This is a genomic window from Nonomuraea sp. ZG12 (genome assembly GCF_052068115.1).
Lineage (GTDB): Bacteria > Actinomycetota > Actinomycetes > Streptosporangiales > Streptosporangiaceae > Nonomuraea.
Genome location: NZ_JBQHCW010000005.1, coordinates 1 through 56,775 on the forward strand (window position 1 = coordinate 1; position 56,775 = coordinate 56,775).

48 protein-coding genes (1 of these 48 only partly in view) are annotated in these 56,775 nt (G+C 69.8%); 18 read left to right on the forward strand and 30 right to left on the reverse strand.

What is annotated here, in order from left to right; genetic code table 11:
• Positions 1–1,144 precede the first annotated feature (1,144 nt).
• Together ACTMTF_RS16690 and ACTMTF_RS16695 are read left to right on the forward strand one after the other, a co-directional pair.
• Complete coding sequence (locus tag ACTMTF_RS16690; protein ID WP_441111470.1) at positions 1,145–1,279, forward strand: hypothetical protein; 135 nt, start codon at positions 1,145–1,147, stop codon at positions 1,277–1,279.
• A 5-nt stretch (positions 1,280–1,284) separates the two neighbouring features.
• On the forward strand, positions 1,285–1,494 hold the full coding sequence (locus ACTMTF_RS16695; protein ID WP_441111471.1) for a hypothetical protein: 210 nt from the start codon (positions 1,285–1,287) through the stop codon (positions 1,492–1,494).
• Between the two features lie 28 nt (positions 1,495–1,522).
• On the opposite strand, the gene ACTMTF_RS16700 is transcribed toward ACTMTF_RS16695, so the two are convergent.
• The 5 genes from ACTMTF_RS16700 to ACTMTF_RS16720 form a co-directional block, all read right to left on the reverse strand.
• On the reverse strand, positions 1,523–4,951 hold the full coding sequence (locus ACTMTF_RS16700) for an alginate lyase family protein (RefSeq protein ID WP_441111472.1): 3,429 nt from the start codon (positions 4,949–4,951) through the stop codon (positions 1,523–1,525).
• Between the two features lie 90 nt (positions 4,952–5,041).
• Complete coding sequence (locus ACTMTF_RS16705) at positions 5,042–6,664, reverse strand: extracellular solute-binding protein (protein ID WP_441111473.1); 1,623 nt, start codon at positions 6,662–6,664, stop codon at positions 5,042–5,044.
• A 33-nt stretch (positions 6,665–6,697) separates the two neighbouring features.
• Complete coding sequence (locus ACTMTF_RS16710) at positions 6,698–7,567, reverse strand: carbohydrate ABC transporter permease (RefSeq protein ID WP_441111474.1); 870 nt, start codon at positions 7,565–7,567, stop codon at positions 6,698–6,700.
• Between the two features lie 98 nt (positions 7,568–7,665).
• On the reverse strand, positions 7,666–8,577 hold the full coding sequence (locus ACTMTF_RS16715; protein WP_441111475.1) for an ABC transporter permease: 912 nt from the start codon (positions 8,575–8,577) through the stop codon (positions 7,666–7,668).
• A complete protein-coding gene (locus tag ACTMTF_RS16720) occupies positions 8,570–9,859 on the reverse strand; it encodes a polysaccharide pyruvyl transferase family protein (RefSeq protein WP_441111476.1) in 1,290 nt (429 codons plus the stop codon). The genes ACTMTF_RS16715 and ACTMTF_RS16720 overlap by 8 nt, the downstream gene beginning before the upstream one ends.
• Positions 9,860–9,938: 79 nt before the next feature.
• On the opposite strand from ACTMTF_RS16720, the gene ACTMTF_RS16725 reads away from it, so the two are divergent.
• From ACTMTF_RS16725 to ACTMTF_RS16735, 3 genes are all read left to right on the forward strand, one after another.
• Positions 9,939–10,943, forward strand: coding sequence for a LacI family DNA-binding transcriptional regulator (locus ACTMTF_RS16725; RefSeq protein WP_441111477.1), 1,005 nt, complete (start codon positions 9,939–9,941; stop codon positions 10,941–10,943).
• Positions 10,944–11,201: 258 nt separating this feature from the next.
• Complete coding sequence (locus tag ACTMTF_RS16730; RefSeq protein WP_441111478.1) at positions 11,202–12,605, forward strand: polymorphic toxin-type HINT domain-containing protein; 1,404 nt, start codon at positions 11,202–11,204, stop codon at positions 12,603–12,605.
• Positions 12,602–12,865: a hypothetical protein gene (locus tag ACTMTF_RS16735; RefSeq protein ID WP_441111479.1), complete on the forward strand. Its 264-nt coding sequence runs from the start codon at positions 12,602–12,604 to the stop codon at positions 12,863–12,865. Before ACTMTF_RS16730 ends, ACTMTF_RS16735 begins: the two co-directional genes overlap by 4 nt.
• A gap of 255 nt (positions 12,866–13,120) precedes the next feature.
• On the opposite strand, the gene ACTMTF_RS16740 is transcribed toward ACTMTF_RS16735, so the two are convergent.
• Both ACTMTF_RS16740 and ACTMTF_RS16745 read right to left on the reverse strand, forming a co-directional pair.
• Positions 13,121–13,462 carry a hypothetical protein gene (locus tag ACTMTF_RS16740; protein ID WP_441111480.1) on the reverse strand — a complete coding sequence of 114 codons (342 nt, stop codon included), beginning with the start codon at positions 13,460–13,462 and terminating at the stop codon, positions 13,121–13,123.
• Positions 13,463–13,467: 5 nt separating this feature from the next.
• Complete coding sequence (locus tag ACTMTF_RS16745) at positions 13,468–14,652, reverse strand: cytochrome P450 (protein ID WP_441111481.1); 1,185 nt, start codon at positions 14,650–14,652, stop codon at positions 13,468–13,470.
• Positions 14,653–14,740: 88 nt separating this feature from the next.
• Between ACTMTF_RS16745 and ACTMTF_RS16750 the strand changes: the two genes are divergently transcribed.
• Complete coding sequence (locus ACTMTF_RS16750) at positions 14,741–15,361, forward strand: TetR/AcrR family transcriptional regulator (RefSeq protein ID WP_441111482.1); 621 nt, start codon at positions 14,741–14,743, stop codon at positions 15,359–15,361.
• A gap of 311 nt (positions 15,362–15,672) precedes the next feature.
• Here ACTMTF_RS16750 and ACTMTF_RS16755 read toward each other — a convergent pair whose 3' ends face one another.
• Entirely contained in the window at positions 15,673–16,317 is a 645-nt protein-coding gene (locus ACTMTF_RS16755; RefSeq protein WP_441111483.1) for a hypothetical protein, read from the reverse strand.
• Positions 16,318–16,669: 352 nt separating this feature from the next.
• Complete coding sequence (locus ACTMTF_RS16760) at positions 16,670–17,242, reverse strand: TetR/AcrR family transcriptional regulator (protein ID WP_441111484.1); 573 nt, start codon at positions 17,240–17,242, stop codon at positions 16,670–16,672.
• An 84-nt stretch (positions 17,243–17,326) separates the two neighbouring features.
• Here ACTMTF_RS16760 and ACTMTF_RS16765 point away from each other — a divergent pair, with 84 nt between their 5' ends.
• Positions 17,327–18,280, forward strand: coding sequence for an NADP-dependent oxidoreductase (locus ACTMTF_RS16765; RefSeq protein WP_441111485.1), 954 nt, complete (start codon positions 17,327–17,329; stop codon positions 18,278–18,280).
• A gap of 73 nt (positions 18,281–18,353) precedes the next feature.
• Here the strand turns inward: ACTMTF_RS16765 and ACTMTF_RS16770 are convergent, their stop codons facing one another.
• Positions 18,354–19,298, reverse strand: coding sequence for a hypothetical protein (locus ACTMTF_RS16770; RefSeq protein WP_441111486.1), 945 nt, complete (start codon positions 19,296–19,298; stop codon positions 18,354–18,356).
• Between the two features lie 46 nt (positions 19,299–19,344).
• Positions 19,345–20,019 (reverse strand): NADPH-dependent F420 reductase, encoded by a 675-nt coding sequence (locus tag ACTMTF_RS16775; RefSeq protein WP_441111487.1) that lies wholly within the window; start codon positions 20,017–20,019, stop codon positions 19,345–19,347.
• A 164-nt stretch (positions 20,020–20,183) separates the two neighbouring features.
• On the opposite strand from ACTMTF_RS16775, the gene ACTMTF_RS16780 reads away from it, so the two are divergent.
• Positions 20,184–20,768, forward strand: coding sequence for a TetR/AcrR family transcriptional regulator (locus ACTMTF_RS16780; protein WP_441111488.1), 585 nt, complete (start codon positions 20,184–20,186; stop codon positions 20,766–20,768).
• Positions 20,769–20,824: 56 nt separating this feature from the next.
• Here ACTMTF_RS16780 and ACTMTF_RS16785 read toward each other — a convergent pair whose 3' ends face one another.
• From ACTMTF_RS16785 to ACTMTF_RS16810, 6 genes are all read right to left on the reverse strand, one after another.
• Entirely contained in the window at positions 20,825–21,706 is an 882-nt protein-coding gene (locus ACTMTF_RS16785) for an SMP-30/gluconolactonase/LRE family protein (RefSeq protein ID WP_441111489.1), read from the reverse strand.
• 72 nt (positions 21,707–21,778) lie between these two features.
• Positions 21,779–22,765 carry an ABC transporter permease gene (locus ACTMTF_RS16790; protein ID WP_441111490.1) on the reverse strand — a complete coding sequence of 329 codons (987 nt, stop codon included), beginning with the start codon at positions 22,763–22,765 and terminating at the stop codon, positions 21,779–21,781.
• Positions 22,762–23,793, reverse strand: coding sequence for an ABC transporter permease (locus tag ACTMTF_RS16795; RefSeq protein ID WP_441111491.1), 1,032 nt, complete (start codon positions 23,791–23,793; stop codon positions 22,762–22,764). The genes ACTMTF_RS16790 and ACTMTF_RS16795 overlap by 4 nt, the downstream gene beginning before the upstream one ends.
• Positions 23,790–25,304, reverse strand: coding sequence for a sugar ABC transporter ATP-binding protein (locus ACTMTF_RS16800; RefSeq protein WP_441111492.1), 1,515 nt, complete (start codon positions 25,302–25,304; stop codon positions 23,790–23,792). The genes ACTMTF_RS16795 and ACTMTF_RS16800 overlap by 4 nt, the downstream gene beginning before the upstream one ends.
• Complete coding sequence (locus ACTMTF_RS16805) at positions 25,301–26,320, reverse strand: sugar ABC transporter substrate-binding protein (protein ID WP_441111493.1); 1,020 nt, start codon at positions 26,318–26,320, stop codon at positions 25,301–25,303. The genes ACTMTF_RS16800 and ACTMTF_RS16805 overlap by 4 nt, the downstream gene beginning before the upstream one ends.
• Before the next feature lie 52 nt (positions 26,321–26,372).
• On the reverse strand, positions 26,373–27,416 hold the full coding sequence (locus ACTMTF_RS16810) for an LLM class flavin-dependent oxidoreductase (RefSeq protein WP_441111494.1): 1,044 nt from the start codon (positions 27,414–27,416) through the stop codon (positions 26,373–26,375).
• 143 nt (positions 27,417–27,559) lie between these two features.
• Here ACTMTF_RS16810 and ACTMTF_RS16815 point away from each other — a divergent pair, with 143 nt between their 5' ends.
• From ACTMTF_RS16815 to ACTMTF_RS16830, 4 genes are all read left to right on the forward strand, one after another.
• A complete protein-coding gene (locus ACTMTF_RS16815) occupies positions 27,560–28,243 on the forward strand; it encodes a TetR/AcrR family transcriptional regulator (protein ID WP_441111495.1) in 684 nt (227 codons plus the stop codon).
• A gap of 116 nt (positions 28,244–28,359) precedes the next feature.
• On the forward strand, positions 28,360–29,985 hold the full coding sequence (locus tag ACTMTF_RS16820; RefSeq protein WP_441111496.1) for a long-chain fatty acid--CoA ligase: 1,626 nt from the start codon (positions 28,360–28,362) through the stop codon (positions 29,983–29,985).
• A gap of 6 nt (positions 29,986–29,991) precedes the next feature.
• The gene (locus ACTMTF_RS16825; RefSeq protein WP_441111497.1) at positions 29,992–30,534 is read left to right on the forward strand and encodes a cupin domain-containing protein; all 543 of its coding nucleotides are present in this window, start codon (positions 29,992–29,994) and stop codon (positions 30,532–30,534) included.
• Positions 30,535–30,601: 67 nt separating this feature from the next.
• Complete coding sequence (locus tag ACTMTF_RS16830; protein WP_441111498.1) at positions 30,602–30,787, forward strand: acyl-CoA dehydrogenase family protein; 186 nt, start codon at positions 30,602–30,604, stop codon at positions 30,785–30,787.
• A 67-nt stretch (positions 30,788–30,854) separates the two neighbouring features.
• On the opposite strand, the gene ACTMTF_RS16835 is transcribed toward ACTMTF_RS16830, so the two are convergent.
• Together ACTMTF_RS16835 and ACTMTF_RS16840 are read right to left on the reverse strand one after the other, a co-directional pair.
• A complete protein-coding gene (locus ACTMTF_RS16835; RefSeq protein WP_441111499.1) occupies positions 30,855–32,132 on the reverse strand; it encodes a hypothetical protein in 1,278 nt (425 codons plus the stop codon).
• Entirely contained in the window at positions 32,125–33,252 is a 1,128-nt protein-coding gene (locus ACTMTF_RS16840; RefSeq protein ID WP_441111500.1) for a sensor histidine kinase, read from the reverse strand. The genes ACTMTF_RS16835 and ACTMTF_RS16840 overlap by 8 nt, the downstream gene beginning before the upstream one ends.
• Positions 33,253–33,372: 120 nt before the next feature.
• Here ACTMTF_RS16840 and ACTMTF_RS16845 point away from each other — a divergent pair, with 120 nt between their 5' ends.
• The gene (locus ACTMTF_RS16845) at positions 33,373–33,507 is read left to right on the forward strand and encodes a hypothetical protein (RefSeq protein WP_441111501.1); all 135 of its coding nucleotides are present in this window, start codon (positions 33,373–33,375) and stop codon (positions 33,505–33,507) included.
• A 2-nt stretch (positions 33,508–33,509) separates the two neighbouring features.
• The gene (locus ACTMTF_RS16850) at positions 33,510–34,205 is read left to right on the forward strand and encodes a hypothetical protein (protein WP_441111502.1); all 696 of its coding nucleotides are present in this window, start codon (positions 33,510–33,512) and stop codon (positions 34,203–34,205) included.
• Here the strand turns inward: ACTMTF_RS16850 and ACTMTF_RS16855 are convergent.
• Together ACTMTF_RS16855 and ACTMTF_RS16860 are read right to left on the reverse strand one after the other, a co-directional pair.
• Positions 34,153–35,448, reverse strand: a complete 1,296-nt coding sequence (locus tag ACTMTF_RS16855; protein ID WP_441111503.1) for a hypothetical protein — start codon at positions 35,446–35,448, stop codon at positions 34,153–34,155. The two genes, ACTMTF_RS16850 and ACTMTF_RS16855, sit on opposite strands and share 53 nt — an antisense overlap.
• Before the next feature lie 13 nt (positions 35,449–35,461).
• Complete coding sequence (locus tag ACTMTF_RS16860; protein WP_441111504.1) at positions 35,462–36,268, reverse strand: SAM-dependent methyltransferase; 807 nt, start codon at positions 36,266–36,268, stop codon at positions 35,462–35,464.
• A 281-nt stretch (positions 36,269–36,549) separates the two neighbouring features.
• On the opposite strand from ACTMTF_RS16860, the gene ACTMTF_RS16865 reads away from it, so the two are divergent.
• Positions 36,550–37,476, forward strand: a complete 927-nt coding sequence (locus tag ACTMTF_RS16865; protein ID WP_441111505.1) for an alpha/beta fold hydrolase — start codon at positions 36,550–36,552, stop codon at positions 37,474–37,476.
• 200 nt (positions 37,477–37,676) lie between these two features.
• Here the strand turns inward: ACTMTF_RS16865 and ACTMTF_RS16870 are convergent, their stop codons facing one another.
• Genes ACTMTF_RS16870 through ACTMTF_RS16885 form a run of 4 tightly spaced genes read right to left on the reverse strand, consistent with a single transcriptional unit; the run spans position 37,677 to position 43,747 of the window.
• Positions 37,677–40,700, reverse strand: a complete 3,024-nt coding sequence (locus ACTMTF_RS16870; RefSeq protein ID WP_441111506.1) for an alpha-mannosidase — start codon at positions 40,698–40,700, stop codon at positions 37,677–37,679.
• A 26-nt stretch (positions 40,701–40,726) separates the two neighbouring features.
• On the reverse strand, positions 40,727–41,590 hold the full coding sequence (locus ACTMTF_RS16875) for a carbohydrate ABC transporter permease (protein WP_441111507.1): 864 nt from the start codon (positions 41,588–41,590) through the stop codon (positions 40,727–40,729).
• Between the two features lies 1 nt (position 41,591).
• On the reverse strand, positions 41,592–42,464 hold the full coding sequence (locus ACTMTF_RS16880) for a carbohydrate ABC transporter permease (RefSeq protein WP_397006978.1): 873 nt from the start codon (positions 42,462–42,464) through the stop codon (positions 41,592–41,594).
• Positions 42,464–43,747 (reverse strand): ABC transporter substrate-binding protein, encoded by a 1,284-nt coding sequence (locus ACTMTF_RS16885; RefSeq protein ID WP_441111508.1) that lies wholly within the window; start codon positions 43,745–43,747, stop codon positions 42,464–42,466. Before ACTMTF_RS16885 ends, ACTMTF_RS16880 begins: the two co-directional genes overlap by 1 nt.
• A 131-nt stretch (positions 43,748–43,878) precedes the next feature.
• Between ACTMTF_RS16885 and ACTMTF_RS16890 the strand changes: the two genes are divergently transcribed.
• From ACTMTF_RS16890 to ACTMTF_RS16900, 3 genes are read left to right on the forward strand one after another with little or no spacing between them, the layout of a single operon-like run.
• Complete coding sequence (locus ACTMTF_RS16890; protein ID WP_441111509.1) at positions 43,879–44,910, forward strand: LacI family DNA-binding transcriptional regulator; 1,032 nt, start codon at positions 43,879–43,881, stop codon at positions 44,908–44,910.
• 46 nt (positions 44,911–44,956) lie between these two features.
• Positions 44,957–46,180 carry a glycoside hydrolase 5 family protein gene (locus ACTMTF_RS16895; protein ID WP_441111510.1) on the forward strand — a complete coding sequence of 408 codons (1,224 nt, stop codon included), beginning with the start codon at positions 44,957–44,959 and terminating at the stop codon, positions 46,178–46,180.
• Between the two features lie 21 nt (positions 46,181–46,201).
• The gene (locus tag ACTMTF_RS16900; protein ID WP_441111511.1) at positions 46,202–48,217 is read left to right on the forward strand and encodes an endo-beta-N-acetylglucosaminidase; all 2,016 of its coding nucleotides are present in this window, start codon (positions 46,202–46,204) and stop codon (positions 48,215–48,217) included.
• Positions 48,218–48,261: 44 nt separating this feature from the next.
• Here the strand turns inward: ACTMTF_RS16900 and ACTMTF_RS16905 are convergent, their stop codons facing one another.
• The 5 genes in view from ACTMTF_RS16905 to ACTMTF_RS16925 are tightly spaced (at most 51 nt apart) and all read right to left on the reverse strand, a layout consistent with a single transcriptional unit that may run on beyond the window.
• Positions 48,262–52,860 (reverse strand): ThuA domain-containing protein, encoded by a 4,599-nt coding sequence (locus tag ACTMTF_RS16905; RefSeq protein WP_441111512.1) that lies wholly within the window; start codon positions 52,858–52,860, stop codon positions 48,262–48,264.
• A gap of 51 nt (positions 52,861–52,911) precedes the next feature.
• Positions 52,912–53,745, reverse strand: a complete 834-nt coding sequence (locus tag ACTMTF_RS16910; protein ID WP_441111513.1) for a sugar phosphate isomerase/epimerase family protein — start codon at positions 53,743–53,745, stop codon at positions 52,912–52,914.
• Between the two features lie 4 nt (positions 53,746–53,749).
• Complete coding sequence (locus ACTMTF_RS16915) at positions 53,750–54,970, reverse strand: substrate-binding domain-containing protein (RefSeq protein WP_441111514.1); 1,221 nt, start codon at positions 54,968–54,970, stop codon at positions 53,750–53,752.
• A complete protein-coding gene (locus ACTMTF_RS16920) occupies positions 54,957–55,892 on the reverse strand; it encodes an ABC transporter permease (protein WP_441111515.1) in 936 nt (311 codons plus the stop codon). The genes ACTMTF_RS16915 and ACTMTF_RS16920 overlap by 14 nt, the downstream gene beginning before the upstream one ends.
• Positions 55,889–56,775 carry the 3' portion of an ABC transporter permease gene (locus ACTMTF_RS16925; RefSeq protein ID WP_441111516.1) on the reverse strand. It continues 106 nt past the right edge of the window, so only the last 887 of its 993 coding nucleotides appear in the window; its start codon lies off the right edge, out of view; its stop codon occupies positions 55,889–55,891. Before ACTMTF_RS16925 ends, ACTMTF_RS16920 begins: the two co-directional genes overlap by 4 nt.

Below are 56,775 nucleotides of genomic sequence, written 5' to 3' on the forward strand. Positions count from 1 at the left end.
CATCAAGAAGCTCTACCTACATCAAGCCCCCTCCACGTTCGGGACACACGTACCGCTTCAAAACTCGTACACGTGGTCTGAGCTGGCGATTTGTCCGGCCTGCTATGCGGCTCGGTGGTACTCGTTGACGACTCCGCCAAGCACCCTTCGGCGCTGGATTCGGCCTTCCAACGGCACCACGACGCGCTCGTCTTGATCGGGTGGGCGTTGGTGGCGGGACTGGTGCGGGCGATGATTGTTGTAGTGCTCGGCGTACTCGTTCAGGACCGATCGAAGGTGTCGTTCGTCGTAGATCAGCATCTGGTCGGTTCATTCAGCTCGGACGGTGCGGATCCAGCGTTCGACGTAGCAGTTAGCGCGGGGTGTCCGCGGCGGAGTCTTCATCACCGTGACACCTGCCCCGGCAGAAATCTCATCGAAGACGGCAGTGAACTTGGTATCCCGGTCCCGAAAAGGAACCTGAACGAGGTGGCCCGCGCCCGAGGTCCATGAGCAGGTTGCGGGCCTGCTGAGCCGTCCAGGCGCCGGTGGGATGGGCGGTGACGCCCGTGATGTGAACGCGTCGTGCTTCTACCTCAATGACGAACAACACGTACAGGCGCTTCAAGAAGATCGTGTCAACGTGGAAGAAGTCGCAGGCGAGCAGCCCTTTTGCCTGCAGCCGTAGAAACGTCCGCCAAGAAGTGTCGAGGCTTCGTGGCGCCGGACGGTGCCGGCGCGAACGCAGGATCCGTCGCACGGTCGCTTCGCTAACCTGAACGCCGAGGCGAACGAGTTCACCATGTACCCGCCGGTACCCCCACCTGGGGTTCTCGCGGGCCATGCCAGGCCAATAGAGTGCTTGGGGTGACCAGTCGGTGAGCGCGCAGGGCCATCGGCAGGAAACCGGCCAACGCCGCCAGGACCGCTCGATCGGCCCAGTCCAGCTTCGGCCGGGCGACCTGGCGCCTTAATAAGGCCACCTCGTGGCGGAGCACCATGATCTCGACGTCTTTGGCCGCCTGACCACGCCCCAGCAACACCAGCCAGCCAGCCAAACACCCGAATCAAGGACAGGTACAGCAGCCGAACCGACACGGATTGCGATCTTGCCCGCTTGGTCGCCGGAGGTCAAAACCGCAGATCAAGCCCCACGCGATGAGTTATGAAGCGGTACAGGGTGTTCTGGATCGTGGACAACGGCTCCTCCCACTGTGGCCGGGCCGCCGCCGACCGGCTGGTCGACCGCTTCCCCAACGCGGTGATGATCCACACACACCCGTGCACGCCTCCTGGCTGAACCAAGTGGAGATCTTCTTCTCCATCGTGCAGCGCAAGGTCGTCACACCCAACGACTTCACCAGCCTTGACCAGGTCGAAGACCGGCTCATTGCCTTCGAGCGCCGCTGCAACGAGACCGCCCGGCCCTTCCGATGGAAGTACACTCCAGCGTCGAACTCCCGGCAACCCGCCGGCTGCGACCATCAGCCTGCCGTACTCGCCTCAGCCGCGTAACCCCCGAAGGATTCACGAGCGAGACCACTTAGTCGTGGTGGTCCCAGCGGTGGCCGGCGCCGGGGGCACTTGGCCGCAGGCGCTCCCGCCCCCCGCAGGACCGAGCGACAGTGACGTTCTCGAACGAGCTCTCCGTGGATGCGTAAAGCCCGACGCCGCCGCTGCGCACAACGGTGTCGCGACCCTTCAGGATCTGAACGCCGTTCAACGTCACGGTGATGCGGTCGCCGTGAATCGCCGCACCCAGTCGCACGGGACCTGTCAACGGGTTGCTGATGGATGCCTTGGCCACTGTGACGGGACCCGACGCGTGAGCCTCGCGGATGATGCTCGCGTACTGGGTTCCGTTGCTCGTCTTGCCGACGTGGATCCGATACCCGTACGCGTCCGTGGTGTCTCGCAGCGAGATTCCTGCGTCACCGACGGATCCGTCGATCGTGACCGTGGTCTCCACGACATAGTCGCACGCCTCGGAGAAGCGCTTCGGCAGTGTCGAGTCGGCCAGTACGTGCGCCCGGCCACCGGCAGGCGGCGTGAGGCGCAATTTGCCCGAGGCGACGGACACGGACCCTGTTATTCCTCGCCAACTGGCCTGATCGAGCCCTTCCCTGATCACGATGTTGTCGAAGGTCGCGGCCCGCCGATGCGTGAAGGCGGCGGCACCACCCGTCGGCAACTGTCCGTCGTCCGCGGAGATCGACGTATCGCCGACTTTGGCGCTCAGATGCCTCCCGATCGCGGACACGACCAGCTTGTGCGGGACGTTGGCGCTGCTCGGCAGTGCGGTCTGCGCGAGAACCTCGGTCTTCGAGTCGTATATCTTCACGAGCCGCAGCGTCGCTCCCGACGTGGAGTTGAGCACTTCGGCCCGATAGTAGTTGCGGGAATCGTGGTAGCGGAACGCGAGACCGGTACGGGCCGTCGTCTGGCCGCGTACCCCGGGAACGATGTCCGCGGCCATGACCACGTCATCGGGTACGTCCTGCAGCGCCGCGAACGACACCATGTCCGCAGTCGAGGTCTGTGCCAGCTGCGTGTCCGGCTGTGCGCCGGTCAGCGCCCAGGTCCCCTGGACCGGCGTCCAGCCGCCGAAGGATCCGTTGAAGTCATGGACGGTGCGGTCCAGGCCGGCATCGTCGAACTCGTCGTTGAGCACGGGTGCCGGGGCAAAGTGTTCCTCGAGTGACACTTCAATGAGGTTGCCCGTGCGGGTGAACGCGATCGGGGTGTCGTTCACCGTCACCGCGTTCGCGTTCGGCGCGTTGATGGAGAGCGTGCCGGTGAACGGGTCCCCAAGCGAGATCCGGGCGGTCGAGCCGCGCAGTTCCACACTGATATCGGACACCGGTGCGGATGCGCTGATAACGGTTTTGTCTTGGTCGATCAGCGACGACCCTCTGGTCAGAGCGTACCTGGTAAGCCCGCCGCCCGAAGCACGCTCGAGGTACGCGGTCTCGGCGTTGGTCGTGGCGGCCCCGAACGCCCTCGACGAGGGAGTCGCCTCGCGCGAAAGGTAGAAGCGTCCGGTCGCGTCCGGCAGGGCGATCTCCATCGCCGTCGCCACGGAGTGACTCACCCCGGGCATGGCGATGCGCTTCGCCGTCACCGAGGGCGCCGCGCCGGGCTCACCGGGAACCACGACCGTGTCCAGTCCCGTCGGCCCGGTGGAGGACCAGTCGTACGACAGGTAGTCGACGTTGGTGAGTACCTGCTCGCCGACGCGTACGGCGCCATTTTCGTGGACCCTGGGGGTTACCGCGGCGCCGGCCGTTGCCACCGGGATGAGCTGCACGCCGGCAACGGGTGCGGCTCCGGGCACGGTGTCGAACCCGACTGTGGCGACCTTCGTCGTCGGATTGACGGTCACCGGATCGCCGGGGAAGTGCCAGAGCTGCCGGTAGTCGTGCGCGGCGGTGTCACCGGTGAGGTCGTCGGAGACCACCCAGAAGCCGGGCTTGACGAAGTAGACCGCGCGATCGTGCTCGACCGGCCGGTAGCCCATCGCCGCACCGCGGTAGATGTCGAGGCCCGCGTTCGAGCGCCACAGCGACGTTGTGCGGGGGACGCCGGCGGTCTGCGGACGTCCGTCGACCTCGATGGTGTTGTGCGCCTCGGTGGTACGGCGCATCCAGTCGTTCGTCGGAGTCGCGCTGTAGTCCCCCACCCCGGAGTCGACGATCAGCGGACGCCCGTACGCCGCCATCACCAGGCTGAGGTCGTCCGGATGCCGATGCGAGGCGGTGTAACTGGAATTCTGGTTGTTGATCAGCATGTACCGGGCATCGGCGTCCCACCCGGAACGCTGAACCGCGAAGCTGATCGGAAACACCGTGGATGACAGCGTCGGGACGGTCCCCTGCGTTCGGCCGGAGGCGACCCAGGTGAAATCGGGCCAGGAGTTGCGTACACCGCTCCTGCGAATGGCCGACGTACCCGCGTAGTTGTTCGGCGTGTCGCCGATCGCCGCGGGTTCGAGATTCGGCTGACGGGTCGCGAACAGCGAATCCGCGATCCAGTCCGCCCCCTGGACGAGCGCATCAGGAACGGTTCGCCCGTTGGCATCCGCGACTGCTATGACGGAGTTGAGCATGTCCGCCACGTATGCCTGATAGTTGAACGCCGGCTCGCGATACACACCGTCGCCCTTCAAGTGCGCGCGCAGGAACCGCTCGGCCGAGCGCACCGCGAACCACTCCCAGCCAGACGATGACGAGAACTCGGGCAGGAACACGGCTGCCGCGTGGACGGAGCGGGCCATCGACACGTACCAGTTGTTTCCGACATGTATCTGCATCACGCCGACGAGGAAGTCCGTCGTGGCGTGCATGCCGGACAGGTACGCCACGAGATCGCTCGCGTCGATGCCAGGATCGGTCCGGAACACGGAAAACGCGCTGACCAACTGGGCGAGCCGCTTGGCCGCCGACAGGTTGCGGCCCTGCGGCCAGCTCTGATTGTCGGCGAAGAAGTCCAGCGAGATGTCCATCCACGCCGCCGCGTACGCCGTACGCTTTGTCGGGTCACTCTCGGACACGTAGGCGTATGTCAGTTTGGGCATGAACGTGAAGTCGCTCATCAGAGTCTGCGCGCCGCCCGGGGTGGTCTGCGTCCCACCCCAAAGGTCCTGCCAGTCGATGTCGATCCGCTGCTCGGCGCTGTTGTAGAAGTTGCGGGTCTCGGCGCCGAACCGGAAGATCCCCGCCGCGAGCTCGTCGGGGCCCGAGTCGCCACCGCCCAGGCCCTCGGCCGGAACCGGGTAGTGGACGTCGGCGCGGCCCGCGTAATACACCTTGAGCTCGCTCGCGGCGCCCGCTTCATCACCGGCGGCCAGCTTGGCCGCCACCGCGCCGAGCCCCGGGCGCGTCAGGTCGAGCAGCCTGCCGAGATCCGACATGTCGGCGACGGCGGCACTGCCCGGCGACAGAACCGCCACCACCAGAGCCAGCACGACCGCCACACGGGCCCGACCACGCGTGTACCAACGAAACGTGCTCCGTCTCACCACTGTCTTCTCCCTAACCCCGTGAGAGTGTTAGCTGAGTCCACGTCAACCACCCGCCTGCTCCTCGTACTCGGCCTTGATCTTGTTGCCCACCCGGTCCATGAACTTCTTGATGGCCGGCTGCCACGCCGAGACGGGCTTGTTCCCCAGCTGGATCTCCAGCAGCACCGAGTCCAGTTCCTGCTGCTCGCTGGCAGCCTTGCTGGCGGCGGTCTCCGAGTACAGCCCGAGGGTCGGGTCCGCGACGGCAAGCGGGACGCCGGCGACCTGGTGGTCGTGCTGGTCCTGTACGGCCTGGCGGTTGCCCGGCTCGTAGATGACGGGCGATGCTTCGGCGAGGTACCGCACCGGCAGGAATACCTGGCTGCGCCCGCTCTCGGTGAGGGTCGGGTCGGAGCCGTTGCGGGTGAACGTCTGGCCCTCGACGCCGTACCGGAGGGCCAGGTACTCGCTGCTGCCGAAGGGTGAGCACAACCAGTCGAGGACCTTGAGGATCTGCTTGATCCGGTCGGCGTTGTCGGTCTTGGCTATAGCGGTGAAACTGGACAGGGTCGGGCCGGGCGTGCGTACCTGCGTCCCTGTGCCGTCGCGGGTGGGCGAGAGCATGCCGGTCAGGCGGAAGCCGGGCACGTCTTTCGCCTGGCCGTAAAACTTGCCCCACCCGGCGTACCCGCCGATGGTGAACGAGGTCGTGCCGGCCAGCATCCACCCGTTGCGCTTCGTGTTGGGCGCGCCCGCGTGGTCGGGATGTATCACCCCCGACTTCACCAGCTCGACGGTGTCCTCGAGGGCCTGCATGAACTGCGGTGTCGTCCCGGAGTGGGTGAAGACGCCACCTTCGGCCTGCCAGACGCCGGCGCCGCCGGGCCAGTTGCCGGTGATCCCGTTCATCTCAAGGATCGTGTTGAACGGGATCTGTCCGAACGCCCACCGACCGGCCCGCTCGTCGGTCAGCGCGACAGCCATCTCCTTGAACTCGGCCCACGAATGGGGCTGGAGGCTGAGTCCTGCCTTGGCCAGCAGGTCGGCCCGGGTGTACAGCACGGTGCCGATCCGTGCCCGCGGCACGGGGATGCCCCAGATCCGCTGGTCGTAGACGGTGCTGCGCCAGGCATCGGTGGGCAGGGCGGCGAGGTTCGGGTAGGCGAGGACCGCGTCCCCGGACAGGTACTCCGTGAGGTCGGTGAATGTTGCCTTCAGCATGGCCGGCATCTGCTGGACAACGCCCTGGATAGCCACAATGTCGGGCATATCGCCACCGGCAATGGTCGTGGCGACCTTGCTCTTGTAGTCAGTCGAGGAGACGTACGTGATCTTCAGTTCGGTGCCGAGTTTGCTGTTGAGGTTCTGCCAGTAGGGGTTCGAGCCGAGCGCGGGGGCGATCGGGTCGTAGGTGTACGTCAGTGCCGTGATGGCTTCGCCCTGCACCGGTTGTGATGCGGCGCTGGAGGCGGTCGGGTAGGTGAAGTATCCCGGCGACACCCCGGCCGGCTCGGCGGCCAGGTCGGGCATGGCCGCGGTGACGGGCTTGTAGGTGGGCAGCTTGACCGACCCGGTCGAGCTGTTCGGCGAACTCGGGCTGCCGTCGCCGCAGGCCCCGAGCAGCGGGGCCAGCCCCGTTGCCGCGCCGAGGGCCAGGACGTGGCGGCGGCTGAAGGTGGGTGCCATGACGTCTCCTTGCCACATTGCGTGGACGACCGGTCAGCCCTTGACGGCGCCGACCATGAGTCCCTTGGCGAAGTGCTTTTGGATGAAGGGGTAGATGAACAGGATGGGCAGGACGGAGATGACAAGAATCGCCATCTGGACGGAGATTTGTGGTGGCAGGTTCTCCAGGTTCGAGCTGAGCTGGTCGGACCCGATCGGGGTGTTGTTGACGACGTAGGTGCGCAGCACCAGTTGCAGCGGCCACTTTTCCGACGACTGGAGGTACAACATCGCGGAGAAGAAGGCGTTCCAGTACGCCACCGCGTAGAACAGCCCGATCACGGAGACGACCGCCTTCGACAGTGGCAGGACGATCCGCAGCAGGATGCGCATCTCCCCGGCACCGTCCACATAGGCGCTTTCCCGCAGCTCGCGTGGGATTTCCTGGAAGAACGCGCGCATGACGATGACGTTGAACGCGTTCACCAGCACCGGCAGGATCAGTGCCAGGTAGCTGTCCAGCAGGCCAAGCTGTTTGACCGCCAGGTACATCGGGATGATGCCCGGGTTGAACAGCAGGGTGAACACCGTCATCAGCAGGATCGGCTTTTGCAGCAACGAACCTGGCCGCGACAGCGCGTACGCCAGAGCGATCGTGGTGACGAGGCTGAGTGCCGTGCCGACCACGGTGATGCCGGCGCTCACCAGCAGCGCACGGGTGACGATTCCTCCGGACAGGACGGCCCGGTAGGAGTCCAGCGTCGGTTCGTTCGTCCACAGCACGAAGCCGCCCGCCCTGTTGATCTCCTCCGGGGAGGCGATGCTGGTCATGAGCACCGCCCAGAACGGCACCAAAACCGCCAGGCAGCCCAGGCCGAGCACGAGTCCCCGCGCGCCGACCCCCAGCTTGCTGGGCTCGCCCATCCAGACCGGACGCTGGCTGCGGCCCGAGCGTGGCCGCCGCGGCCCTGTGCCCGCGGCGGGGCGCGCCACGGACACCGCAGTCGGCACAGGTCGGCTCGTCACTTGGCGTACACCCCCTGCTCGCCCAGGGCGTGGGCCAACCGGTTGGCGCCGAGCACGAGCGCGACACCGACAATGCCTTTGATCAGCCCCACCGCGGCCGCGGTGCCCCAGTCGCCGCCGACGATCCCGTGGTTGTAGACGTATGTGTCGAGTACTTCGCTGGCACCGGCACCGACCTGTGCCTGCTGCAGGATGATCTGCTCGAACCCGACGGACAGCGAGTCACCGAGCCGCAGAATCAGCAGCAGGACGATCACCGGGCGGATGTAGGGCAGGGTCACGTGCCACAGGCGGCGAGCTGCCGAGGCGCCGTCCACCACCGCGGCTTCCATCTGCGCCGGATCCACTCTGGACAGTGCGGCGAGGAAGATGATTGTCGACCAGCCGGTGTCCTTCCAGATCACCTGTGATGTGATCATGAGTTTGAACAACTCGGGTACGCCGACGATGTGGAACGTGGACAGGTCGGCCGAGCGCAGCCAGGCGTTGAGCATTCCGCCGTTGCCGAACATCTGCTGGAACAGGGCAACCACGATGACCCAGGACAGGAAGTGCGGCATGTAGAGGATCGACTGGGTGAGGCGTTTGAGCCGTTCGCTGATGGTCGCGTTCAGGATCAACGCGAGGCAGATCGGCAGCGGGAACACGAAGACCACCTGGATCAGCGTGATGATCAGTGTGTTGACGAGTGCGCTGACGAACACCGGGTCGCCGGTGAGCACCGGCTCGAAGTTGTCCAACCCGACGTACGGGCTGTGCCAGATTCCGAGGAACGGCTGGAAGTCCTGGAACGCGATGATGTTCCCGCCGAGCGGCAGATAGTGGAACAGCAGCAGCGCCGTGACCCCGGGAAGCGCCAGCAGCAGCAGGACCCGGTCGCGCCGCCAGCGATCGCGCAGGCTATGCATCGCCGGTCTCCACCGGTGCAGGCAGGCCGATGGGCTGGCCCGCGACGCAGGCTTGCACCGCCGCCCGCAGCCGGTCGTCGGCATTGGCCGCGACCCTCCTGCTCCGGGCGACCGCGGGCGCCGGGTCGGTGGCGATGTCGGTGACCGCCGCGACGACCGTCGCCGCGGCACGATGGTCGAGCTCGATCACCAGGTCTGGGGCGCCGAGGTCGGCGAACATCTGAGATTTCGTGGTCTCGGTCGGCTGCCGAAGGTAGACGGTCGGGATCGCATGTCGTGCGGCCAGGATCGGCGAATGACACTCCATGCTGACCACCAGCGACGAGGCGGCGTAGACCCCGGTCGCCTCCTCCAGCGGCCAGTACCGGTCCAGGAGCCGGACCTGACCGAGCGTCTGTGGACTGAGCAGGCTGGGAAGCTGCTCGTGAGCGAGCTCGACGGCATAGCTCATCTCGGGCACCACGACGGCCGGCAGGCCGCTGACGCGTACCCAGGTCTCGATCGCCGCCGCCAGCACCGCCAGGTCGTGCGTCACGGTGGCCCGGTTGACCGCGTCGCGCCGCATCTGCTCGCGGGTCGGTTCCGTGCCGTAGATCTTCGCATAGGGGGCGTAGCGCAGCCGCGGAACGAAGCAGGCGAACCGACCGGGCTGCAGGCCGAAACCCTCCAGCAGGCGAGCGGCGGCGACGGGGTCAGTGTGGTCGAACGCGAACGTGCCATCCGGGCCGAAGGCGAGGTCGGGCCCGGTTATCTTCTGGCCGCGCAGGGTGGCCAGGGTCAGCGTTTCGCGGCAGTACACGAAGTCGGCGCTGTCGAAACGGTCCTTGACGTCGTCCTCGAGATAGGACGGTGGGAGCAGATCGACCATCTGTGCCAGCTCCGGCAGCGTCGCCATGGTCGGTGGGCACAGCGGATCCACGGTGACCCCGAAGTACCCATACGGGCGACCCACGTGCTCGCGCCACCAATCGATCTCGGTGCTCTGGAAGGCGTCGGCGCCCGATCCGTGCATCAGGACGTCCGCGCCGTCGATGGCGGCGGCCAACTCCGGGGTGCTCGGCCCGTCTCCGCCGAGAGTGCCATCGACGACGCGCACGTCGGGAAACGCGTGCCGCAGCATGGATCGTTCGCGCTCCTCCAGCCGCACCGGCCAGAGGATGACCTCGACCTCGGGGGCGAACCGCTGAAACGCCCGCACCACGCCAGGGGAGTGAGCCACGTCGCCGATGTTCACCGTCGCCCAGGAGGACCGCAGGAGGACGGTGCGACGTGTTGATGTCATGTATGCTCCTTGTTGACGTAACGTTAATTCAAAATAGGGATGGTGAGACGTTACGTCAAGAACCGAGTAGGCTCTCACCATGGCAACGCAACGTGACGTCGCACGGACGGCTGGGGTGTCGCTCGCCGTGGTGTCGGCGGTGGTCAACGGCACGAGCCACACCCGGATGAAGGAATCCACCCGCACCCGGGTGCTCCAGGCGATGCAGGAATTGGGCTACCAGCCGAACCAAACGGCGCGCTCGCTGCGGCTCAACCAAACCGACATGATCGCGATGATCCTCAACAAGATCGACAACCCGGTCTACGGACCGCTGCGGCATGGGGTCTACGAGGCGGCGGCGGAGCACGGCGCGACGGTCCTGCTGGGCGATGCCGAGACGATGCGCTCCGGCAGCCAGTTCCTGACCCGGCTGCTCAGCCAGGGCACGGTCGACGGTATCTTGATCCGCGGCGAAGGGCTGCTGGACGACGACGTGATGGCTGAACTCCGCTCCCACCCCAAGCCGATCCTCATCCTGGAACATGCACTGGACCATCCCTGGATCGACGTAGACGATCGCCGCGCGGGCGAGATCGCGACGCGGTTCCTGGTCAACCTCAGCCACCGCCACATCGTCTTCGTCGGGGGTTCGGGATACCTTTCCCAGCAGCGCTACCTGGGCTACCAGCAGGCGATGGACGCCGCCGGCCTGACACCGGCTCCGCACCTGACCACCGGGTTCGGTGAGCAGGCCGGCGCCGACGGGCTCCGGCAGGCCATGCAGGCGGCAACCGCGCCGACCGCCATCGTCGTCAACAACATCATGAGCGCGGTCGGGGTCCTGGCCGCCGCACGCGACCTCGGCATCGCCATCCCCGACCAGCTGTCAGTGGTCGGCATCCACGACGTCGACCTGATGCAACACCTGCGCCCGGCCGTCACCGCGGTCCGGATGCCCATGTACCAACTCGGCCGGGCCGGCGTCGAGGCGCTATACGACCTGATCGCGGGGCGGCCAAGCGCAGGCGGTGTCATCACCGACCCCGAACCCGAACTGGTGATCCGTGACTCAGCGACTGCTCTGACCCGGATCCGCGATTAGCGTTCGCATGATCGCCCGCGGCTCATATCGATTGTCGTCAGCCTATGTGATGGGGCCCGGGTGGCTATGATCGGTGGCGCTGTAACTGCGGGCATGCTGGGCAGTGCCGGCCCGCGTCGGCGAGCGTGGAGAGTTACCTCCCTGGCGGACGCTCTGCCAACCAACGCAAACCAGGGCGGCCAAGGGATATCACCCCGCCCATGATTGCTCGGCGGGTGCTCATCGGCATCCGATACGGCATGACACTGGACGTCATTCTTGACCCGGGATGCCCAGTGGCAGGTGCCGTACGTGGGCAACGAGCCCGGCGAGCCGTGCTACGAGAAGTACTACAACGACGACATCCCGCCGACCTGCAACGGGGTGTGGCGGTGGAACCTGGATCAGGAAGTCGACCGCAACGAGAACGTGACCGACTACTCCTACAACCGGGAGACCAACTACTTCTGCCTGCCGTCGTGCACGCACGAGGTCTACGAGATGTTGCCGTACGACAGAGGCGGCGTGCTGGCCAGTGTCAACTGGGGGCACAACTCGCAGATCGCGGGGAGCACGCCGACCGCGCGCACCACGTTCACGACCGCCGCGCGTAACGGCGAGGACGTCCCCACCGACCTGCAGTGCGAGCAGGCCGCAGGATGTGAGAACGACGCCATCGCGTTCTTCTCCGGGCGTAAGCTCGTCTCGGTGCTGGCCGAGTCGAAGAACCCGACGTCGGGGGCGTGGGATCCGGTCGAGCGGATGAACCTGGCGCAGACGTGGATCTACCAGCGCACCGACTTCGGGCTGCCGTACGACCCGGTGATGTGGCTCGACACCGTACGGACCACCGGGCTGGCCAAGACGCCCGCGATCACGCTGCCCTCGCTCGACTTCGACGCGGTGATGCCGGCCGGTCGCATGGACTACAACACCATGTCCGACTGGACGGACCTGCTGTCGTGGCGGATGGTGCCGCGCATCGCGGGGATCGGCAACGGCATGGGCGGCCGGATCGAGGTCATCTACGGCCAGGCCGACCCCTGCGGCGGCGGCAAGGGCCGGGACGGCACCAACTATCTCCCGGACCAGACGAACACCCACCCGTTCTGGATACCGGAACTCAAGCGATGGGTGCCGGCCGGGGAGCTGAAAGCCGGTCAATGGCTGCAAGCCGGCGCGGGAACCTACGTCGAGGTCGGCGCGCTCACGAAATGGAGCGCGACGCAGCGCGTGCACAACCTCACGGTGGCGGACCTGCACACCTACCAGGTGATCGCGGGCGGCACTCCCGTCCTGGTCCACAACTGTGACAGCGAGATCTACTGGGACGACGAGAACGCGGCCATGAGCCCAGCCGCCCAGGCCTACGACGCCGGGGCACTGGGGTCACGGGCCGGAAAGGCGCCCGCGCTCCAGTTCTACAAGGTAGGCGGCAGCAAGCTGGCCCGGGTCAAGTTCGACGGACATGACTCGGCCAACGGTGTCATGATCGACCGGAAGCTGAACGTCACCGGATATCCGAAGACCAAGCGGCAGGCACAGAATCAGTCGCTCGCGTTGGAGCAGGATGGGCTCACCGGTGTCTGGGAAGTTCCGAATGCCGCCGTCGCGAAACAGGCGCGTAGAATTCTCGCGCAGCGGAAGATCACAAACATCACCGTGAGGATCGTGCCCCCGTGACCGATGTGGACCGTGTGCTCGCCAAGGCTGTGATGGACCTCGTCATCTCGATCGAGCTCACCGATGACGAGGACATCGATCCGGATGTCGCCACCACGCTGACCGAGCCCGTCGGCTATCTGCTCAACAGCCTTCCCGAAGAGGACCGCCAGACCTTGGCCGCCCTCTTCAGGGAAGTCGCGGAAGAGGAACAGGGAGCGGAAAGGCGAGCCCTGGCCATGGACTTCCCCGAAGCCATGGGACTGGTCGCCCCCGAATAGGAAGAACCGGAAGGCGCATGTGGGTGACGGGAGAATCACGTACCGTCACCTCCATGATTTCCCCCATGCCCTCCCCCCGGACCGCCCCGGACCGGCGGCGCCTGCTCACCGCGGCCGCGTCCCTGGCGGCGGCCGGCCTCGCCGGCTGCGCGTCGGCCGAGGTGCGGAACGAGACAGGCGCTGGGTGGCCAACGGGCTACGGCACCCGGATCGCGATCCCACCCGCCGGGAACTGCTGGCAGTCAGCCAGCAGCCCTACGGCGCGGTGCTGTCCTGCATCGGTTCCCGGGTGCATCCTGAGCGGCGCGCCCGCCTGACACGCGCGAGCTGCGATGATTCACCGGCGCTGGCCTGCGCCCGCGCGCGCAGGCGCGACTCCGGTTCCACCGCCACCACCTGCACCACTTCGGCCGGGTAGTGCGGGAAGTTGACGCCGTGCCCGGCGCCGACCTCGATCGCCTCGCCGCTCGGACCGGCCAGCAGCTCGCGGCGGCGCTCGGTCATGCCACCTTCGTCCATGGCGGCGGCCATCTTGGGATACATCCGGCCGAACAGCGGCCGCCTGCTCACCTTCCCGCTCGTCTTCGCCGCGCTCATGCCGCTCACCAGGTCACCGGCAGAGCGGTCAGCCCGCCGGTCAGCGTGCGCGTGTCGAAGGTCAGCTCCTCCACCGGGCAGCCCAGGCCGAGAGTGGGGAAACGGGCGGCCAGCTGGGAGAAGACGGCCTGCAGCTCGATGCGGGCCAGGGGTGCGCCGACGCAGTAGCGGGCACCGTGCCCGAACGACAGGTGCGCCGTGGCGGACCGGTGAACGTCGAACCGGTCAGGGTCGGCGAAGGTGGCCGGGTCGTGGTTGGCCGCGCCGGTGTCCAGCAGCACCAGATCCCCGGCCCGTACCCGCACGCCGGAGATTTCCAGGTCGGTACGGGCGTAGCGGGGGATGCCGCCGCCGCCCAGGCGCGGGGCGCGCAGGATCTCCTCCACCGCGGCGTCGATCCGGGCCGGGTCGTCGACCAGGACCTGCCACTGGCCGGGGGTGGCCAGCAGCCACAGCACGCCCAGGCCGATCGCGGTGACCGTGGTCTCGTGCCCGGCGAACAGCAGGAACATGCCCATCGCCGCCGCCTCGTCGTCGCTGACCCCCTCGGTGGCGGCCAGCCGCGAGATCACATCGGCATCCGCATCACCGGCGGCGCGCTTTCCGGCCACCAGCTGCTGTCCGTAGCTGAACAGCGCGCTCAGGCCTTGTGCGGAGCGGGCCCGGTCGGTGACGTCCGCGGTGTCCCTCGTCCAGGCGCGGAACTGCTCGCGGTCGTCGAACGGGACGCCGAGCAGCTCGCAGATGACGGCGATCGGCAGCGGCACGGCGAGCGCGGCGTGCAGATCGGCGGGCGGCCCGGCGGCGGCCAGCTCATCGAGCAGGTGGGTGGTGAGCGTCTCGACACGGCCGCGCAGCGCGCGCATCCGCTTGGGCGAGAAGTGCGGCTGCAGCAGCGTACGCATCCGCCGGTGGTCGGCCTGCTCGGTGTCGAATCCGCCGAGCGGGCCGCCGAACAACTCCGACTCGCCGGTACGGGAGGCGCGTTCGGGCTCGGGGTGCGCGCGGCCGAGCCGGTCGTCGTCCAGCAGGGCGCGCACCTCCTGGTACCCGGTGACCTGCCAGGCGGGGTCGCCGGTCGCGGTGCGGATGGCGTGGATGGGGCCCTGTGCCTGCAGCCGGCGCAGCAGCGGCGGCGGCTGCAACGGGCCGGGCTGTTCGTACGGAAGCTGGGCGGGGGCGGACGGCATGGCTCCTCCGATGAGGTAGACACAGGTTTATATACTTCGATGTCTATTAAGCTATATGTACACTTTGACTTCTACAAGCGGAGGTGGGATGAGCAAGCCCGAAGCAGGCGAGAGCCACCACGGGGCCGTCGAGGCCATGCCGGCCCAGCCGGTGCGCAGAATGCGGCGCGCGGAGCGGCGCGAGCAGATCCTGGACTCCGCTACCCGCGCCTTCGCCCGCGCCGGCTACGCCGCCACCGGCCTCGACGACATCGCCACCGAGGCCGAGCTCACCCGCGCGATGCTGTACCGGCACTTCGAGTCCAAGGCCGACCTGTACCGGGCCGTACTGGACCGCGCCTGCACCCGCCTGGCCGAGGCCACCGGCGCCGACGATTTCGACGAGAGCGCCATCTCCGCCCTGCTGCGCGCCGCCACTGCCGACCCCGACGGGTTCAGGTTGCTGTTCCGCTACGCCGCCCGCGAGCCCGACTTCCGCGACCTCATCGACTCGATCACCGCGGCCTCCCGCGAAGTCGGCCGCCGCAACCTGGCCCGCGTCATCCCCGAGGGGCCCTGGCTGGACTGGGCCGCCAACCTGATCCCCGGCTTCACCCTGGAGGCCGTCATCGCCTGGCTGGACGCCGGCCGCCCCGACCCCGACCAGGCCGCCGACCGCATCGCGGCGGCCGTGCACGGCGTCATGGCCGCCGCCCAGCCCGCACCCTGACGTACCGGAAAGTGTCAGCCGGTGCTGCCGGGCTGTCCTGCATGACGACGCTCATGTCGGATTCGATCTTCTGATGAACCGGACGGTCACGGACATGGCCGACCTGCTCCCAGGTCCGGCCTGCGGCCGCTACCGGCTCGCATGCGCCTCGATCTACATGGACAGGCTGCGGCGGCCGAGCAGCCCCACCCGGCCTCGGCCTGCACCGCATTCCAGGTACCGCCCAGCGCGGCGGCAGCCTCCACTGGTGGGCTACTGGCCTAGATCCCTGCAATTCCGAGCCGACAGCAGCAAGGCCCTATCGCCCCCGTTCAAAACTTCTGTAGCTGGTTTCGGATCCGTTCGAGAAGAGCCGGCAGAGGAACATGCGCAGGTCGGGTGGCGTAGCCGGGGAATCCTCCCCAGGCATGGGATCGGCGCAGGTATTCGACGAGCGAAATGGGCCCCGATACCGGTATGCCGATGAACGGCGGGTCGGGGTTCGCGCTCGGGAGATGGATGTAGTGATCTCCCCCGCTGAAGTTCGCCTTGGCCGCTCCATCAGGCGCGATGCTGAAGAAGAAACCGTTCGCATGGAACCCGCACAGTTCATCTTCTTCGGGATCCGTACAGGCGCACCCCAGGTTGACGTCTCCCACGGTCGAACTGAGCATGTCCCAGAGCATCCGGCCGGAGTGGAGGACCAGAGGGTCTGGGTCAAGTTCCCATGGCTCGCGTGGGGGTGTGTGGTAGCGGACGTGAGGCAGCATCGAGCCCCCATCCCCGCACAGATCGACGGCACCCACGATCTCCAGGCAAGCGCGAAGCGCTACAGGGAGGGGGCCGATGACGGCTTCGGCCTTCGCCATCGCTTCGGAATCAACCTCCGTGGGGGCTTGGCGGACCGCGTCAGGGCAAGCGAACGCGTACCCAGCGGAAGAGAGCTGGTCGACCAGCACATCCACGTTGAACGCCACCCGCCGCATGGTCTCGCGTGCGACGTCCTCGGCGTCTTCCCGGAGACTCTCAGGCACGCCTGAAGACCCGAAGGCTCGTAGGTCGTTCCACACCGCGACGTGATCGCCCGACCGATATCTGCTCGCCCACGATGTCACGGTCGATGATCCTAGATCATGGGGCAGCCGTGCACTGGCCACCAGGCCCTCCAAGGGGCTTCCCCATCCTTTGCGAGGCGAAGGCGGCGGAGTCCATGCTCTTCGGCGCGCGTCCGGCACATCGTCGGCCGGACACGAGAGCGAAATGTGCCGGTTTGCGCTGCCGGAGTTCGGTCACAGCATTGGGTGGGCGCCGCTCCTCTTCGCGGCGGACTCAGCGGGCCGTCGGGGCCAACGGCGCGACTGCCTGGTACAGCTCGGCGGCGGTCTGGGCGACGAGTTCGGAGAGGGTCGCGTCCGGGTCGGCCAGCCAGCGGGACGTGGCGCGCCGGGAGATCGCTATCGCCACGTCGATGATGAAGCGTGCCTCGCCGGGCTCGACGCCGCGGCGCTCGAGCGCCCGCGCCAGCGCGTCGGCGATGTCGGCGAGCTTGATCAGATCGCGTTCGGCCAGTGCCGGGCTGGCGGCGATCACCTTGACGCGGCGCAGGAGAAGCTCGCGCGGGCGGAAGATCTCGTCGGCGGTCCCCAGCGCGGTCAGCAGCGCCTCGATCGCTGTGAGAGCCGGGTCGGCCGCCTCGACCTGGGCGACGAGGTGGGCCTCAAGTTCGTTGCCGGCGAAGAGGACTTCCCGCTTGTCGGGGAAGTAGCGGTAGAAGGAGCGCTCGGTCAGCCCGGCGGTGCGCGCGATCTGCGCGACCGAGGTGCGCTCGAACCCCTGCGTCTCGAACAGCTCGAGCGCCGCGCGCTCAAGCCGGCCCTGTGCGTCGGACTCCCATCTCGGCATGCCGACCAGGATATGACAGCAGAGGCTGTCGTCGCGGTGCTACAGTCCACGACAACAGATGCTGTCATCATGTAGGAGATCGTCATGAAGGCTCTCCAGTTCGACCGGTTCGGATCCCCGGACGTGATCGTGCTCCGCGACGTTCCGAAGCCGGACCCGGGACCCGGCCAGATCCGGATCGCCGTACGGGCGTGCGGCCTGAACCCGGCCGACTGGGCGACGGTCGACGGCCTCCTCGCCGACCAGCTGCCGCCGCTGCCGCGTGGGCTCGGCCTCGAGGTCGCGGGCACCGTGGACGCGCTCGGTGAGGGTGTCACCGGCGTCGAGATCGGCGATCGTGTGTTCGGCCCGGCGACGTTCGACGGCCCGACGGCCGGGGGTGCCGAGTATGCGCTGATGGCGGCCTGGGCAGGCATTCCCGAGGGCGTCACCGCCGAGCAGGCCGCCGCGCTGCCGATGGCGGCCGAGACGGCGTGGCACGCGCTCGACGACCTCGGCGTTCAGCCGGGTGAGCTGCTGCTCGTCCACGGCGCGGGCGGCACCGTGGGCGAGGCGGCGGTGCGCCTCGCGCTGCACCGGGGTGTCCGGGTGATCGCCACCGCCGGGCCGGCGCGGGCCGCCGCCTTGGAAGAGATCGGCGCCCAGGTGACCGGCTACGGCGACGGCATGACCCAACGCGTCACCGCACTGGCCGGAGGCCGCGTCGACCGCGCCCTGGACACGGCCCCGACCGGCGGCCGGGTCGACCGCGCCGACCAGCCCAGCCCGGCCGGCGGCTCACTGCCGGCCCTGATCGGGCTGACCGGGGACCCGGACCGCGTCCTCACCGTCTCCGACTTTGCCGCCGCCGCCGACCTCGGCGCCCGCGTCACTCATATCGACATGCGCTACGACCTGATGGACGAGTTCGCCCGGCTCGCCGGGGAAGGCGTCCTCGTCGTATCGATCGCCCGCACCTACACGCTCGACCAGATCCAGGAGGCGGCCGGACTCAGCCAGTCCCGCCGGCCCGGCGGCAAACTCATCCTCGTCCTGTGAACGCCTTGCCCACGGCCGGCAGGCGGGCCCTGTCCATCGCGGCGTGCAGGTCCTCGGCGGTGCCCGGCCGGCCTCACGCGCCGGGCGTGAACACGATGCGCGTGCTGCTGTCCGCCGGGCGTGTCCAGGTCTGCTCGACGTGCTGCAACGCCACCTCGGTGGCGTCCACCGCGAAAGTGCCGCGGACGATCTCGGCGGCCACGGCGGGCACCTCGGCAGCCATGTCGGCGGTGGTCAGTGAGCCCTGACCGCTGCCGATGATCTGAAGCCGCGACGACCGCAGGGCCGCGGACGGGATCGACGCCTGCGGCCCGGCCATCGAGCCGAGCTCCACCCAGGTGAGCGGCCTGGTCGGATCGCTACGCCCGGTGACGAGAGCGGTCATCGCGGCGGCGGCGGGGGCTCCCCAGACGAAGTCGAGGACAACATCCACCTCGGCTCCTGCCCGCCCGATCGACTCCGGGTCGCTGAGCAGGGCGGTGGCGTCGGCGCCCGGGATCGCGTCGAGGCGCTCGGCGTCCCGGCCGACGGCGATCACCTGGTCGGCCCCGAACAGCCGGGCCACCTGCACCGCCATCCGCCCGGTGCCGCCGGTGGCACCGATGACCATGACGTTCTGTCCCTTCTCGAACGTGATCCGCCGGTTCAGCGCCAGCCATGACGCGATCGCGCAGTTCAGCGTCGCGGCCACCGTCACCGGGTCGGCGTGCCGGGGCAGGACGACGCTGCGGCGGGTGTCGATCAGCGTGCGCTCGGCCATCGAGCCGAGTGTGGCGCCGAGGGAGAGGAAGTACCACAGCCTGCCGTCGGGGCCACGCCCCACCCCGTCGATCCCGGGCACCAGGGGGAGTTCGTCGGTGCTGCTGTAGTGCGAGCCTTCGGCCTGCATCCGGACCCGTGGGTGCAGGCCGGCGGCCAGCACGTCGACCACCAGCTCGTGCTCGCCGGTCGCCTGCGGCTCGGGATGATCCTGGTAGTGCGGCGGATCGCTGAACGTGGTGACGACTGCTGCCTTCATTCGAGCCTCCTGAAGTCTGGGCGACACATCTGGGACAGGTCCTGGATCATTGAGAGGCGGCCCCGAGGAGGTCGGCGAGGTCGGCGGCGGAGACGGGGCGGCCGGGGGCGGCGAACATGCCGACCGGGTCGAGGTAGGCGCGGTGGGCGGGCGTGCCCGCCGCGAACCGGCGGCTCTCGGCGAGCGCGCCCGCGTCGTAGGCGTCGTATCCGAGAGCGTCGATCAGGGCGGCGACCGTCGTCTTGGCCGCGGCGTCGTCGCCGGCGATGGCCAGCGCGCTGCGGTCGGGGGCGCCGGCCGGGCGGCCGAGGGTGGCCAGGTGTTTGAAGAAGATGTTGTTGAACGCCTTGACGACGTACGACTCCTTCAGGTGGGCCTGCAGCAGTCCGCCGGCCGTGGTGTGGCCGGCGTCGATCTCATGGATGCAGCCGTCGCGGTCGGGGTTGTAGTTGATGGTGTCGATGACGACCTTGCCGCGCAGGGGCCCGGCGGGGACCTGCGTGTAGGCCTTCAGCGGGATCGTCACCACGGCGATGTCCGCCTCCTGCGCGGCCTCGCTCACCGCCGCCGCGCGAGCACGCGGTCCCAGCCGCGTGACCAGGCCCTGCAGGGTCCGCGGACCCCGGCTGTTGCTCAGGACGACGTCGTGGCCGGTGTCGACCGCGAGGCGGGCGAGCGTGCTGCCGACTTTTCCGCTGCCGATGAATCCGATGGTGGTCATGTCTTCCTTACGAGGCATGCAGGGTCCTTGGAAGATGAGGCGAAGGACGCGGCGCCACACCCGTTAAAGTGAAGGGGTAACCCGCACTTAATCGAAGGGGTGCCTTCACTTTAGCGAAGGGGTGCCTTCGTTTGTCAAGTTCCGCGTCCTGGAAGGGAGATCTGATGGCCGTGACCGAGGGCGAGAGCCCGGCCGAACCGCGCGTCACCGTGCGCCGGCCGCAGCGCGCCGATGCCCGCCGCAACTTCGACGCTCTCCTCGACGCCGCCCGCGAGCTGTTCGCCACCGACGGCGCCAACGCTTCCCTGGAAGGGGTCGCCCGCCGCGCCGGCGTCAACATCGCCACGCTCTACCGCAACTTCCCCACCCGAGCGCACCTGTTCGAGGCCGTCTACCTCGATGAGGTCGAGGCGCTGGCCCGGATCGCCGCGGAACTGGACGACCACAGCCCCTGGGACGCCCTGGTGACCTGGCTACGCCGGTTCGTCGGCTACGCGACCACCAAGAAGGCCGTCTACGACGCCATCGCCCACAACGAGGCGATGTTCGTCACCTGCCGCGACATCATCCACGCCGCCGGCAGACCGCTGCTCGAACGCGCCCAGCATGCCGGCGAAGCCCGCGGCGACGTGAGCTTCGACGACGTTCTCTTCCTGGTCAACGGCGTCAGCGGCGCGAATTTCGTGCAGGACGCCCAGCGTGATCGGGTGCTCACCATGGCCTTGGACGGCATCAAAGCCCAGACGTGACGCCCCGGCACGTAGCCAAAACCGACGCGGCCACCCGCCGGGACGCCTGAAGACCTTCAGATCCCTGGTACGGCCACCCCCATGGCGAGCATGCGGCCCTCGCGCGCCGACTTACGGGCTTCCTCGTGGAAGTCGGGTGCGGCGCACGCGAACAGCGTCGTGCCCGCGGCGCCGCCGAGGGCGCAGGCGTACACCGGTGAGCCGGGCTTGATCTCATCGGTGATCGTGCCGCCCTCGATCACCCGCACGAGCCGGCCGCCGATCGCGTCGGCGATCCACAGACCGCCCCGCGAGTCGAGGCAGGCTCCGTCGCCGGCGACCTGCAGCTGGGCGAGCGCCCCCGCGACTGCGCGGTCGGTGGGCAGCGGCCCGAACTCCGCCCACGTCCGCCGGTTGGCCAGCTCGCCGTCCGTGGTGATGTCGAACGCGGTGACGCGGTTACCGAACGTCTCCACGACCACGAGCACGTCGTCCGGGGTGATGACGATGCCGTTGGGGAACCACAGGTCGCCGGCGACCTCCGTGACGCGGCCGTCGGGGTCCACCCGGTGCAGCGAGGCCGGCTCCAGCGGAGCGCCACCCATCAGGTCGAACCCGAAGTTGCCCACATAGGCCCGGCCCTGGCCGTCCACGACCATGTCGTTGGCGTGCCCGGTGGCGTGCCCGCCGAGGTCTGCGTGAACCGAGAGCGTGCCGTCCGGCTCCCGGCGCAGGACCTTGCGGTCACGCATGGAGACGATCAGCAGCCGTCCGTCGGGAAGCCAGCCCAGGCCCGAGGGCTGCTCGGGGACGTGGGCCTCCTCGCGCAGGTCGGAGCCGTCCTCGTGGATGGACCGTACTCGGTGGGTGTAGAAGTCGGAGAACCAGAGGCGCCCCTCGCGCCAGCGTGGCGCCTCCAGGAAGCAGAAGCCCTCGGCCACCGTGATCGGTTCCGTCATGGTCGTCCTCCTTGCGGCGACGCCCTGTCATGGGCGTGCGCTCTTCTCTTCTCGGTCATGGCAGGGCACATGTCAACGCCGTGCCGCGCTCGCACGGCGGGCCCGGAGCCGTTCCACCGCCTGACGCAGCCCGGGGCTCTCGATGGCGACGATCACCGCGAGGAGCGCCGCGTACAACAGCTGGGTGGAGAAGTCGGGCAGGGCGGTGACCGCCACGATCTGCGCGAGCAGCGCCACCGAGAGGGTTCCGGCCAGCAGTCCCAGCGGGGAGCCGCGACCGCCGGCCAGCGACACGCCGCCGAGCAGCGCGGCCACGACGGCGAGGATCAGCGGCTGCAATCCCGGATCCGGGTTCGCCGAGGCGTAGCTGTAGCCGAGCAGGGCGCCGCCCAGTGCCGCCAGTGTCCCTGACAACGTGAAGATCCCGACGATCCGCCGGTCCACGCCGACGCCGGCGACCCGGCTGGCCCGGCGGTCGCCGCCGATGGCGCGCAGCTCACGTCCCAGCTTGGTGCAGCCCAGCACGGTCGCGGCGATGAGGAACGCCGCGAGCGTCAACAGGCTCCGGGGCGAGAAGACACCGGCGATCGTCTGGTCGACCCACAAGGTCGCGTCGCCATTGGTGTAGGTCTTGCTCAGCCCTCCGGACATCGCGTACGTCAACCCCAGAAGGGCGATGTACGTCGCGAGTGTGACGGGCATGGACGGGATGCGCAGCCGGGCGATCAGCCCGCCCTGCACCGCGCCGATGGCGGCGCCGGCGGCCACGGCGGCCAGGACGCCCATGATCGGGGACGATGTACCGGTCTGGACGGCGAGCATGCCGCCGAGCGCGTACGTCCCGGCGACCGACAGGTCGAACTCGCCGGCGATCATCGTGATCCCGATCGCGAGGGCCAGGAGACCGAGCTGGGCGAAGCCCTGCAGCGCGTTGTAGCCGTCGAACGGCTCAAGGGGCCTGCCGCTCAGCAGCGGCGAGCACGCGAACGCGGCCAGCACGACCAGCAGGGAGACCGTCGGCATCAGCTGCTCCGGCCTGGCCGGCCACCGGCGGGTCATCGCCGGCCCCTGGTGGCGCGCACGTGCACGATGATGACGACCGCGAGCACGAGGACTCCCTTCACGAGGATCTGCACGCCGGTCGAGTAGCCGCGCAGCAGCAGCACGTCGGAGATGACGGCGATGAGCACCGCGCCGCCCAGGGTCCGCACGGCCGAGCCGTGACCGCCGGAGATCGCCGTACCTCCCACGAGGACCGCCGCGATGGCATCGAGGGTGAGCGTGCCGCCGAGCGTCACCGTGGCGGAGGTGTGGAACGAGGCGAGGAAGATCCCGGTCAGCGCGACGCACGCGCCGGAGACGGCCCACGCGATCACGGTCACCCGGCCGACGGGCAGACCGGCCGCGCGCGCCGCGGCCCGGTTCTCGCCCACCAGGTACATCTGCCGGCCGGCCGTCGTGCGGCGCAGCGTCCATTCGACGAGCACCGTGACCGCGAGCAGGACGTACACGGCCAGTGGCAGGCCCAGCGGGGTGGAGTTGAGCACCTCGAACTGCCGCGTGGCGGGGTAGACCGTGGTCCCGCCGCTGAACCAGGTGGCCGCGCCGCCGATCGCGAACCCGCCGGCGATGGTGAGCACGATCGGGTCGGCGTTCCAGAAGCCGATGACCGCGCCCTGCGCCGCGCTGAGCGCGACGCCGGCCGCGAGCGCGATCAGCAGCGCGACCCACAGCCCCAAGTGCTGCGTGCCCAGGAAGACCATCGCCACGACGGTCGCGATCTGGGAGGTGGCCAGCGACACCCCGGACCCGGCGATCATCACCATGGTGGCGCCGACCGAGGTGATGCCCACGAAGGCGGCCGAGGCGAGGATCGCGCGCGCGTTGTCGAGGGTGAGGAACCGGGGCGTCGTCACGGCCGGGACCAGGAGCAGCACCAGGAGGAGGAGGGCGAGGCCGGCCGTGACGGCGCTCGCCGGCCACCTCCGAGGCGGGCCATCCGTCGACGCGGCCCCGCCGGCGCCGGATGGCGACGGGTCCGGCGTGGTGCTCACCGCGCCGCTGGTGGAGTCGTCGGCCGTGGTCATGCCTGTCCCGCTCCGTGGGTCATGTCGCGCAACAGCAGCGCGCCGTCGGTGTCGCCTTCGTATCGGTTCACCAGCCGGCCGTCCCGCATCGTGACGATCACGTCACCCAGTTCGAGCAGTTCCTCAAGCTCGGTGGAGGCGAACATCACGACCAGCCCGGCATCGGCGGCCTGGCGGAGGAGCCGGTGGATCGCCGCGCGACCCCCGACGTCCACACCGCGGGTCGGCTCGTCCAGCAGGAGGGCGAAGACGTTCTCGTGTTCCAGGCAGCGACCGACGAAGACCTTCTGCTGGTTGCCTCCGCTCAACGTCATCACCGGCTCATCGAGCCGCCGCTCCGGCAGGCCCGACCGCTCCGCGAGCGATCGGGCGGTGCTGCGCTCGCGACGGGACCGTACGACACCGGCGCGCCCCAGCGCGGGCAGGCGCGTCGCGACGAGGTTCCACGCGGTCGGCTTGCCGAGGAACAGACCCTCGGACTTGCGGTCGTTGGACACGAAGGCGACGCCGCCGCGCGCGGCCCCGACCGGGTCGCGGATCGCAACGGGCCGCCCGCGCAGCTCCGCGGTTCCCGTCGTCCCGGGGTGCAGTCCGGCCAAGGCGCGCAGGACGTCGGAGGCGCCGCTGCCGAGCTGACCGGCCAGCGCGTAGATGCGGCCCGCCTGGGCGGTGAGGGTGAAGTCGTCGAGCCGTCCGGGCACGCGCAGGCGCTCGATCCGCAACGCGGGTGCGAGGTCCCGGTCCGGCCCGGGTGCGGCGGACGGCTGCCGGCGCGTCTCCCCGAGCATCCACCTGATCAGCTCGTCCACCGTCAGGTCCTCAGCGGGGTGCGTGGCGACGTCGCGGCCGTCGCGCAGCACGGTCACGACGTCGCACAGCTCCAGGACCTCCGGCAGCCGGTGGGAGACGAAGATGATCGAGCAGCCCGTGGCCGCGACCCGGCGGATCGCGGCGAACACATGCCGGCTCTCGGCCTCGCCGAGGGTCGCGGTGGGCTCGTCGAGGATCACCAGCCGGGCGTTCTGGCTGAGCGCCTTGGCGATCTCGACCAGTTGCCGCTCTCCGATGCCGAGCGTCGACAACGGCCGGTCCGGGCCGATGTGCTCCAGGCCCATGTCGTCCAAGATCTGCCGGCACCGGGCCGTGGCCTTGCGCCGGCGGTTGACGAACGGCACGTCGATGTCCCCGAGCAGCATGTTGTCGAGCACGGTCAAGGCCGGTACGACGCTCAGCTCCTGGTCCACGAGCGCCACGCCCGCGCGCTGAGCGGCCTGGCGACTGCGCAGCTCGACCGTCTCACCGCCGATCACGATGCGGCCGCGGTCGGGCGCGAGCTGCCCGGACAGCATCTTCACCACCGTGCTCTTGCCTGCGCCGTTGTGGCCGCACAGGCCGTGGATCTCGCCGACGCCCACGGCGAAGGAGACCTCCCTGACCGCGGGGACGCCGTTGAAGGCGCGGGCCAGTCCCTCGACGCGGACCGGGGGGCCGCCGGTGGCCGATGGGCTCATGCGTGGCTGCACTGCTCGGCGAACCGGCTCACGTTCGCGGCGGTGACCCGCTCCTCCTGGACGGTCTCGCTACGCGGCGGGTTCTTGCCCGTCAGATACCGTACGACGTAGTCGGCGGTCTGCTCGGCGATGGTGCCCGGGTCCTCGGTGGCCGTCCCGTACAACTCGCCTGCCTTGATGGAGTCGATGCCGGCCTTGAAGCAGTTGCTGCTGGTGACGATCAGGCCGTCCTTGCCGCCGATGGCGAAGCCGGCCTGCTTGGCCGCCTGGATGATCGGCAGGGCCATGTAGTCCGCCATGCCGTACGCGGCCTGCACCCCGTCCTTGCCGTGCTTGGCCAGGAGTTGCTGGGCGATGGAGCCGGAGAGCTGGGGATCCCAGTTGGCGTCCTGCTCCTCGACGACCTTGTACTGCGGCGCGGTGGCCAGGACCTTGGCGAAGCCTTTCATGCGGTGCTGGGTCACGAGCATGGACTTGGTGCCGGTGAGGACGATGATGTTGCCGGAGTCGCGGCCCTGAGCCTTGAGGCCCTCGATGATGTTCTGCGCGGCGTACTCGCCGAGCTTCTCGTTGTCCGAGAGCACCGACATGACCTCGTCCGCCACCGCCGGGTCTGGCGGGCCGTCGAAGGCGAGCACCGGGACGCCGGCGGCTTTGGCCTTCTTGATCGGCACCGCCATCGCCGTGGTGTCGATGATCGCGACCACGATCAGGTCCGGCTTCTGCGCCACGGCCTGGTTGAACTTCTGGACCTGGGTGCCCGGGTCCATCGTCGTCATGTCGCCGACCTGCACGCCGGTGGGTGCCAGACGCTCGGTGAAGACCTTGTTGAAGTAGGCGCCCCACGGGTTGCTGTTCCCGTAGCCGACCAGGGCGATCGTCTTGCCCGAGAGCGACGTCGCGGAGGCGCCGCCGGACGGCGGTGCGGCGGTCTGGCCGCCGCAGGCCGTCGTCAGGAGGGTGAGTGCGAGCGTGCCGGCGGCGAGAGCGGGGCCTCGGGATCTGGTGCGGAACATGGCTTTCCGACCCTTCGACGTGGTGGGTTTTGCGGCGGCGTGGAACGGCCGGTCACAGGAGTCGTGCGAAGTCGGCCATCTCCTGCGCCGGGTCGAGGACGGGTTGGAGGACCAGCTCGTCGATGCCGGAGGCTTCGAGGGTGGCGATGCGTTTGACCAGGTCGTCGCCGGTGCCGACCAGGCCGAGCTTGTCGACCAGGGAGGGGACGATCAGGTCGCGGTCCTCGGGATGGATCCGGCCGAGGTAGTTCTCGTACAGCCGGAAGTGGCGGTCGTCGGCGGTGGCGGTCGTGCCGCGCCGGTCGAGGAGCCGCTGCACCGCGTCGAGTTCCTCGGGTTCGAGCCCTTCCCTGAAGGCGGGGTTGTCCGCGGCGAAGGTGAGCAGCGCCATGGCGATGTGGCCCATGGAGTCACGGGCGAGGTCGCCGTAGGGGTTCTCGCCTTCGGCGAGGATGTGCATCGAGGTCATCACGTACGAGGTGGTCGGCGTCCGCGCGCCGGCCTCGGCGGCGGCGGCGTCGTGCGCCTCGACGAACGCCTGCCAGGTCGCCGGGTCGAGCAGACCGAACGAGATGGTCCCGGCGCCGCGGCGGCCCGCGATGCGAGCGGCCTTGAGCCCGAAGGCGGCCACGACGAACTCGATCGGGTCCTCGGTGTTGACGTGGTCGCCGACGTGCAGGAAGCGCACATCGCGGGTGCGGTCACCCTCGCTGTACTCGGTGGGGCGGCCGGCGGTGAGGTCCTGGAGTTGCCGGGTGAAGCGCTCCAGGGTGGCCATCGTGGTGGGCTTCATGCCCAGGGTGCGCCGGGCGGTGTTGCCGGTGCCGACGCCGCAGATGATCCGGCCGGGTGCGAGGGCGTTGAGGCTGCTGAGGGCCGCCGCGCTCGCGGGGGCCGAACGCAGGGCCGGCGAGGTGACGCCGACCCCGAGCCGGATGCGGCTGGTCGCCTTGGCGCACAGGGCCAGACCGACGAACGGGTCTCCGTTGACCATCGGCGTGTCGTAGACCCAGAAGCTGTCGTACCCGAGTTCCTCGGCCTTGGCCGCCAGATCCTCTACCCCTGGTTTCGCCGTGACCACGATGCCCTTGCGCATACCGCATCTCCTCGATTGCGAGCCAGGACTTACTTACTGAGCGCATAGTTACTGAGCAGCCGAGGAGGTGTCAAGATGTGCGCGTGGACGTTCAGCGGGACGGTAATGTCGGCGCGTCAAGGTGAGCACGGGGAGGATCGGGGATGGTCGCGAAGCGTCGCGGCCCACGGCGGGGTGGCAATCCCCCGCTCGTGCGGCTGGACGAACCGTCCGACAAGCTCTGGGACGCGGACCTCTCGGACGTGGCCAAGGCCCTGCTGGGCTCCGCCGTGCTCTGTTTCGCCGAGAAGGGGTTCCAGGCCACGACGACACGCGACATCACGGCCAAGGTCGGACTGACCCCCGGCGCCTTGTACGTGCACTTCGCCACCAAGGAGGAGGTGCTGTTCGAGATCGTGCGCAGCGGTCACCTCCGGGCTCTGGAGACTCTGCGGGCGGCGCTGCCCGCCGACGGCGACCCGGAGACCTGCCTGCGCCGGGCGGTCGCGGCGTTCGTGGAGTGGCACGCCGAGCACCACACCGCGGCGCGCGTGTGCCAGAACGAGCTGACGCCGCTGTCCCCCGAGCACTATGCGGAGATTCGCGAGCTGCGCGCCCAGTTCAACACCATCTTCCGGGACGCGGTGCGCCGGATCGTCGACGGCGCGACGGCGGACCCGGACGATGTCAGCCGCCTGGCGCGGTCGATCCTGTCGCTGGGAGTGGATCTGGTCCGCTGGTATCGGCTGGGCGGCACCGACACTCCGGCCTCGCTCGGCGCCTTCTATGCCGACCTGGCCGTCCACATGACCGCCGCTGTCCGCAACCGGCGCCCCACCGGCGCGTAAGGCTTCTGTCGTCGCCGCACGCTTGACAAGAGTCGTGCTCATTACTAACTATGCGCTCAGTAAGTGATGAGCTTTCTCCGTCCAGAAAGTCGGGCTCCAGAAAGGCTGTCGACGCGATGTACGGCTTGATGCAGGAGCACGCCCTGGCCCTCCCCCTCGTCTTCCGCCGGGTGGAGCAGTATTTCGGGCACAAGCGGGTGGTGACCGGTCGCGTCGACGGCGAAAGCGCTGTGACGTGGGCCGACGTCTGCGCGCGTACGCGGCGGCTGGCGGCCGCCCTGGACCGGCTCGGCGTCCCCAGCGGCGCCCGAGTCGGCACGTTCGGCTGGAACAGCCAGCGGCACGTCGAGTTGTACCTCGCGGTGCCGTGCACCGGCCGGGTCCTGCACACGATCAACCATCGGCTGTTCCACGAGCAGATCCGCTACATCGTCGACGATGCCGCAGATGACGTGCTCTTCGTCGACCGGTCGCTGCTGCCCACGGTGTGGCCGCTGGCCGAGTCCTTCAGGAGCCCGCGACACGTGGTGGTCATGGACGACGGCGCCGACGTGCCGCTGCCCGACGATCCCCGGATCGTCGGCTACGAGACGCTGCTCGCCGAGGTCAGCCTCTTCGACGGGGAGTTCTCGATCGCGGACGAGAACACCGCGGCGGCGCTCTGTTACACCTCCGGCACCACGGGCAACCCGAAAGGGGTCCTCTACAGCCACCGGTCGATGGTCCTGCACGCCCTGCTGCTGCTCATGACCGACACCTTCGGGATCAGCGAGCGCGACGTGGTGATGCCGGTCGTGCCGATGTTCCACGTCAACGCCTGGGGGTTCCCGTACGCCGCGATGTTGTGCGGGGCGGATCTCGTCCTGCCCGGACCGGCGATGCGGCCCGCGGAGCTGATCACGCAGATGGAGCGGCACCGCGTCACCTTCACCGGCGCGGTGCCCACGGTGTGGCGCGGCCTGGAGCCGCTGCTGGCCGACCACGACCTGTCCAGCCTGCGGATGATCGTCTGCGGGGGCGGCGCCGTCGACGACGCACTGTCGCGCTCGTACCAGCAGGCCATCGGGATTCCCCTCACCAATGCGTGGGGGATGACGGAGACCAGCCCGGTGGTGACGGTGCCGCGGCTGGCGACCGTACACGACGATCTGGACCCGGACGCGCAGCGCGCGGTCATCGGCTCGCCCGGGCTCGCGGTGCCGCTCACCGAGCTCCGGGTGATCGGCGAGGACGGTACGGAGGTCGCCTGGGACGGCAGCACGCCGGGTGAGTTGCAGGCGGCCGGCCCCACCATCGCCGCCCGCTACGTGGGCGAGGAGCGGCCAGGCCCGGCGTTCACCGACGACGGCTGGCTCAGGACCGGGGACGTCGCCACCATCGACGGTCACGGTTACGTGCGCATCGTCGACCGGACCAAGGACCTGGTGAAGTCCGGCGGTGAATGGATCCCCTCGGTCGAGCTGGAGGGCGCCATCATGGCCGATCCCCGGGTCGCCGAGGCCGCGGTGATCGGCGTGGAACACCCCCGCTGGGGCGAACGCCCCGTCGCCTACGTGGTCCCCAAGCCCGGCACCGGCCTCACCGCCGACGACGTGCGCGAGCACCTGACCTCACACGTCGCCCGCTGGTGGATCCCCGAGCAGGTGATCTTCATCTCCGAGATCCCGAAGACGGCGACCGGGAAGTTCGCCAAGCGACAGTTACGCCTTCAGCACCGGCAGGACATCCCCCCTGAGGAGTGAGCGAACATGCCCATTCAGCCTCGACTCATCGTCACCGGCCGGGAGCCCGACGGGACCTCGGTGTTCGTCACCGACCGACCCGCCGAGCCGATCTCCGTCGGAGCCATCCCCGGCTCGGACTTCTTCCTGATGTGGGGCACCGAGGACGGCGGGGCCACGGTCGGCACCGGGCCACAGCAGCCGCGACTCTTCCCCTTCTTCCCCGGCACCGGCGGCACCCGCGTCCTGTTCCTGCGCTGGGCCCCCGAATCCGCCGCCCCTGAGCGGCTCGGCGATCCCGACCGGCTCGCCGCCGAGGCGGCCGAGAAGCTGCCCGGACTGATGGACGTGTTCGAGCCCGACGACCCCGGCATGCACACCACCGACACCGTCGACTACGGCATCTGCCTGGAAGGCGAGTTGCACCTGGAGCTGGACGACGGCAAGGAGGTCAAGCTGACCCCCGGCGCCTGCGTGGTCCAGCAGGGCACCCGCCACGCCTGGCACAACCGCGGCGACCGGCCCGCGCTGATGTGTTACGTGCTCGTCGGGGCCGACCGCGCATCCTGACCTCCGAGCGCCGGCGGCGGCAGGCGTCCCCTGTCGCTCCCGCGTTCCCGCTCCCGGAAGGCCGCCTGTGGACCGACTGTTGTTCGACGACGACCACGATCTGTTCAGAGCCGCCGTGACCGCGTTCGCCTCCCGCGAACTGCTGCCCCACCAGGAGCGTTTCGCCGCCGAGCGACGCATCGACCGGGCCGCCTGGCGCGCGGCCGGCATCGGAGCGCCGTACCCCATGGCAGTCGTGGGCCGCGGCAACTGACGGCCTGGAGTGGGCGACCGATGAGCCTGTTTCCTTCTTGGGGAATCGAATGACACCATCGCGGTGCTCACCCCGTCGGCTGCCATTCGGCCTCCATCCAGGCCGTGTCGTCGTTGGTCAACGCTTCGACGCGCACGCCCGGCGTGGCCGGCGCCGGCACGTCGATCTCGCCGCAGTCGGCGACCACGCTGACCGACACCAGGGCGGCGCTGCCCACGACGGTGACGCGTGCCCGGGTGGCCGCGGTGGCGAGGACGACGAGGACCGCTTCGGTGAGGTCCCGCCTGACCGCCACCGGCGGCGTCGGCCACTGGCCGCGTGAGTCCAGCTCCACCACGACGCCCTTACGGTCCGCCACGTCGATGCAGTGACGTAACTCGTGCAGCAGGGGGTTGGCGGCCGTGTCGGACTCGGCGAACAGCCGGCGCATACGGGCCGCCTCGATGGCGCAGCTCCGTTGGACCAGCGGGTTCTCCGGGCGAAGTGAGCCGTCGGCGAGCCCCTCCAGCAGCGGCACCGTGGTCGCCGACAGCTCGGCGAAGCGCTGCTGCCTGCGGCGGTGCGATTCGGCGACGACGGCTTCCGCGACGCGTACCTGCTCGATCTCCCTGCGCGCGGCCACCGCCGCCGCGCCGAGGCTGCGCAGCACGGTCGCCACCACCGCCAGGCACAGCGGGAAGCCGATCACCGTGACCGACCCGGTCGCGAACCGGGCCAGCGCAGCCCGGGTGGGCTCCTCGAACAGGAGCAGGTTGAGCAGCGCGGTGAGCTCGTGGGCCAGCAGGAACATCGCCGCGGCACGCAGCGGGCGGTCCAGCATCACGACGAGGCCCGCCCAGTTGGCCGCGCCGAAGATCCAATCCTCACTGGTCGACGTGCGTCCGTCCGGCAGGGTCGCGTACGACAGCATGGACGCGGCGAGCACGAGCGCGATGGCCGGGCCGCGCAAGCGGCCCCACGAACGCCCGCGGACGAGCAGCGCGGCCTCGGTGAGCAGCACGGCGCCGAGCGCCGCGAAGGCGCCGAACTGCGCGAGCGGCATGTCATAGGAGTCGAGGTGGCGCACCAGGTTGGTGAGCCCGAGCCCGCACGCGACCGCCATGGCGACGACCAGCGTCGCGACCCGCAGGCCGCGCCGCAACTGCGCCCGCGTCGACTCCTCGACGGCGTCGCTCGCAACGGCCCAGCTCGCACCCGCCACGCCGCTCGACCCGGCGACGTGCATCACGGCGTCACCCACAACGACCTCACGAGCAGCAGCCTCACGAGCAGTCGCCTCGCTCGCGGCTCTGTCACCCGCAGTGGTGTCACTCTCGGTGGTGTCACTCTCGGTGGTGTCACTCATCGGCGGCGCGCCATTCGAGCCGGACCTGAGTCCCCTCGCCGACGGCGGAGGCGATCGTAGCCGTGCCGCCGACGCTCTCCATCCTGCCGCGGATGGACTCGCGTACGCCGCGCCGGGTCCCCGGCACGTCGTGCGGTGAGAACCCCCGCCCCTGGTCGGCGATGTCGAGGCGGAGCGCCCGCGCGTCGCCTCGGAGCCGGACGGTCGCGCGGGTGGTGCCCGAGTGGCGGCGCACGTTGGTGAGAGCCTCGCCCGCCGCGTCGGTGATCGTCCTGGCGACGCCGAACGGGAGGGGAAGCCGCTCAGGGCCGTCGAAGTCCACGGTCAGGTGTGTGACGGCGAGATCAGCACGCAGCAGGTCGACGAGGTCGGCCTCCTCGGGCGCCCGCCCGCCGACGGAGCGAAGTCTGCCCAGGTCGCGCCGCGCCTGCGGGGCCAGCCAACCGGCGTCCGAGCTCACCTGTCCCGTGCCGACCATCAGCAGGGTCGTCGCCGCCGTGTCGTGCAGCGAGTTGACCTGCTCGCGCTCCTCGGCGCGGACGGCCGCGGCCACCAGGGCCTCCCCGCGTGCTCGCAGGGCCTCGGCCGCCATCAGGTCGGCCCGTTTCGCCGCATGGCGGACGAGGGTCCAGGCCGCTCTGGAGAGCGCGGCGGCCGGTACCGCCCACATCGTGCCCGTGACCAGGCTCGCGTCGACCTCCCATGCCCCCGCCGCCATGAGGAGCGCCACCGCCCCGCCGCCGGCGGCGATCGCGGCCGCGCCGCCCAGCGCCGTCGAGGTGTGCCACTGGTAGGTCACGCAGGCGAAGGTGACCAGCAGCCGCAGCCACCCCGTGTTCCTGTCCGCCACGGCGTCGGTCCAGAAGCTGCTGCTGAACAGTCCCAACAGGACGACCACGTCGAAGGGGACGAGCGCGCTGCCCCGCCCCGCCCGCAGCCACCACGCGAACCCACATGTCCAGACCGCCGCGACGCCGACCACGACCGCGGTGCTCGCCAGGTGCTCGGCCGGGGCCCGGAACAGGGCGATGGCGCAGATCGGCACCAGCGTCGCCAGGCGCACCGCGGAGGCGTACCCGCGGCCGAAGCGCAGCAGCAGCCCCACGGCTTCCCCTGCCAACCGACACCTCTCGAACCACCCACGCCTCTGCCCGGCACGCAGCCTAACGTCTCCGTCATCCGGAAATGTCGTGACTTGTGAAATTCAACGCGGGAGGGCGACGCCGCCCACGACGAGGACATGAGCGCCGCCATCCTCAGGCTCTACCGGTCCGCCGGGCCCAACTTCCACGCCGACTGGGGGGCCGCCTTCACCGGCCCTGCCAAGCGTGAGCAGGAGATCTTGATGAGGACCGCCGCCGGGCGTACTTTTTGACCATGGTCGAGGACGAGCCCGGACAGCGTCTACTCGGGCACCCGGCGGTGACCGAGTGCGTCGTGGTCGAGGGCGAGCAGATGATCGCCTACGTGGTCGCCGGCGACGGCGAGCAGCCCAGGGAGTTCCTGGCCGAGCTGGTGCCGCTGCGCCGACTGCCCGACGTGGTGGCGGTGATACCCGTGTTGCCGCGCACGGCTGAGGGCGCGGTCGACGTCGCGGCGCTGCCCCTTCCGGTCGTGGAGGGGCAGCGGCCTACGGGCGGCAAGGGCGGCTTCGCACCAGCGGGGAGCGGCTCGCTGATGATCGGCGGCACGCTCCTGTTCGGCTTCCTCGCCTCTGCTACCACCAACGTATTCTGGCCCTTCTCCACTGATCTGTCCGGTGTGCCACTGCCCTGGGCGGCGCTGTTCTTCGGGCTCTACCTGTTCGAGTGGGCCTCGTTCGGGCTGGGCGTGATGGTTCTGCTGCGGGGCCGCCCGGCGCTGGCCCGGCTGGGCCGCTCCGCACCACTGACCACATCGGCCTGGCTGGCGCTCACCTGGCTGCTGGTGGCGTGGTGGCCGCAGGACAATTTGTACCGGCTGGCCGCCAAGACCGACTGGCCGCGACAGGCGGCCCTCGTCTACGGCTTCAACATCACCCTCATGATCGCCACAGCGGTGCTCGTCGCCTTCGTCGCCGGTCGACGGCGGTGACCACGTGTTCGGAGCCGTGCCGGGTGAACATCGTGCCGAGCGCCTCGTTGGCGGTCCGCACGGCCCGCTCTGCCTCGTCCAACTCCCGAAGCGTCCGGGAGGCGAGCGCGATCCCCAGGTAGGGGAAGGGGTCGAGCGCGGCGGTCGGAATGGTGACCAGGAGAATCGTGCCGAGTTCCGCGCATCGTTCGGCCAGCCGCGTGACGTGCTCACGCAGCGCGGTCGACGGCAGGCGGGCGCCCAAGGGCAGACAATCCAGGGTACGCACCACATGCCCGGCGCCATGCAGGCGATCCAGCGCCACCTGGAGGGTGAAGGCCACGGCGGGACCGGTGAGCCGCAGGTTGATCTCGGTGGGCACCAATGGTCCCGCCCGGTCGGCCACGAAGTCCACGTCGTACCAGCCGCGGTAACCGTAGGAGGCCAGTGCCGTGCCCACGGCGGCGCCGAAGCCGGCTGCGGTCCGCACCTGCTCGGCGGGGAGTGCGCCGGGGCCGAGAGTGACGCCCTGGTAGCGGGTGCCGTCGATCGTCATCGCACCCGTACCGACCGGGTGCACCCGCCCGTCCGCTGCGACGACGGCGTCGTACGTGGGGTTGGCGACGCCCGCGATGTACTCCTCCAGCAGAAGACCGCGTACCCTCCGGGGCGGCGGGGTCGTGGTCACGATCTGGGTGCCCACGCCGCCCACCCCGTACTCCTTCTTGAGCACATAGGGCAAGGCCGCCCCTCGCAGCTCGCGGCGTGATCCGACCCGGCGCTGTGCCGCGATCCGGATTCCCCGCCGGCCTGGAGCCAGCTCGCGGAAGAGCTCGTGGGAGCCGCGCTTGGACTCGAAGCGGCGGATGCAGTCCAGCACCCCGGCGGGAGCGGGCCGGATCCGGTCGAATGCGGGCGTGTGACCCCAGGCCAGCACCGTCGCTTCGGAGGAGATGAGCTCTGGCCGGCCGGCGAGGGCCGCCGACACCTGCCCGTCCGCCGCCAGACCCCCGCACACTCTCAGCTCGCCCCAGCCCAGCGTTTCGGACAGGTGCCGGATCCACCACTCCGGTACGGGCAGCGGCAGCACGACGAGGTCGGGCCGGGGACTGGCGAAGGCCGCCAGGCAGGAGTAGTGATCGCGCCCCGCCGAGATGCCGCCGAAGACGGAGTTGTACTCGGCGACATTACCGACATGGATGGCAGGCAAGCCCCCCGTCCAGGCGCTCACCCACGACGGCTCGGCGCTCGCCAGGCTCGTCACCGGGCCGCGACCTCTACGGCTTGCGTACGATCCCGCACCACTGGTCGACCTCGACCGGCAGGCCGCCGTCCCATTCGGGCTCGGGACGCCACCGTGAGCACGAGACCCACCCCGGCTCCACCACCTCCAGGCCGGTGAAGAACTCGGCGATCCGCTCGGGGGTGCGCAGCTTCAGCTTGGGCTGGGCGTCGATGTTCCACACGCGCACCGCCTCGGCGGTGGTCTCGCCGTTGACCGCCGTGGTGGTGTTGGCCACCGCGATGTAGCTCCCGGACGGCACCGCCGCCAGCAACCGGTCGATGATCCGCTGGAGCTCGTCGTCGTCACTGATGAAATGCATGACGCCCAGCAGCATGATCGCCATCGGCTGGGAGAAGTCCAGCGTCTTGGCCGCCTGCCGCAGGATGTTGTCCGGGTCGTGCAGATCGGCGTCGATGTAGTCGGTGGCGCCCTCTTCGGAGCTGGTCAGCAGGGCTCGCGCGTGCACCAGCACCAGTGGATCGTTGTCGACGTACACGATCCGCGACTCGGGGGCCGCCTGCTGCGCGACCTCATGGGTGTTGTCCTGGGTGGGCAGTCCGGTGCCGATATCAAGGAATTGCCGGATCCCCACCTCGGTGGTCAGGTACCGCACAGCCCGGCCCAGGAACAGCCGGTCGGCCCGGGCCAGCTCGATCACCACAGGGAAGATCTCGCGAACCCGTTCCCCAACCTCCCGATCCACCGGAAAATGGTCTTTACCGCCCAGCCAGTAGTTCCAGATCCGTGCCGTGTGCGGCACGTGCGACTGGAGCTTGTCCTCGGGCTCGTCGGCCATCATCAACCCTTCCAGAACGGCAGAAGCCCCCAGAATGGGAGATTCCGAGTCTATGACTAGGGTGACGTCGGCCAGTGGGGGCCCGCAAGCGACTGCCGCAGATTCTTGGATCTTGGACAAGAAAGATCGTTTCCGTCCGTTGTCCCCCGTGCGAGCTACCCGAAAGTGTCCTCTATGTGGTGACGATTACGGCATGGTTGATTCCGTAGCGTTTCCGGTGTGGCTGCGGCGCTTTGGTCGCTTCGGACCACACCGCCGTGCGAATCAGCTCACTGGAGGACCTAATGCGAGGCAAGATCAAGGCATCTGTTGTGGCCGCGCTGTGCTGCACCATGGTCGGTGCGGGAGTCGCCGGCGGCGGGGCCGCCTCTGCGGAGGAGTGGGACCCGTTCGCCACCACCACCTTGGCAGAGTGGGACCCCTTCGCCCCCACGGATCGCAAGGACCCGATCTCCGGCACCAAGAAGATCAAGATTGCCGGCAAGTCGGTGAACGTGTCCTGCTCGGGTGTCCCGAAGAGGGGCAAGCCGGTCGTCGTGCTGCTGCACGGAGCGGGTGACGGGGTGGACAAGCTGGCCGCCCTGCAGAAGACACTGAGCAAGAAGAACCAGGTTTGCTCCTACGACCGGCTCGGCGCGGGAGCGAGCGACCAGCCGGACGGCCTGCAGAGCTTCGCCAGCACCGGGAAGATCCTGACCGGGGTGCTCGACCAGGTCGCGGGTGACCGTCCGGTCGTGCTGGCCGGGCACTCGCTGGGCGGGCTGATCGCCGCCAGGTACGCCCCCGAGCACCGGGACAGGGTCAAGGGGCTGGTCCTGATGGACGCCACGTCACCCACCATGGCCGGCGACATCATGCGGGCGATCCCCAAGTCCGCCACGGGTCCGGCCGCCGAGTTGCGGGCGCAGAACCTCGCGGTGTTCCAGGGGCAGAACCCGGAGAAGCTGGTCGTCCCCGACGGTAAGGTCCGTTCCGCCGGCAGGATCCCGGTGCAGGTGATCCAGCACGGCAAGCAGTACCTCGCGGCCATTCCCCAGTACGGGCCGCGCCTGGAGCGGGCCTGGTCCGCAGGCCAGCGCAAGTGGCTCGCGGTGTCCAGTCGCGCCAAGCTGAGCACGGCCAAGAAGAGCGAGCACTACATCTACGTCGACCAGCCCGAAGTCGCCGTCAAGGCCATCCAGCTCGTCGCCTCGCAGGCCACCCGCCGCTAGGCGGTCCGGCCGCCGGCATCCGCTGAGGCTCCGCACGCCGGGGATGCCCGTCAGCCCTGGTTGCCGAGCAAGGAGCAGCGGTCGCTGATGGTGTCACGACGTAGTTTCCTCCGGGCGAATGGCGTGGTCCTCGCAGTCAACGGGCTCGGGATCACGCCCCCCGATCAGGCCGCCGCGCCGGAGCGCCGAACCGGCAGGGCTCATCGCCCGCGGACCAGTCTCAGGGTGACGAGTTCGAAGGGCCGCAGCCGCAGGGAAACCGGCTCGCCTCCGGGGTGCGGGTCGGCCAGGGGGCGCTCCAGCAGGTCGGCCGGGATGGCGGCGGAGATCGGGAAGTTCGGGGTCAGGGTGGCCCTGGCACGGGCGCCGCGCGACTCGTGGAAGCGTACGATCACGTCGCCGCTCTCGTCGTCGGCCAGCTTGACGGCGGTGACCACCACCGCGTCGTTGTCCAGCGTGACCAGGGGCGCCACCTCGGCGTCACCGGGAACGCGGCGCTCGGGCAGGTTGGCGAAGTGGCCCTCGCGCACCGCGTCCCCGATCGTCGCGCCCGGCACGAGCGCGTGGTGGAAGCGGTGCAGGCCCTGGTCGGTCTCCGGGTCGGGGAAACGCGGGGCGCGCAGCAGGGAGATCCGCACGGTGGTGGTCGTGCCCGAGTCGCCCGCCCGGACCGTACGGGTCACGTCGTGGCCGTAGGTGGAGTCGTTGACCAGCGCGACGCCCCAGTCCGGCTCTCCCACGTGCACGAAGCGGTGGTTGCACGCCTCGAACTTGGCCGCCTCCCAGCTCGTGTTGGTGTGGGTGGGGCGGTAGACGTGGCCGTACTGGCTCTCCGAGGCGTACCGCTCCGCGTGCACGTCCAGTGGGAAGGCCAGCTTGAGGAACTTCTCCGTCTCGTGCCAGTCGACCTCGGTGCGGATGTCGAGCCGCTTGGCGCCGGGCGGGAGCGTGAGCACCTGGGTCACCGTGGATGCGCCGAACGAGCGGACGACGCGGACCGAGCCCGGCTCGTCGCCCGGCGCCACCTCCTCGGCCTCGACCAGGTCGGTGACGGTGTTGCGGTAGAACTCGTCCACGTCCCAGGCGTCCCACATGTTGGGGAAGTCCGGGTGAATCTGGAGCAGGTTGGCCGCCTGGCCGGGCGCGACGGTCTCACGCTCGGCCGCGAGGTCGAACGCGGAGACCACCAGTCCCCGCCCGTCGATCTCCACCCGCAGCAGACCGTTGTCCAGCACCTGGCCGCCGTCCTCGCGTGCCGTTCGCCCGCTGGCACCGGCCCCGTCCGCCCGCGCGGCTCCTCCGGCCGGGACGGCGGCGCGGGTGTGCGGCGCGGAGTTGAAGACGACGACGCCGCCGGAGGGGGGCCCGGCCAGGGCTCGCTGGGCGGCGTCGATGATCGACTCCAGCTCCTCGGCCACCGCCGCGTAGGTGCGCTCGGCCTCGCGGTGCACCCACGCGATCGACGACCCGGGCAGGATGTCGTGGAACTGGTGCAGGAGCACCGTCTTCCAGATCCTGTCGAGCTGCGCGTACGGGTAGGAGAAGCCGGCGCGCACGGCTGCGGTGGCCGCCCACAGCTCGGCCTCGCGCAGCAGCGACTCGCTGCGCCGGTTGCCGCGCTTGGTCCTGGCCTGGCTGGTGAGCGTGGCCCGGTGCAGTTCGAGGTAGAGCTCGCCCGCCCAGACGGGCGGGTGCGGGTACTCCGCCTCCGCCTTGTCGAAGAAGGCGGAGGGAGTCTCCCAGGTGACGGTGGCCGAGCCTTCCAGGTCGCGCAGCCTGGCCGCCTTGGCGACCATCTCGCGGGTGGTGCCGCCGCCGCCGTCCCCCCAGCCGGTCGGGGCGAGCGAGTGCCTGGCGACGCCCTTGTCCTTGAAGTTCGCGGCGGCGTGCGCGATCTCCCGGCCGCTCATGGAGCAGTTGTAGGTGTCCACGGGAGGGAAGTGGGTGAAGATCCGGGTGCCGTCGATGCCCTCCCACAGGAACGTGTGGTGCGGGAACGTGTTGGTCCGGCTCCACGAGATCTTCTGGGTGAGCAGCCGCCTGGAGCCCGCCGCCTTGATGATCTGCGGCAGCCCGGCCGCGAACCCGAACGTGTCGGGCAGCCACACCTCGTCGTTGTCGACGCCGAACTCGTCGATGAAGAACCGCTTGCCGTGCACGAACTGCCTGGCCATCGCCTCCGATCCCGGCATGTTGGTGTCGGACTCCACCCACATGCCGCCCGTCGGGACGAACCGCCCGGCGGCCACCGCCTTGGTCACCTCGGCCCACACCTCGGGCCGGTGCTCCTTGATCCACGCCCACTGCTGCGCCTGCGACATGACGAAGACGAAGTCCGGCTCGTCGCGCAGCAGCGCGGTCATGTTGGACGCGGTGCGGGCCACCTTGCGCACGGTCTCGCGCAGCGGCCACAGCCAGGCCGAGTCGATGTGCGCGTGGCCGACGGCGCTGATCCGGTGCGCGGAGGGCACGGCGGGCGCCGACAGCACGCCGGCCAGCTCGGCGCGGGCGGCCTCGGCGGTGCCGCCGACGTCCTGAAGGTCGATGGCGTCCAGCGCCCGCCCGATGGCGCGCAGCAGCTCGTAGCGCCGGGCGGACTCGACGGGCAGCTCCATCATGAGCTCGCCCAGCACTTCGAGGTCGATGACGAGCTGCCAGACGGCCTCGTCGAAGACGGCGAGGTCCATGCGGGCGAGCCGGTACTGCGGGGTGGTCCCGGCCGTCTCCCTGTCGCCGAGCTTCGTCGGCAGGAAGGGGTGATAGTCGAGGATGACCGGGTTGGAGGCGGCCTCGACGTGCAGCCGCACCTCCTCCCCGCCCTCGACGGGGGCGCCGACGCGCACCCACTGGTTGCGCGGGTTGAGGCCCTTCACGGGAGTGCCGTCGGGACGGTAGACCAGGCCCTCGCACTGGAAGCCGGGCATGTTCTCGTCGAAACCGAGGTCGAGGATCGCCTCGACCGTCCGCCCCGCCCACCGCTCCGGCACGGTGCCGGTGACGGTGAACCAGCTCGTCCCCCACGGCGCGCCCCACTGGTCGCCCACCGCGATCGGCGCGGACGCCCCGGCCGCCGCCGCCAGCCCCTCGGCCACCGGGACCGGCTCACCGGGCGCGTGCCAGACCGCCACCTCCAGGGGTACGGACTCCTGATGGACGGCCGGGCGCACGCGCTCCTCCAGCACGCGCTTCAGACGGGCTTCGACCAGCGTGCGGTCATCATGCATCGAGCGGCTCCTCGTGGAGGGGGCGGTCAGCCCTTGATGGCGCCTTCCGCGACGCCCCTGAAGAAGAACCGCTGGAGCGTCGCGAACAGGATCACGATCGGCAGGAAGGAGATCATCGTTCCGGCTGCGATCAGGCGTGGATTGTTGGCGAACGTGCCGTTGAGGTACTGCAAACCGACGGTGAGAGTGTAGTTGTCGGGGTTGTTCAGGACGATGAGCGGCCAGAGGAAGTCGTCCCAGGCACCGATGAAGGAGAAGATCGTGACGACGCTGAGCATGCCGCGCACGTTGGGCAGGCCGATGTGGCGCAGCCGCTGCCACACCGTCGCCCCGTCGATGATCGCGGCCTCGTCCATCTCCTTGGGGATCGCCTGGAACGCGGTGTACATCAGCAGCACGTTGAGCATCGCTATCGCGCCCGGCAGCGCCACGCCGAGGAGCGTGTCGGCCAGGCCCAGCCCGCGCACGGTGACGTACTGCGAGATGATCGTGACCTCGCCCGGCAGCACGAGCGTCGCCAGGAACAGCCCGAACAGCAGCTTCGCACCGCGGAAGCGGAGTCTGGCCAGCGCGAATCCCGCCAGGGTCGCGCCGATCGCGTTGCCTGTCACCACGATCGCCGCCACGATCAGCGAGTTGAGGGCGTAGGACCAGACGGGGATGGTGTCGGCGACCCCGGCGTAGTTGTCCAGCGTCGGGTGCTCGGGCAGGAAGCTCGGCGTGGCGGAGTAGATGTCCTCGTCGAGGCTCTTGAGCGAGGTGGAGAGCTGCCACAGGAACGGTGAGATGGTGAGCGCCAGCACGAGGAGCAGCAGGGCGTAGCGCACTGCCTTCTCGCGGGTGCTGATCGTGTTGAAGCCGCCCCGGCGTGCGGCCCTGACGTGCGCCATGTCAGGACCCCCTCCGGTTGAGCCGCAGCAGGAGGAGCATCGGGCCGATCGTGATCAGCAACAGGACGATGCTGAGCGCGGAGGCGTAGCCGAGGTGACCGGTGAGCCCCCGGCTGTAGAGCTGGATGAGCATCACCACCGACATGTCGCGGCCACCGGGCCCGCCGGTGCCGTTCGACAGCACGTACAGCTCGGAGAACACGCGCAGGGCCGAGACCGAGACCAGCACGGAGATCAGCAGCATCGTGTTGCGCACCCCCGGCACCGTGATGCTCCAGAACCGCCGCACCGGGCCCGCGCCGTCGACGGCGGCGGCCTCATGCAGCTCGCGCCGGACGTTGCCCAGGGCCGAGAGATAGATGATCATATAATATCCGAGGCCCTTCCAGACGGTCAGGCTGATCGCGCTGAACAGCAGCAGCCACCGGTCGGTCAGGAACGGCAACGGCTCGCCGACCACGCCGAGCCATTGCGCGAAGCCGTTGATCGCGCCCCGATCGTCGAGCAGCCAGCCCCAGATCAGCGCGACCACCACGGCCGAGGCGACCACGGGGGTGTAGAAGGCGGTGCGGAAGAACATGATGCCCGGCAGCTTCTTCTCCACCAGGATCGCCATCAGCAGGGGCAGCATCGTGAGCAGCGGCAGGCAGATCACCATGTAGACGATGCTGTTGATCAGCGCGTCGACGAGCTGGGCGTCGTTCAGCAGGCGGTCGTAGTTCTCCAGCCCGGTGAACCAGCCGCCCCCGAGCGGTTTGGCGTTGGTGAAGGAGAGAACGACCGTGTTGATCGACGGCCACACGGAGAACACCATCAGCCAGACCGCGGCGGGGGCCACCAGGAGCCACGGCGTGAACCAGCGCTGCCGGGTCATCAGCCTTTGAGGAGCCGGTCGCACTGGGCCACCGCTTCGTCGAGCGCTTCCTTGGACGTCACGTCACCGCTGATGGCCGAGGCGAACTGCTGCGCGACGATCGTCTTCATCGCGTCGCTGACCTGGACCGGCGTGAGCAGCTTCGCCTTGGCCAGCGAGCTGAAGGCGAGGACCTTGGCGTCGCCGGAGTTCGTGCCGTCACTCTTGCTGAAGAACGGGTCGTTCGCCGAGGCCGTGGTGCTGGGGAAGATGTTCACCAGGTGGGCGAAGGCGGCCTGGTTCTCCGCGTTGGTCACCCAGCGGGCCAGCGCGACCGCGGCGGGGGCGTTCTTCGTCCTGGCGGAGACCGCCAGCCCCTGCACGTAGAGCGGCGGGGTCCCCATCGCGGCCGACGGCACGACCTTGGGCGCGAGGCCGGGATTGTCGCCGGCCAGGCTGGTGATCAGGTTGCCGCCGCCGGTGGTCCACGCCACGGTCTCCTCGGTGAACAGCTTGGAGTTGCCGGCGTAGGTGTCGGTCAGGATGTCGCGGGGCAGCAGGCCCTCCTTGTAGGCGGCCCGATACTTGTCGAGCAGGGCGACGGCCTCGGGCGTGTTGAAGGTGAAGCGGGTGCCGTCCGGGGACATGACCTGCACGCCCGCGTTGGTGAGGTCGAGCAGCTCCGGCTTACGGCTCATCAGGAAGACCTTGTTGCCGGCCTTCTTGAACGTCCTGGCCTGCTCGATGAGCTCGTCCAGAGTGGTGGGGAGCTTCTCGGGGTCGAGACCGTTCGCGGTGAGCAGTTCGGTGTTCCAGTAGTTCACGTCGGTGTTGAGGTACCACGGGTAGCTGTAGACGCCCTCGATCCCCGGATACCTGTAGGCGTCGAGGCCGCCGGCGACATACTCCTGGGTGACCTTCGGGTCCGCCTTGGCGACGTCGAGCAGCAGGCCCTGCTTCACCAGGGGGAGTCCGAACTCGGGGGGCAGGTTCGTGACGTCGGGGAGGTTGCCGCCCGCCGCCTGGCTCAGCACCTTCTCGGAGTAGTCCTCGGCGGGCTGGTCCAGCCACTCGACCTGGACACCCGGGTACTTCTTCTCGAAGCCGTCGATGACGCCCTGGACGTACTCGGTGAACTTCGGCTTGAGCGCCCACGTCTGGAAGCTGACCTTGCCCGTCACCTCGCCGGAGACGGACGCGCTGGGCGCCGCCGCCTGCTCGGGCGCGCCGAGCCCGCACCCTCCGGTCGCCCCCACGACCAGCGCCGTGGCCACTGCGGCCAGTCCTGTTCGGTGCCTTCGCATGTCGCTCTCCTCACACTTCCACCGACGTACTAAACCGCTCTAGTTGCCGGACTATCCACCGGGCTAGACTCCGATGTCAAGAGCTGTGGACAAAACCGTGCGGCGAGGGTTCCGCGCAGAAGGAGCACGTAGTGGCCCGACCGACCATCGCCGACATCGCGCGGCGGGTGGGGGTGTCCAAGGGCGCGGTGTCGTTCGCGCTGAACGGGCGCCCCGGCGTCAGCGAGACGACCAGGGCGCGGATCCTCCAGGTGGCCGACGAGATGAACTGGCGCCCGCACAGCGCCGCCAGGGCGCTGGGCGGCGCGCGGGCCGGCGCGGTGGGGCTGGTGATCGCGCGGCCCGCCAGCACCCTGGGCGTCGAGCCGTTCTTCGCCCAGCTCCTGTCAGGCCTGCAGGCCAGGCTGTCGGCGGAGTCGATGGCCATGCACCTGCTGGTCGTCGAGGACTCCGCGGCCGAGATCGAGACCTACCGGGAATGGACCTCGGCGCACCGCGTGGACGGTTTCGTCCTGGTCGATCCGACCGTCCGCGACCCGCGCTTCGAGGCACTGGAGGAGCTCGGCGTGCCCGCCGTGGTGCTCGGCGGCCCAGGGCGCTTCGGCGCGCTGTCCAGCGTGTGGGCCGACGACAGGGAGGCGATGCTGTCGGTCGTCGACTACCTCGCGGCGCTCGGCCACCGGCGCGTCGCGCACGTCGCGGGGCTGCCCGGCCTCCGGCACACCCAGCGCCGCATCCGGGCGCTGCGCGACTCCGTGCGCCGGCTCGGGCTGGTCGACACGGTGTCGCTGCCGACCGACTTCAGCGACGCCGAGGGGGCGGCGGCCACCAGGGCGCTGCTGTCACGCCCGCGGCGGCCGACCGCGATCGTCTACGACAGTGACGTGATGGCGCTGGCCGGGCTCGGTGTGGCGGGCGAGATGGGCGTACGGGTGCCCGGTGAGGTGTCGATCCTGTCCTTCGACGACTCGGTGCTCACCCGGGTCACCCACCCGAGCATCACCTCGCTCTCGCGCGACACCATCGCGCTCGGCGGGCAGGTGGCCGAGGTGCTGCTCCAGGTGATCGCCGACCCCGCGCTGCGCCGCGACGTCAAGACCGCCACCCCCCGGCTGGTGGTCAGGGAGAGCACCGCGCCGCCCGCTCTTGGCAGGGCCGACTAAAGCGGTTTAGATTCCAGGGAGATCGACACGACTCCCTGGAGGACGCGTGCCCCTGCCCCCGCTTCGTTTCGGCGCCAACTACGTGCCCTCGTCCGGCTGGTTCTACGGCGCGCTCGACCCTGCCGCCACCACCGCCGACGCCGTCCGGCGGGACTTCGAGGACCTCGCCGGGATCGGGCTCGACCACGTCAGGGTGTTCCCGATCTGGCCGTGGATCCAGCCCAACCGCGCGCTGATCAGGCAGGCGCCGATCGACGACCTGCTCGGCCTGATCGACCTGGCCGCCGAGTTCGAGCTGTCGGTCTCGGTGGACCTGATCCAGGGCCACCTGTCGAGCTTCGACTTCCTGCCGTCCTGGGTGCTCACCTGGCATCGGCGCAGCCTCTTCACCGACCCGGAGGTCCGCGAGGGCCTGGTCGCCTATGTGGACCGGCTCGCCCGGGAGGTCGCCACCCGCGCCAACGTGTTCGCGGTCACGCTCGGCAACGAGGTGAACAACCTCTACCCCGCCAACCCGACGACGCCCGAGGCGTCCGCCGCCTGGGCCGCCGAGCTGATCGCCGCCGCCCGCGCCGCCGCGCCGCGCCTGCTCACCCTGCACTCGCTCTACGACGCCACCTGGTACGAGCCCGGCCACCCCTTCCATCCCGCCGACAACGTCGATCTCGGCGATCTGACGACGGTCCACTCCTGGGTGTTCAACGGCGTCTCCGCGCTGGACGGCCCGCTCGGCCCGGCCACCGTCACCCACGCCGACTATCTGGTGGAGCTCGCCGCGGCCACCTCGGCCGATCCCGCCCGTCCGGTGTGGCTCCAGGAGGTGGGCGCGCCACGGCCCGACATCCCCGAGGACGCCGCCCCGGAGTTCGTGCGCCGCATGCTCGGCGACGTCACCGCCAACCCGGCTCTGTGGGGCGTCACCTGGTGGTGCTCCCACGATCTCGACCGCTCCCTCGCCGACTTCCCCGAGCGCGAGTACGACCTCGGCCTGTTCACCGTGGATCACGTGGCCAAGCCCGTGGCCAGGGAGCTGGCGGCGGTGATCCGCGAGCACCGCCGTCCCGCCGGGAACAGGCCCGCGCTGGTGTGCGACGTGGATCTGCGGGCCGAGCCGGAGCGCCGGGGCGAGGTCGCGCCGGGCAGCGCCTTCCACACCGAGTGGGTACGTCGGCGCCGGACCGGCCCGCTCGCCATCGTCACCGCCTCGCGGGCGGGTGACACCGCCTATCTCGACGCGCGCGGGATCGACACCGTGCTGACCCCGGCGTGAACCGCTACGACAGGAGAGCACATGCGACGAAGGCTCTTATCCACCCTCTGCGTCCTCTTCGCGCTGGCGGCTCTCGTCACCGCTCCGGCCCAGGCGGCCCCGGCGACGACGGGCGACCAGCCGTACGCCTCCTACTGGTACCCCGACACCATCCTGTCCTGGGATCCGGCGACCGATCCCGACGCCAGGTTCAACCGTTCACGGGTGCCGCTGCGCCCGCGGGTCCAGAGCCCGGCGCTGAAGGCCAACGCCAACGCCCGCGCGGGCGAGGGCCGCGTCGCCTCCCTGGTCTCCTTCGCGCCGACCTCGAACAACCCGTCACAGGGCTCGCTCGATCCCAGCTACTACGCCTTCGGACACTGGCAGTATGTCGACACCCTGGTCTTCTGGGGCGGCTCGTCGTTCGAGGGCCTGATCCTCGCGCCCAACCCCACGGTCATCGACGCGGCGCACCGCAACGGCGTCAAGGTGTACGGCACGGTGTTCTTCCCGCCGGCCGTGTTCGGCGGCCGGCTCCAGTGGGTGCGCGACTTCGTCCGCAAGAGCGGCTCCACCTACCCGGTGGCCGACAAGCTGGTGCAGGTGGCCGAGCACTACGGCTTCGACGGCTGGTTCATCAACCAGGAGACCGAGGGCGGTGACGCCGCGCTCGCCACCGAGCTGCGCTCGCTGATCACGTACGCCCGCGGCAGGGGCCCGGCCGAGTTCATGTGGTACGACGCCATGACCGAGAGCGGCACGATCTCCTGGCAGGAGGCGCTCACCAGCGCCAACGACGCCTTCCTCAACGACCCCGCCCGGGTCTCGGACTCGATGTTCCTCGACTTCGGCTGGACCGCCGCCAAGCTGAACTCCTCCCGCCGCCTGGCCCGCGAGCTGGGCAGGGACGAGCACGAGCTGTACTCCGGCATCGACACCGAGGCCAACGGCACCGGCACGAACGTGCCGTGGGACGCGGTGTTCCCGCCGGGGCGGCGGCACACCACCTCGCTGGGCATCTACCGTCCCGAGTGGACGTGGAGATCGTCGAGCGGCCCGGCCGACTTCCGCGCCAGGGACTCCCGCTTCTGGGTGGGCGCCAACGCCGACCCCTCCGACACCTCGACCACCTCGCCGTGGAAGGGCCTCGCGCACTACATCGCCGAGGCGTCGCCGGTCACCGCGAAGCCGTTCGTCACCGGGTTCAACGCCGGGCACGGCGACTTCTACAACGTCGGCGGCGTGCGCGTGCGCGACGGCGGCTGGAACAACCTGTCGGTGCAGGACGTGCCGCCCACCTACCAGTGGCTCGTCTCCTCGGCCGGCACCAGGCTCACTCCCTCGATCGACTTCGGCGACGCCTACGAGGGCGGCTCCTCGCTGCGCCTGCGCGGCCGGCTCGACGCTGAGAACACGATCAGGCTGTACCAGACGCGGCTCCCCGTGACGGCGGGCACCAAGCTGTCCGCCGTCGTCAAGACGCCGTCGGCGGGCGCCACGAACCTGCGCCTGGCGGTGGCGTTCACGAACGCGCCCACCACCTTCACCACCTTCGATCTCGGCGCCACCTCCGGCACCGGGTGGGAACGCAGGACCGTCGACCTGTCGGCGCACGCCGGCAAGAAGATCGCCCAGCTCGCCCTGCGGACGACCGGCACCAGGGACGACTACGACATCCGCCTCGGGCAGCTCGCCGTCTACGACGGCGCGGTGGACACGCCCGCCGCCCCGACGGGCCTCACCGTGCTGGGCGTCACCGACGTGTCGGACACCCGCAAGTCGCTGCGCCTGTCCTGGACCGAGTCCGGCCGCCGGGTCCACGGCCACTCCGGCCGCCGGGTCCACCACTACGACGTGTACCGCCGTAACCCCGACGGCACCCGCACCTATCTGGGCGCCACGCCGAACGACGCGTACTTCGTCCCCCGGCTCGACCGCGCGGGCGCCGAGTCCGCCACGACCATCGAGGTGGAGGCGGTCTCCGCCGAGTACGGCCGCTCCTCCGCCACGACGGCGACCGTCTCGTGGGAGGAACCGTCCCGCCCGCGTGTCTCCTGACCGGCGAGGGCCCCGCGACGCGTCGCGGGGCCCTCAGGGTGGAGTCAGCCGATCTTTTCGATCATCTTGCCTGCGTCGCGGGTGAGGACCTGGCGGACGTCGGGGCGTGGCACCAGGCTCTGATCGGCGGCGAGAGCCTGGAAAGCGGTCAGGTGGCGAAGGGCCTTGGCGTCGTTGCCCTTGGCCTCCGCCGTCCTGGCTCGGGTCAGCTCCCTGGTGAGGGCCGTGTGGGCGGGCAGGGTGAGCCAGCTCGTGGCGCGGAAGCGGTCCACCAGGTTCTGGATGTCGCGGAGCGAGGTCGTGACGGTGAACCTGACGTTCGTCGTCACGGAGTTGCCCGCGTTGTCGTTCGCGGTCACCGCCACGGTGTGGAGCGCCAGGGGGCGGGTGAACAGCGGAAGGACCGAGTCGGGCGCCAGCGCGGCGCCTTCCAGGGTGCCCGAGGCGGTCCTGACGCCGGAGGTCGTGTCCACGGCCTGCCAGGAGATGCGCAGGTCCTGGGCGTCGCCGTACACGTCGCCGTCGGCCACGCCGGACACCATCAGGGTGGGGCGGGTGCCGTCGATCTTGAGCACCGCGGCCTTCTCCGGTTCGGCGGTGCCGGCGGTGTCGCGGGCGCGGTAGCGCAGTTCGTGCGTGCCGTCCCCGGTGACGACCACGGGCTCATCGGGGTAGACCGTCCACTCCCCCTGGTCGAGGGCGTATTCCAGCCGGGCGACGCCGGAGGCGGCGTCCTGCGCCGCCAGGAGCACCGGCACGTCGCCGTCGTTCCAGCCCGCGTCGTTGGGGGCGGCGAACGACGCCGCGGTCACCGGCGCGGTGGTGTCGATCTTCAGGGTGAGTGCGCCCGGCTCCTCCACGTTTCCGGCGCCGTCCCGGGAGCGGTACTCCAGCTTGCGGCTGCCGTCCCCGCTGACCAGGACCGGTTCGGTGTAGGGGGTCCAGGCGCCCTCGTCCAGGCGGTATTCGGTCGCCGCCACTCCGGAGTCGTCGTCGGTGGCCGACAGGGTGACCCCGACCGGGCCGGTGGTGTACCAGCCGTCCGCACCGTCGGGGTCGGCCGCCTTGGCGGTGGTCGCGGGCGGCGTGGTGTCGGCTCCGGTGTCGGGGGTGAGGCGGAACTTCTGGTTGTCGGTGTCGGTGCAGGTCCACTGGACCACCTTGGCGTTGTCGGCCTGGGAGACGCCCTCGACGTCGAGGCACAGACCGCTCACCTCCGAGCTGATCTTCCAGCCCTCTCCGGCCGCCACCGGGTGGAAGCGCTGGTGGATCTGGTGCCCCTCGCTTGCGGGGTGGCAGGTCCACTGCAGGAGCTGGACGCCGGCCTCGGTGGAGCCGTTGGGCACGTCCAGGCACTTGCCGCTCTTGACGTTCTTGAACTGGTAGGCGCCGCCGCCGAGACGGATCGCCTCCCACCGCTGCTCGGTCCCCGAGGAGGCGCCCATCTGGACGATGAGGGCGTCGTCGTCGACGGAGCCGTTCTGCACGGCGACGTTCTTGCCGCTGTGCTGCGCGGTGAGCGTGTAGTTCCCCGCCTCGGGGCCCTGGCCGCCGCCGCCTTCGCCGCCGAACTGGACGGCGTCCAGGTCGAAGCCGTTGTTACGGGCGTTCTTGAACACGACGTAGAGCGTCCTGGTACGGACGTCGGAGCGCACCGGCACCGAGGGGGTCATCTGGTAGGTGTCCCAGCCGCCGGTGTTCGGGACCGGTGTGGTGGCCAGCAGCGTGCCCGTGGGCGAGTCGGCGCGCAGCTCGATGGAGCCGCCGCCGAACGGCGTGGACACCCGGTAACTGACGACGTCGATCCCGTTGAGGTCCATCGGGCTGAACGCGACCCAGTCGTTGTCGCTGACGTCGCCGATGCGCTTGCCGCTCTCGGCGCCGCCCTGGTCGATGACGCGCACGCCGGACATCGAGGTGAAGTACTCGGCCTGCTTGCGCTTGGGCTGCAGGATCGCCTTGGCGTAACCGGTGAGCGGATTGCCGCCCTTGTCGGTGTAGTGCGCGTTGATGACGTAGTAGAGGTTGGCGCCCGCCGGGTGCCCGCCGAGGCCGCTGGTGGAGACCGAGCCCTGGCAGCCGGGGATCTCGGTGGTCTCGTGCTCGTGGTCGTCGTGGCCCAGCGCGGGGTTGACGAACACGTCGTCGCAGTCGATCGTGCCGTCCTCGGGATCGGTGACCTTCACCGTGTACGGCACGTCGGTGCCGAACTCGATCAGCGTTCCGTCGATCGGCGTCTCCAGGGTGACCGTCGGCGCCGTGTTGCCCACCGTCACCTCGATGTTGGCGAATCCTTCCTTGCCCGTCGAGTCGGCCGCCTTGAGCTGGGCGGTGAACCTGCCCGCGCTCTCGTACACGTGGGTGGCCCTGGGCTGGTCGGAGTCGAAGTCGCCGTCGCCGTCGAAGTCCCACGCGTAGGTGATCGGGTCGCCGTCGGGGTCGAAGGTCCCGGCGCTGTCGAACTCGACCGTGAGCGGAGCCGGCCCGTTCGTGCGCGAGGCGGCGGCCTTGGCGACGGGGGCCCGGGCGCCGGCGGAGTAGTCGATCCGGTAGAGCCCGGAGTCGTTGTTGCCGCCGCCGAAGTTGCTGCCCCACTCCAGCAGGTACAGCGAGCCGTCGGGGCCGAAGGTCAGGTCCATCGGCTTGACGAAAGGCACGTCCGGCAGGAAGTCGTTGATCTTCAGGACCTTGTCGTCCGCGTCGCGGTGGATCTCCTTGATGTAGTTGCGCGACCACTCGTAGAAGAAGCCGACCCCGTCGAAGTACGGCGGGAACTTGGTCGCGGACGGGTTGTCCGCGTCGTAGCGGTAGACGGGGCCGAACATCGGGGCGGCGCCGCCCGAGCCGAGTTCGGGGAAGGCCGGCGAGGTGTCGTAGCCGTACCACAGGGCGGGGAGCTTCAGCGGTGGCAGCTCGGTCAGGCCGGTGTTGTTCGGCGAGTCGTTCACCGGGGCGGCGCAGTCGAACTTGGGGCCGATGACCTTGGTGTCGGGGTTGTAGGGCGCGTAGGCCTGGTTGTCGCCGTGGCAGAACGGCCAGCCGTAGTTGCCCGGCTCCTCGATGACGTTGTACTCGACGAGGCCCTCCGGTCCCCGGTCGGTGGTGGGCCCGCCGCGGTCGGGGCCGTAGTCGGCCACGTGCACGTGGCCGGTCTCCTGGTCCACGGTGAACCGGAACGGGTTGCGGAAGCCCATGGCGTAGATCTCGGGCCTGGTCCGCTCCGTTCCCGGCGCGAACAGGTTGCCCTCGGGGATGTCGTAGCCGCCGTCGGCCTTCGGCCTGATCCGCAGGATCTTGCCGCGCAGGTCGTTGGTGTTGCCCGCGGTGCGGGCGGCGTCGAGCATGTGCTGGCCGGGCCGCCAGTCGATCGGGGCGTATCCCTGCCAGTCGGGCGAGAGGTTCGGCGGCACGTCGTCGCCGGTGCTCAGGTAGAGCGTGCCGTCCGGGCCGAACTCCACCGCGCCGCCGGTGTGGCCGGGCTCGGGGTAGGTCCTGCCCCGGTAGGCGGGCACCTCGATGATCTTCTTCTCGGTGGCCGGGTCGATGCTGTCGTCGTTCACCGTGAAGCGGGAGAGCCGGTTCACGTCATCGTCGCTGTCGGCGGGTGACCAGTAGAGGTAGATGTGGCCGTTGTCGGCGAAGTCGGGATCGAGTTCCATGCCGACCAGGCCGTCCTCGCCGCCGGTGTAGACGTCGAGGGTGGCGGCGGTGACCGTGGTGTGCGTGTCGGGCTTGTGGATCTTCACTTCGCCCCGGCGCTGGATGTAGAACACCCGGCCGTCGGCGGCGACGTCCAGCTCCATCGGGTCGGCGGTGTTGTCGTCCAGCGTGATCTTCTCGTAGCTGCCGTACACCGTGCCGCCGCAGTCACCGGCCTCGACGCCGGCGGCCCAGCCGATGCCGCCGAGCACGTGCTCGCGGAAGAGCGGCTCGGAGTAGGCGGCGGACTCGTGGCCCATGGCGGTGGCCCATACCCGGCCGCCCTCGGCGTTGCGGCACCAGGAGATCGGGTGATCGGCGCCCATCGCCGAGCCGCCCGGGTTGTACGTCGTCTCGTCGGCCGTCACCAGGACGTGCACGTCGCCGCGCGGGTTGGGCGCGAAGTTGTACCACTCCTCGGCCCGCTGCCAGCGCAGCGGCAGGGTCTTGGTGGAGGGGTGGACGCGGTCGATGACCTTCGCCGTGCCCTGGAGCGTGCCGGGCGAGTGCGCCGGCATGTGCGCGCCGCCGTTGACGAGGTCGTCCCACCAGGGGAACTCGTTCTCGATCCCCATGTCGAGCGTGTTGTGCACGGCCACGACACCCTTGCCGGAGCGCACGTACTTCTGCATCGCCTGGCGCTGGGCGTCGTTCTCCCAGATCATGCCGGAGTTCTGCAGCATGATCAGCACGTCGAAGGTCGCCAGGTCGGCGTCGTTGAAGACGCTGGAGTCGTCGCTCTGCACCACCGTGAAGCCGTGCTCGGTGGCGAGCTGCTGGACCATCTGGATACCGGCGGGGATCGAGCCGTGCACGAATCCGACGGCCTTGGTGAACAGCAGGGCCCGGAAGGGCTCGTGGTGCGCGGTGTCGGCCCGGGCGGTCCCCACCAGGCAGGTGAGTAAGAGGATCGGGAGGAACAGGACGGCAAGCAGACGACGCATGTCGCATCTCCAGGTGAGAGGGGGGTGCAGGAGATGAGCTGTACAGGCTGGTTACAGGGTGCGCAGGAACGCCAGGCCCTCCGTGGCGAGTTCGTCCTGGGTGGGAGCGAGCGGCCGCCAGATGGAGGCGGCGGTGGCGATGGTCCGGTTGTGCGCGGTGAACGACTCGATGACGAGCGACCCGTCGTACCCCGTGTCGCGCAGGGCCTTGACGAAGGCGGGCCAGTCGAACCGGTCGGCGCCGGGCGTGCCCCGGTCGGTGCCGCAGACCTGCACGTGCGCGACCCGCCCGGCCGCCGCCCGCACGGCCCGTGCCGGGTCCTTCTCCTCGATGTTCAGGTGATAGACGTCCAGGCAGAGGTCGCACCCGGGGGGCAGGGCGTCGAGCGCCTGCTCGACCGTGTTGACGAGGCTGGTCTCGTAGCGGTTGAGCGGTTCGACGGCCACGCGCACGCCCCGGCCTGCGGCGTGGTCCACGACCGGTTCCAGGTTCCGCCGCAGCTCGGCGTAGACGGCCCGCCGCTCGTCGGCGGACATCCGCCAGGTGCGGCCGACCGAGGAGTACGCGGGGCCGCCGATCACCGGCGAGCCGACGGTGACCGCCACGTCGACGCAGTGCCGCAGGTAGTCCTGCGTCTCGCCGACGGTGTCCGGCGACGCGGCCACGAGCTCACGGCCCGGCGGCATGACCAGGACCACCGAGGCGGCCAGCCCGTGCCGCGCCAGCAGGTCCGCGGCGCGGTGCGGATCCCAGTCGCCGGGCCGCTCGACCGGCAGCTCGACGACGTCGAATCCCCAACCGGCGATCCGCGGGACCAGGTGGGCGAGGTCCTCGTCGGTGAGCGGCGAGGTCCACACCCAGGTGTTCACTCCGATGGGGAACATGGCGTCAGCCCTTCTTCCCGCCCCAGTTCTCGGGGAAGCCGGGCAGGTCCTCACAACCGCACAGCGCGTAGTGCAGGGGCGGCATGTTGGGCTGGAGGTAGTCGTCGAGGTTCGCCTGGGTGATCTTCGGCTGGGGCAGGTTCCACACCTCCGGCACCTCCTCCCCCTTGAGGATCTTGAGGGCGGCGATGATCGGCGTGCGCCACTGGTAGGTGGGGTAGGTGGGGGCGATGGCGGTGAGGCCGTCGTCCTTCCACTTGCGCAGGAAGTCCTGCTGGTCCTCGCCGGTGATCGGCGGGACGGGCAGCCCGGCGTCCTCGAACGCCTCGGCGACGGCCACCGCCGTCGCCCCGGCGTCCATCCAGATGCCGTCGATCTTGCCGTGCCGCTGGATGTAGTCGCTGACGATCCCCTTGCTCTTGGCGGCGTCGCCGTCGGTGAACTCCACGCCGGCGACCTCCAGCTCGCTGGCGTCGAAGGCGACCTTCGCCGCCGACCAGCGGGTCTCCAGCACGTCCACGCCGGGGCTGATCCGCAGGGCGAGGATCTTCCCGCCCGCCGGTACCTTCTCCACCAGGAACTCCGCGGCGTCGGCGCCGAAGGCGTAGCCGCCGATGGGCTTGATGAAGGTGACCGGGCAGTCGGTCTCCACGCCCCGGTCGAAGACGATCACCGGCAGCGCGTCGCAGGCGCCCTTCACGGCCGGCGTGAGCGTCGCGGTGGTGTTGGGCGAGATGATCAGCGCGTCGCAGCCCTTGGCCTGGAGCTCGGCGATGTCGGAGATCTGCTTGTCGTCCTTGCCCTCGGCGTCGAGGGCGGTGAACTTCTCGATGTCCTTGTGCAGTGCCACCTCGGCCTGCATGCTGCGCCAGCCGACCTGCCGCCACGGGTTGTTGACCGCCGCGTTGGAGAAGCAGATCTCGTACGGCCCGTCCTTCTTGTGGGTGGCGGTGTCGACCATCTTCGGGTCGATGGCCTGCTCCCACGGCTTGTCCGCCGGCCCCTGCGCCGCCTTCCCGCGCATGGCGAGCTGGGCGTCGTAGTCCGCCTGGACGAAGAACTTCGACTGTTCCCCCGTACCGGCGGCCGGTCCCGCCGAGGAGGACGCGCCGGGGGCCTGGCTCGCGGTGGTCGCGGGCCTGTCGCTGGTACATCCGGCGGCGGCGAGCATCGTCAGCGTCGTCAGCGCCACGGCGGCGTGGACGAGCGGGCTAGGACGCGGCATGTGCGTCTCCTTTGGCTCGGGAAAGGGAGGGGAGTCTCACGGCTCCGGCAGCCACGGCTGCGATGATGATGACGCCCTGCACGGTGAACTCCAGAGCGCCGGAGATGCCGTACAGGTTGAGCAGGGTGAACAGGGCCTCCAGGGTGAACGCGCCGGCCATGGCGGCGACGACCGTGCCGCGCCCGCCGCCCAGCACGACCCCGCCGAGGACGACGGCGGTGATGGCCTGGAACTCCAGCCCCTGGCCGACCTGGGCCGAGACGCCGGCGAACCCCCCGAGCAGGATCCCGGCGACGGCCGCGGCCAGGCCGGACAGGGCGAACGCGAGGATCCGCACCCGGGCGACCCGCACCCCGGACAGCGCTGCGGCCCGCTCGTTGTCCCCGGTGGCGATGAGGGTCCTGCCGAAGTTCGCCCGCATGAGCAGGACGGCGGCGACGGCCACCAGCACGAGGATGAGCACGGCCCAGCCGGTCTCCCTGCCGAACATCCGGAAGCCCTGCGACAGCGCGCCGCGCGGGGCGCCGCCCGTCCACAGGAAGACCGCGCCGGACAGCACCAGCATCATGCCGAGCGTGGTGATGAACGACGGCACCTTCAGCAGGGTCGTCACCACACCGTTGACCAGCCCGACGACCAGCCCCAAGGCGATCAGCAGGGCCAGGACCGGCCAGGTGGCCGCCTCGTTCCCGTCGATCAGCCGGGCGGCGACGACCACCTCGACGGTGACCAGCGAGCCGACCGACAGGTCGAACTCGCCGGAGACGATCACGAGGTACTGGCCCACGGCGAGGATCACCAGCGGCGCGGCGCGGCGGACGAAGGCGAGGAACCCCGCCGGTTCGAGGAAGAACGGGTTCGCGATGGCGATGGCGGCCAGCAGGACGGCCAGCACCGCGAGAATCGGCAGCGCGCGTCTCACGCCCGTCTCCTTCCGAGCATGCCGGTACGGCGCGCGTAGACGGCCACCGCGGCCACGATGACCACGCCACGCACGACGTCCTTGACGAAGGAGTTCACCTCAAGCTGGTTGAAGAGGCTGTCCAGGACGGCGAGCAGCAGCACGCCGCCCACCGTGCCCGCCACCCCACCCCTGCCGCCGGCCAGCGCGGTGCCGCCGAGGACGACGGCGGCGATGGACTCGAGGTCGTACCCGCCGTCGGTGCCCACGGTCGGCGCTCCGGCGCCGAGCCTGCTGGCCAGCAGCAGCCCGGCGATCCCCGCGCACAACGAGCACAGCACGTGCGTGACGATCACCACCCGGTCGGTGCGGATGCCCGAGAGCCTGGCCACGTCAAGGTCGCCGCCGACGGCGTACACGCGGTAGCCGTACCTGGTCCGGCGGAGCAGGAACCAGGCGGCGAGCGCGACCGCCGCCCACAGCAGCGCCGAGACCGGAACCGGCCCGATCCGGTCGTAACCGAGATGCTGGAAGGACTCCGGGACCCGCCCGGCGGGGCCGTCGTAGAGGTGATCGACGATGCCCTTGATGATGAGCGCGACGCCGAGCGTCGCGATGAAGGCGTGCACCCGCAACTTGGTGATCACCAGGCCGTTGACCAGCCCGACCAGCGCGCTGATCCCCGCCACCGCGGCCACCGCGGGCACGACGCCCGCGTCCTGGCCGGCCATGGTCTCGGCCGCGACCAGCGAGGTGAGGCTGATCAGATAGGCGACCGACAGGTCGAGGCTGCCGGCGAGGATGGCCAGCGTCTGGCCCACGGCGACGATGCCGAGCGCGGCCGAGCGCTGTTGCACCCCGACGATGTTCTCCAGGGTGAGGAACTGCCCGCCGGACATGGCGA

What these genes read in the sequence shown, in the direction of transcription:
- ACTMTF_RS16745 (WP_441111481.1), bottom strand. Translation starts at nt 14,652, where the DNA reads ATGCCGTCCGCCCCCGCCCAGCTTCCGTACGAACAGCCCGGCCCGTTG.
- ACTMTF_RS16780 (WP_441111488.1), top strand. Translation starts at nt 20,184, where the DNA reads ATGGCCGTGACCGAGGGCGAGAGCCCGGCCGAACCGCGCGTCACCGTG.
- ACTMTF_RS16915 (WP_441111514.1), bottom strand. Translation starts at nt 54,970, where the DNA reads ATGCCGCGTCCTAGCCCGCTCGTCCACGCCGCCGTGGCGCTGACGACG.
- ACTMTF_RS16810 (WP_441111494.1), bottom strand. Translation starts at nt 27,416, where the DNA reads ATGCGCAAGGGCATCGTGGTCACGGCGAAACCAGGGGTAGAGGATCTG.
- ACTMTF_RS16850 (WP_441111502.1), top strand. Translation starts at nt 33,510, where the DNA reads ATGGTCGAGGACGAGCCCGGACAGCGTCTACTCGGGCACCCGGCGGTG.
- ACTMTF_RS16805 (WP_441111493.1), bottom strand. Translation starts at nt 26,320, where the DNA reads ATGTTCCGCACCAGATCCCGAGGCCCCGCTCTCGCCGCCGGCACGCTC.
- ACTMTF_RS16705 (WP_441111473.1), bottom strand. Translation starts at nt 6,664, where the DNA reads ATGGCACCCACCTTCAGCCGCCGCCACGTCCTGGCCCTCGGCGCGGCA.
- ACTMTF_RS16910 (WP_441111513.1), bottom strand. Translation starts at nt 53,745, where the DNA reads ATGTTCCCCATCGGAGTGAACACCTGGGTGTGGACCTCGCCGCTCACC.
- ACTMTF_RS16880 (WP_397006978.1), bottom strand. Translation starts at nt 42,464, where the DNA reads ATGACCCGGCAGCGCTGGTTCACGCCGTGGCTCCTGGTGGCCCCCGCC.
- ACTMTF_RS16785 (WP_441111489.1), bottom strand. Translation starts at nt 21,706, where the DNA reads ATGACGGAACCGATCACGGTGGCCGAGGGCTTCTGCTTCCTGGAGGCG.
- ACTMTF_RS16800 (WP_441111492.1), bottom strand. Translation starts at nt 25,304, where the DNA reads ATGAGCCCATCGGCCACCGGCGGCCCCCCGGTCCGCGTCGAGGGACTG.
- ACTMTF_RS16835 (WP_441111499.1), bottom strand. Translation starts at nt 32,132, where the DNA reads ATGAGTGACACCACCGAGAGTGACACCACCGAGAGTGACACCACTGCG.
- ACTMTF_RS16750 (WP_441111482.1), top strand. Translation starts at nt 14,741, where the DNA reads ATGAGCAAGCCCGAAGCAGGCGAGAGCCACCACGGGGCCGTCGAGGCC.
- ACTMTF_RS16765 (WP_441111485.1), top strand. Translation starts at nt 17,327, where the DNA reads ATGAAGGCTCTCCAGTTCGACCGGTTCGGATCCCCGGACGTGATCGTG.
- ACTMTF_RS16820 (WP_441111496.1), top strand. Translation starts at nt 28,360, where the DNA reads ATGTACGGCTTGATGCAGGAGCACGCCCTGGCCCTCCCCCTCGTCTTC.
- ACTMTF_RS16760 (WP_441111484.1), bottom strand. Translation starts at nt 17,242, where the DNA reads ATGCCGAGATGGGAGTCCGACGCACAGGGCCGGCTTGAGCGCGCGGCG.
- ACTMTF_RS16790 (WP_441111490.1), bottom strand. Translation starts at nt 22,765, where the DNA reads ATGACCCGCCGGTGGCCGGCCAGGCCGGAGCAGCTGATGCCGACGGTC.
- ACTMTF_RS16775 (WP_441111487.1), bottom strand. Translation starts at nt 20,019, where the DNA reads ATGACCACCATCGGATTCATCGGCAGCGGAAAAGTCGGCAGCACGCTC.
- ACTMTF_RS16875 (WP_441111507.1), bottom strand. Translation starts at nt 41,590, where the DNA reads ATGGCGCACGTCAGGGCCGCACGCCGGGGCGGCTTCAACACGATCAGC.
- ACTMTF_RS16710 (WP_441111474.1), bottom strand. Translation starts at nt 7,567, where the DNA reads ATGGGCGAGCCCAGCAAGCTGGGGGTCGGCGCGCGGGGACTCGTGCTC.
- ACTMTF_RS16865 (WP_441111505.1), top strand. Translation starts at nt 36,550, where the DNA reads ATGCGAGGCAAGATCAAGGCATCTGTTGTGGCCGCGCTGTGCTGCACC.
- ACTMTF_RS16815 (WP_441111495.1), top strand. Translation starts at nt 27,560, where the DNA reads ATGGTCGCGAAGCGTCGCGGCCCACGGCGGGGTGGCAATCCCCCGCTC.
- ACTMTF_RS16885 (WP_441111508.1), bottom strand. Translation starts at nt 43,747, where the DNA reads ATGCGAAGGCACCGAACAGGACTGGCCGCAGTGGCCACGGCGCTGGTC.
- ACTMTF_RS16905 (WP_441111512.1), bottom strand. Translation starts at nt 52,860, where the DNA reads ATGCGTCGTCTGCTTGCCGTCCTGTTCCTCCCGATCCTCTTACTCACC.
- ACTMTF_RS16845 (WP_441111501.1), top strand. Translation starts at nt 33,373, where the DNA reads ATGAGCGCCGCCATCCTCAGGCTCTACCGGTCCGCCGGGCCCAACTTC.
- ACTMTF_RS16870 (WP_441111506.1), bottom strand. Translation starts at nt 40,700, where the DNA reads ATGCATGATGACCGCACGCTGGTCGAAGCCCGTCTGAAGCGCGTGCTG.
- ACTMTF_RS16715 (WP_441111475.1), bottom strand. Translation starts at nt 8,577, where the DNA reads ATGCATAGCCTGCGCGATCGCTGGCGGCGCGACCGGGTCCTGCTGCTG.
- ACTMTF_RS16825 (WP_441111497.1), top strand. Translation starts at nt 29,992, where the DNA reads ATGCCCATTCAGCCTCGACTCATCGTCACCGGCCGGGAGCCCGACGGG.
- ACTMTF_RS16795 (WP_441111491.1), bottom strand. Translation starts at nt 23,793, where the DNA reads ATGACCACGGCCGACGACTCCACCAGCGGCGCGGTGAGCACCACGCCG.
- ACTMTF_RS16740 (WP_441111480.1), bottom strand. Translation starts at nt 13,462, where the DNA reads ATGAGCGCGGCGAAGACGAGCGGGAAGGTGAGCAGGCGGCCGCTGTTC.
- ACTMTF_RS16725 (WP_441111477.1), top strand. Translation starts at nt 9,939, where the DNA reads ATGGCAACGCAACGTGACGTCGCACGGACGGCTGGGGTGTCGCTCGCC.
- ACTMTF_RS16690 (WP_441111470.1), top strand. Translation starts at nt 1,145, where the DNA reads ATGAAGCGGTACAGGGTGTTCTGGATCGTGGACAACGGCTCCTCCCAC.
- ACTMTF_RS16900 (WP_441111511.1), top strand. Translation starts at nt 46,202, where the DNA reads ATGCGACGAAGGCTCTTATCCACCCTCTGCGTCCTCTTCGCGCTGGCG.
- ACTMTF_RS16770 (WP_441111486.1), bottom strand. Translation starts at nt 19,298, where the DNA reads ATGAAGGCAGCAGTCGTCACCACGTTCAGCGATCCGCCGCACTACCAG.
- ACTMTF_RS16860 (WP_441111504.1), bottom strand. Translation starts at nt 36,268, where the DNA reads ATGATGGCCGACGAGCCCGAGGACAAGCTCCAGTCGCACGTGCCGCAC.
- ACTMTF_RS16720 (WP_441111476.1), bottom strand. Translation starts at nt 9,859, where the DNA reads ATGACATCAACACGTCGCACCGTCCTCCTGCGGTCCTCCTGGGCGACG.